66 protein-coding genes and 1 riboswitch (2 of these 67 running past the window's edge) are annotated in these 57,327 nt (G+C 41.8%); of the genes, 53 read left to right on the forward strand and 13 right to left on the reverse strand.

Annotated elements, in window-relative coordinates:
* From grpE to rpsU, 8 genes are all read left to right on the forward strand, one after another.
* Positions 1-144, forward strand: partial view of a nucleotide exchange factor GrpE gene (grpE, locus tag H4683_RS03850; RefSeq protein ID WP_192597518.1) — the 3' portion only. The gene continues 453 nt to the left of window position 1, outside the view; 144 of the gene's 597 nt are visible here — the last part of the coding sequence; the start codon falls outside the window, past its left edge; it ends in the stop codon at positions 142-144.
* 43 nt (positions 145-187) lie between these two features.
* A complete protein-coding gene (gene dnaK, locus H4683_RS03855; protein ID WP_192597519.1) occupies positions 188-2,014 on the forward strand; it encodes a molecular chaperone DnaK in 1,827 nt (608 codons plus the stop codon).
* Positions 2,015-2,189: 175 nt separating this feature from the next.
* Entirely contained in the window at positions 2,190-3,296 is a 1,107-nt protein-coding gene (gene dnaJ / locus H4683_RS03860; protein ID WP_192597520.1) for a molecular chaperone DnaJ, read from the forward strand.
* A 15-nt stretch (positions 3,297-3,311) separates the two neighbouring features.
* The gene (prmA, locus tag H4683_RS03865) at positions 3,312-4,256 is read left to right on the forward strand and encodes a 50S ribosomal protein L11 methyltransferase (RefSeq protein WP_192597521.1); all 945 of its coding nucleotides are present in this window, start codon (positions 3,312-3,314) and stop codon (positions 4,254-4,256) included.
* A 4-nt stretch (positions 4,257-4,260) separates the two neighbouring features.
* Positions 4,261-5,001 (forward strand): 16S rRNA (uracil(1498)-N(3))-methyltransferase, encoded by a 741-nt coding sequence (locus H4683_RS03870; protein WP_192597522.1) that lies wholly within the window; start codon positions 4,261-4,263, stop codon positions 4,999-5,001.
* A 16-nt stretch (positions 5,002-5,017) separates the two neighbouring features.
* On the forward strand, positions 5,018-6,352 hold the full coding sequence (gene mtaB / locus H4683_RS03875) for a tRNA (N(6)-L-threonylcarbamoyladenosine(37)-C(2))-methylthiotransferase MtaB (RefSeq protein ID WP_192597523.1): 1,335 nt from the start codon (positions 5,018-5,020) through the stop codon (positions 6,350-6,352).
* A 123-nt stretch (positions 6,353-6,475) separates the two neighbouring features.
* Positions 6,476-7,147 carry a deoxyribose-phosphate aldolase gene (gene deoC / locus H4683_RS03880; RefSeq protein ID WP_192597524.1) on the forward strand — a complete coding sequence of 224 codons (672 nt, stop codon included), beginning with the start codon at positions 6,476-6,478 and terminating at the stop codon, positions 7,145-7,147.
* A gap of 104 nt (positions 7,148-7,251) precedes the next feature.
* Complete coding sequence (gene rpsU, locus H4683_RS03885) at positions 7,252-7,425, forward strand: 30S ribosomal protein S21 (RefSeq protein WP_192597525.1); 174 nt, start codon at positions 7,252-7,254, stop codon at positions 7,423-7,425.
* Between the two features lie 159 nt (positions 7,426-7,584).
* On the opposite strand, the gene H4683_RS03890 is transcribed toward rpsU, so the two are convergent.
* Positions 7,585-8,091 carry a hypothetical protein gene (locus H4683_RS03890; protein WP_192597526.1) on the reverse strand — a complete coding sequence of 169 codons (507 nt, stop codon included), beginning with the start codon at positions 8,089-8,091 and terminating at the stop codon, positions 7,585-7,587.
* 136 nt (positions 8,092-8,227) lie between these two features.
* Here H4683_RS03890 and H4683_RS03895 point away from each other — a divergent pair, with 136 nt between their 5' ends.
* The 12 genes from H4683_RS03895 to recO all read left to right on the forward strand — a co-directional run bounded on the left by H4683_RS03895 (position 8,228) and on the right by recO (position 18,756).
* Positions 8,228-9,574 carry an NfeD family protein gene (locus H4683_RS03895; protein ID WP_192597527.1) on the forward strand — a complete coding sequence of 449 codons (1,347 nt, stop codon included), beginning with the start codon at positions 8,228-8,230 and terminating at the stop codon, positions 9,572-9,574.
* Entirely contained in the window at positions 9,571-10,584 is a 1,014-nt protein-coding gene (gene floA / locus H4683_RS03900; RefSeq protein WP_192597528.1) for a flotillin-like protein FloA, read from the forward strand. The genes H4683_RS03895 and floA overlap by 4 nt, the downstream gene beginning before the upstream one ends.
* Before the next feature lie 38 nt (positions 10,585-10,622).
* Positions 10,623-11,102 (forward strand): hypothetical protein, encoded by a 480-nt coding sequence (locus H4683_RS03905; RefSeq protein ID WP_192597529.1) that lies wholly within the window; start codon positions 10,623-10,625, stop codon positions 11,100-11,102.
* A gap of 50 nt (positions 11,103-11,152) precedes the next feature.
* A complete protein-coding gene (locus tag H4683_RS03910) occupies positions 11,153-11,410 on the forward strand; it encodes a hypothetical protein (RefSeq protein WP_192597530.1) in 258 nt (85 codons plus the stop codon).
* A complete protein-coding gene (locus H4683_RS03915) occupies positions 11,400-12,509 on the forward strand; it encodes a sporulation protein YqfD (RefSeq protein ID WP_192597531.1) in 1,110 nt (369 codons plus the stop codon). Before H4683_RS03910 ends, H4683_RS03915 begins: the two co-directional genes overlap by 11 nt.
* Before the next feature lie 20 nt (positions 12,510-12,529).
* Positions 12,530-13,477, forward strand: coding sequence for a PhoH family protein (locus tag H4683_RS03920; RefSeq protein ID WP_420826540.1), 948 nt, complete (start codon positions 12,530-12,532; stop codon positions 13,475-13,477).
* A 71-nt stretch (positions 13,478-13,548) separates the two neighbouring features.
* Positions 13,549-15,675 (forward strand): HD family phosphohydrolase, encoded by a 2,127-nt coding sequence (locus tag H4683_RS03925; RefSeq protein ID WP_192597533.1) that lies wholly within the window; start codon positions 13,549-13,551, stop codon positions 15,673-15,675.
* Positions 15,676-15,696: 21 nt separating this feature from the next.
* Positions 15,697-16,167 carry an rRNA maturation RNase YbeY gene (gene ybeY / locus H4683_RS03930; RefSeq protein ID WP_192597534.1) on the forward strand — a complete coding sequence of 157 codons (471 nt, stop codon included), beginning with the start codon at positions 15,697-15,699 and terminating at the stop codon, positions 16,165-16,167.
* A gap of 7 nt (positions 16,168-16,174) precedes the next feature.
* The gene (locus H4683_RS03935) at positions 16,175-16,525 is read left to right on the forward strand and encodes a diacylglycerol kinase family protein (RefSeq protein ID WP_192597535.1); all 351 of its coding nucleotides are present in this window, start codon (positions 16,175-16,177) and stop codon (positions 16,523-16,525) included.
* A 17-nt stretch (positions 16,526-16,542) separates the two neighbouring features.
* Entirely contained in the window at positions 16,543-16,941 is a 399-nt protein-coding gene (locus H4683_RS03940; protein ID WP_192597536.1) for a cytidine deaminase, read from the forward strand.
* Complete coding sequence (era, locus tag H4683_RS03945) at positions 16,938-17,852, forward strand: GTPase Era (protein ID WP_192597537.1); 915 nt, start codon at positions 16,938-16,940, stop codon at positions 17,850-17,852. Before H4683_RS03940 ends, era begins: the two co-directional genes overlap by 4 nt.
* Positions 17,853-17,970: 118 nt before the next feature.
* Positions 17,971-18,756, forward strand: coding sequence for a DNA repair protein RecO (gene recO / locus H4683_RS03950; RefSeq protein ID WP_192597538.1), 786 nt, complete (start codon positions 17,971-17,973; stop codon positions 18,754-18,756).
* Positions 18,757-18,780: 24 nt separating this feature from the next.
* Here the strand turns inward: recO and H4683_RS03955 are convergent, their stop codons facing one another.
* Positions 18,781-20,151: a glycine--tRNA ligase gene (locus tag H4683_RS03955; RefSeq protein ID WP_192597539.1), complete on the reverse strand. Its 1,371-nt coding sequence runs from the start codon at positions 20,149-20,151 to the stop codon at positions 18,781-18,783.
* A 326-nt stretch (positions 20,152-20,477) separates the two neighbouring features.
* On the opposite strand from H4683_RS03955, the gene ccpN reads away from it, so the two are divergent.
* The 8 genes from ccpN (at position 20,478) to H4683_RS03995 (ending at position 28,701) form a co-directional block, all read left to right on the forward strand.
* On the forward strand, positions 20,478-21,107 hold the full coding sequence (gene ccpN / locus H4683_RS03960; protein WP_192597540.1) for a transcriptional regulator CcpN: 630 nt from the start codon (positions 20,478-20,480) through the stop codon (positions 21,105-21,107).
* Positions 21,108-21,117: 10 nt separating this feature from the next.
* Positions 21,118-21,933, forward strand: coding sequence for a pyruvate, water dikinase regulatory protein (locus H4683_RS03965; RefSeq protein WP_192597541.1), 816 nt, complete (start codon positions 21,118-21,120; stop codon positions 21,931-21,933).
* Between the two features lie 217 nt (positions 21,934-22,150).
* Entirely contained in the window at positions 22,151-23,965 is a 1,815-nt protein-coding gene (gene dnaG, locus H4683_RS03970) for a DNA primase (RefSeq protein ID WP_192597542.1), read from the forward strand.
* A 34-nt stretch (positions 23,966-23,999) separates the two neighbouring features.
* Positions 24,000-25,124, forward strand: a complete 1,125-nt coding sequence (rpoD, locus tag H4683_RS03975; protein WP_192597543.1) for an RNA polymerase sigma factor RpoD — start codon at positions 24,000-24,002, stop codon at positions 25,122-25,124.
* 308 nt (positions 25,125-25,432) lie between these two features.
* On the forward strand, positions 25,433-26,572 hold the full coding sequence (locus tag H4683_RS03980; protein ID WP_192597544.1) for an acyl-CoA dehydrogenase family protein: 1,140 nt from the start codon (positions 25,433-25,435) through the stop codon (positions 26,570-26,572).
* 138 nt (positions 26,573-26,710) lie between these two features.
* Positions 26,711-27,085, forward strand: a complete 375-nt coding sequence (cccA, locus tag H4683_RS03985; RefSeq protein ID WP_192597545.1) for a cytochrome c550 — start codon at positions 26,711-26,713, stop codon at positions 27,083-27,085.
* A gap of 123 nt (positions 27,086-27,208) precedes the next feature.
* Positions 27,209-27,907 carry a tRNA (adenine(22)-N(1))-methyltransferase gene (locus H4683_RS03990; RefSeq protein ID WP_192597546.1) on the forward strand — a complete coding sequence of 233 codons (699 nt, stop codon included), beginning with the start codon at positions 27,209-27,211 and terminating at the stop codon, positions 27,905-27,907.
* Positions 27,904-28,701: a Nif3-like dinuclear metal center hexameric protein gene (locus H4683_RS03995; protein ID WP_192597547.1), complete on the forward strand. Its 798-nt coding sequence runs from the start codon at positions 27,904-27,906 to the stop codon at positions 28,699-28,701. Before H4683_RS03990 ends, H4683_RS03995 begins: the two co-directional genes overlap by 4 nt.
* A 45-nt stretch (positions 28,702-28,746) precedes the next feature.
* Here H4683_RS03995 and H4683_RS04000 read toward each other — a convergent pair whose 3' ends face one another.
* Positions 28,747-29,724, reverse strand: a complete 978-nt coding sequence (locus H4683_RS04000) for a 4-hydroxy-3-methylbut-2-enyl diphosphate reductase (RefSeq protein WP_192597548.1) — start codon at positions 29,722-29,724, stop codon at positions 28,747-28,749.
* Positions 29,725-29,788: 64 nt separating this feature from the next.
* The gene (gene vrrA, locus H4683_RS04005; RefSeq protein WP_192597549.1) at positions 29,789-30,232 is read right to left on the reverse strand and encodes a VrrA/YqfQ family protein; all 444 of its coding nucleotides are present in this window, start codon (positions 30,230-30,232) and stop codon (positions 29,789-29,791) included.
* Positions 30,233-30,344: 112 nt separating this feature from the next.
* Here vrrA and H4683_RS04010 point away from each other — a divergent pair, with 112 nt between their 5' ends.
* Positions 30,345-31,640 carry a DEAD/DEAH box helicase gene (locus H4683_RS04010; RefSeq protein ID WP_192597550.1) on the forward strand — a complete coding sequence of 432 codons (1,296 nt, stop codon included), beginning with the start codon at positions 30,345-30,347 and terminating at the stop codon, positions 31,638-31,640.
* A 14-nt stretch (positions 31,641-31,654) separates the two neighbouring features.
* Positions 31,655-32,542 carry a deoxyribonuclease IV gene (locus H4683_RS04015; protein WP_192597717.1) on the forward strand — a complete coding sequence of 296 codons (888 nt, stop codon included), beginning with the start codon at positions 31,655-31,657 and terminating at the stop codon, positions 32,540-32,542.
* A gap of 108 nt (positions 32,543-32,650) precedes the next feature.
* On the opposite strand, the gene H4683_RS04020 is transcribed toward H4683_RS04015, so the two are convergent.
* Positions 32,651-32,899: a hypothetical protein gene (locus H4683_RS04020; protein ID WP_192597551.1), complete on the reverse strand. Its 249-nt coding sequence runs from the start codon at positions 32,897-32,899 to the stop codon at positions 32,651-32,653.
* A gap of 102 nt (positions 32,900-33,001) precedes the next feature.
* Between H4683_RS04020 and H4683_RS04025 the strand changes: the two genes are divergently transcribed.
* From H4683_RS04025 to H4683_RS04035, 3 genes are read left to right on the forward strand one after another with little or no spacing between them, the layout of a single operon-like run.
* Positions 33,002-33,772: a metal ABC transporter ATP-binding protein gene (locus H4683_RS04025; protein ID WP_192597552.1), complete on the forward strand. Its 771-nt coding sequence runs from the start codon at positions 33,002-33,004 to the stop codon at positions 33,770-33,772.
* Entirely contained in the window at positions 33,769-34,635 is an 867-nt protein-coding gene (locus H4683_RS04030) for a metal ABC transporter permease (protein WP_192597553.1), read from the forward strand. Before H4683_RS04025 ends, H4683_RS04030 begins: the two co-directional genes overlap by 4 nt.
* Positions 34,632-35,048: a Fur family transcriptional regulator gene (locus H4683_RS04035; protein WP_192597554.1), complete on the forward strand. Its 417-nt coding sequence runs from the start codon at positions 34,632-34,634 to the stop codon at positions 35,046-35,048. The genes H4683_RS04030 and H4683_RS04035 overlap by 4 nt, the downstream gene beginning before the upstream one ends.
* A 44-nt stretch (positions 35,049-35,092) precedes the next feature.
* Here H4683_RS04035 and H4683_RS04040 read toward each other — a convergent pair whose 3' ends face one another.
* From H4683_RS04040 to H4683_RS04055, 4 genes are all read right to left on the reverse strand, one after another.
* Positions 35,093-35,677, reverse strand: coding sequence for a 5' nucleotidase, NT5C type (locus H4683_RS04040; protein WP_192597555.1), 585 nt, complete (start codon positions 35,675-35,677; stop codon positions 35,093-35,095).
* Positions 35,674-36,798 (reverse strand): flavodoxin-dependent (E)-4-hydroxy-3-methylbut-2-enyl-diphosphate synthase, encoded by a 1,125-nt coding sequence (gene ispG, locus H4683_RS04045; RefSeq protein WP_275403059.1) that lies wholly within the window; start codon positions 36,796-36,798, stop codon positions 35,674-35,676. Before ispG ends, H4683_RS04040 begins: the two co-directional genes overlap by 4 nt.
* Before the next feature lie 87 nt (positions 36,799-36,885).
* A complete protein-coding gene (locus H4683_RS04050; protein ID WP_192597556.1) occupies positions 36,886-37,227 on the reverse strand; it encodes a hypothetical protein in 342 nt (113 codons plus the stop codon).
* Positions 37,228-37,272: 45 nt separating this feature from the next.
* The gene (locus H4683_RS04055) at positions 37,273-37,776 is read right to left on the reverse strand and encodes a DUF1189 family protein (protein WP_192597557.1); all 504 of its coding nucleotides are present in this window, start codon (positions 37,774-37,776) and stop codon (positions 37,273-37,275) included.
* 201 nt (positions 37,777-37,977) lie between these two features.
* Between H4683_RS04055 and H4683_RS04060 the strand changes: the two genes are divergently transcribed.
* The 4 genes from H4683_RS04060 (at position 37,978) to H4683_RS04075 (ending at position 43,124) form a co-directional block, all read left to right on the forward strand.
* Positions 37,978-39,609, forward strand: coding sequence for a Na/Pi cotransporter family protein (locus H4683_RS04060; RefSeq protein ID WP_192597558.1), 1,632 nt, complete (start codon positions 37,978-37,980; stop codon positions 39,607-39,609).
* 23 nt (positions 39,610-39,632) lie between these two features.
* Positions 39,633-40,115 carry a DUF456 family protein gene (locus tag H4683_RS04065; RefSeq protein WP_192597559.1) on the forward strand — a complete coding sequence of 161 codons (483 nt, stop codon included), beginning with the start codon at positions 39,633-39,635 and terminating at the stop codon, positions 40,113-40,115.
* A gap of 107 nt (positions 40,116-40,222) precedes the next feature.
* A complete protein-coding gene (locus H4683_RS04070; protein WP_192597560.1) occupies positions 40,223-40,825 on the forward strand; it encodes a superoxide dismutase in 603 nt (200 codons plus the stop codon).
* Positions 40,826-40,937: 112 nt separating this feature from the next.
* On the forward strand, positions 40,938-43,124 hold the full coding sequence (locus H4683_RS04075; RefSeq protein ID WP_192597561.1) for a peptidoglycan D,D-transpeptidase FtsI family protein: 2,187 nt from the start codon (positions 40,938-40,940) through the stop codon (positions 43,122-43,124).
* A gap of 53 nt (positions 43,125-43,177) precedes the next feature.
* Here H4683_RS04075 and H4683_RS04080 read toward each other — a convergent pair whose 3' ends face one another.
* Together H4683_RS04080 and H4683_RS04085 are read right to left on the reverse strand one after the other, a co-directional pair.
* Positions 43,178-43,663 carry an endolytic transglycosylase MltG gene (locus tag H4683_RS04080; protein ID WP_192597562.1) on the reverse strand — a complete coding sequence of 162 codons (486 nt, stop codon included), beginning with the start codon at positions 43,661-43,663 and terminating at the stop codon, positions 43,178-43,180.
* Positions 43,660-44,022 carry a hypothetical protein gene (locus H4683_RS04085; protein ID WP_192597563.1) on the reverse strand — a complete coding sequence of 121 codons (363 nt, stop codon included), beginning with the start codon at positions 44,020-44,022 and terminating at the stop codon, positions 43,660-43,662. Before H4683_RS04085 ends, H4683_RS04080 begins: the two co-directional genes overlap by 4 nt.
* A gap of 168 nt (positions 44,023-44,190) precedes the next feature.
* Here H4683_RS04085 and rpmG point away from each other — a divergent pair, with 168 nt between their 5' ends.
* The 5 genes from rpmG (at position 44,191) to H4683_RS04110 (ending at position 48,539) form a co-directional block, all read left to right on the forward strand.
* A complete protein-coding gene (gene rpmG, locus H4683_RS04090; RefSeq protein ID WP_192597564.1) occupies positions 44,191-44,340 on the forward strand; it encodes a 50S ribosomal protein L33 in 150 nt (49 codons plus the stop codon).
* Between the two features lie 59 nt (positions 44,341-44,399).
* Complete coding sequence (locus tag H4683_RS04095) at positions 44,400-44,981, forward strand: 5-formyltetrahydrofolate cyclo-ligase (RefSeq protein WP_192597565.1); 582 nt, start codon at positions 44,400-44,402, stop codon at positions 44,979-44,981.
* The gene (locus H4683_RS04100) at positions 44,978-45,163 is read left to right on the forward strand and encodes a YqgQ family protein (protein ID WP_192597566.1); all 186 of its coding nucleotides are present in this window, start codon (positions 44,978-44,980) and stop codon (positions 45,161-45,163) included. The genes H4683_RS04095 and H4683_RS04100 overlap by 4 nt, the downstream gene beginning before the upstream one ends.
* 236 nt (positions 45,164-45,399) lie before the next feature.
* Positions 45,400-47,298, forward strand: coding sequence for an LTA synthase family protein (locus H4683_RS04105; protein WP_192597567.1), 1,899 nt, complete (start codon positions 45,400-45,402; stop codon positions 47,296-47,298).
* 140 nt (positions 47,299-47,438) lie between these two features.
* The gene (locus H4683_RS04110) at positions 47,439-48,539 is read left to right on the forward strand and encodes a YqgU-like beta propeller domain-containing protein (RefSeq protein WP_192597568.1); all 1,101 of its coding nucleotides are present in this window, start codon (positions 47,439-47,441) and stop codon (positions 48,537-48,539) included.
* 37 nt (positions 48,540-48,576) lie between these two features.
* Here H4683_RS04110 and H4683_RS04115 read toward each other — a convergent pair whose 3' ends face one another.
* Positions 48,577-48,759 carry a DUF2759 domain-containing protein gene (locus tag H4683_RS04115; protein ID WP_192597569.1) on the reverse strand — a complete coding sequence of 61 codons (183 nt, stop codon included), beginning with the start codon at positions 48,757-48,759 and terminating at the stop codon, positions 48,577-48,579.
* Between the two features lie 207 nt (positions 48,760-48,966).
* On the opposite strand from H4683_RS04115, the gene H4683_RS04120 reads away from it, so the two are divergent.
* Positions 48,967-49,605, forward strand: a complete 639-nt coding sequence (locus tag H4683_RS04120) for an MBL fold metallo-hydrolase (RefSeq protein WP_192597570.1) — start codon at positions 48,967-48,969, stop codon at positions 49,603-49,605.
* A 43-nt stretch (positions 49,606-49,648) separates the two neighbouring features.
* Here the strand turns inward: H4683_RS04120 and H4683_RS04125 are convergent, their stop codons facing one another.
* Positions 49,649-49,891, reverse strand: a complete 243-nt coding sequence (locus H4683_RS04125; RefSeq protein WP_192597571.1) for a DUF2626 domain-containing protein — start codon at positions 49,889-49,891, stop codon at positions 49,649-49,651.
* 343 nt (positions 49,892-50,234) lie between these two features.
* On the opposite strand from H4683_RS04125, the gene comGA reads away from it, so the two are divergent.
* The 10 genes from comGA to gcvPA form a co-directional block, all read left to right on the forward strand.
* Positions 50,235-51,242 (forward strand): competence type IV pilus ATPase ComGA, encoded by a 1,008-nt coding sequence (gene comGA, locus H4683_RS04130; protein ID WP_192597572.1) that lies wholly within the window; start codon positions 50,235-50,237, stop codon positions 51,240-51,242.
* The gene (gene comGB / locus H4683_RS04135) at positions 51,235-52,290 is read left to right on the forward strand and encodes a competence type IV pilus assembly protein ComGB (RefSeq protein WP_192597573.1); all 1,056 of its coding nucleotides are present in this window, start codon (positions 51,235-51,237) and stop codon (positions 52,288-52,290) included. Before comGA ends, comGB begins: the two co-directional genes overlap by 8 nt.
* Before the next feature lie 13 nt (positions 52,291-52,303).
* A complete protein-coding gene (gene comGC / locus H4683_RS04140; protein WP_192597574.1) occupies positions 52,304-52,627 on the forward strand; it encodes a competence type IV pilus major pilin ComGC in 324 nt (107 codons plus the stop codon).
* A gap of 4 nt (positions 52,628-52,631) precedes the next feature.
* Complete coding sequence (locus tag H4683_RS04145) at positions 52,632-53,072, forward strand: hypothetical protein (RefSeq protein WP_192597575.1); 441 nt, start codon at positions 52,632-52,634, stop codon at positions 53,070-53,072.
* Positions 53,065-53,361 carry a hypothetical protein gene (locus H4683_RS04150; RefSeq protein ID WP_192597576.1) on the forward strand — a complete coding sequence of 99 codons (297 nt, stop codon included), beginning with the start codon at positions 53,065-53,067 and terminating at the stop codon, positions 53,359-53,361. Before H4683_RS04145 ends, H4683_RS04150 begins: the two co-directional genes overlap by 8 nt.
* Positions 53,361-53,798, forward strand: a complete 438-nt coding sequence (comGF, locus tag H4683_RS04155; RefSeq protein ID WP_225941870.1) for a competence type IV pilus minor pilin ComGF — start codon at positions 53,361-53,363, stop codon at positions 53,796-53,798. The genes H4683_RS04150 and comGF overlap by 1 nt, the downstream gene beginning before the upstream one ends.
* The gene (locus H4683_RS04160; protein WP_192597578.1) at positions 53,779-53,958 is read left to right on the forward strand and encodes a hypothetical protein; all 180 of its coding nucleotides are present in this window, start codon (positions 53,779-53,781) and stop codon (positions 53,956-53,958) included. The genes comGF and H4683_RS04160 overlap by 20 nt, the downstream gene beginning before the upstream one ends.
* A 30-nt stretch (positions 53,959-53,988) precedes the next feature.
* Positions 53,989-54,504: a shikimate kinase gene (locus tag H4683_RS04165; protein ID WP_192597579.1), complete on the forward strand. Its 516-nt coding sequence runs from the start codon at positions 53,989-53,991 to the stop codon at positions 54,502-54,504.
* A 232-nt stretch (positions 54,505-54,736) separates the two neighbouring features.
* Positions 54,737-54,828: riboswitch (glycine riboswitch) on the forward strand.
* 193 nt (positions 54,829-55,021) lie between these two features.
* Positions 55,022-56,119 (forward strand): glycine cleavage system aminomethyltransferase GcvT, encoded by a 1,098-nt coding sequence (gene gcvT, locus H4683_RS04170; RefSeq protein WP_192597580.1) that lies wholly within the window; start codon positions 55,022-55,024, stop codon positions 56,117-56,119.
* Positions 56,120-56,150: 31 nt separating this feature from the next.
* A protein-coding gene (gene gcvPA, locus H4683_RS04175; RefSeq protein ID WP_192597581.1) for an aminomethyl-transferring glycine dehydrogenase subunit GcvPA crosses the window boundary here: on the forward strand, positions 56,151-57,327 show its 5' portion. It continues 173 nt past the right edge of the window; 1,177 of the gene's 1,350 nt are visible here — the first part of the coding sequence; its start codon is at positions 56,151-56,153; its stop codon lies off the right edge, out of view.

The following is a 57,327-nucleotide window of genomic DNA, read 5'->3' on the forward strand; positions in this document are numbered from 1 at the left end:
GAATTCGATCCGAATTTCCATCAAGCAATTATGACGGGCAAAGACAATGACAAACCGTCAGGAATTATCCTTGAAGACATGCAAAAAGGCTATATGTTGAAAGATCGTGTTCTTCGGCCTTCGATGGTCAAAGTAAACGAATAAATGTAGTAATGATTGAACTATTATCTCTAGGGGGAATTTTAGCATGAGTAAAATTATTGGTATTGACTTAGGAACAACAAACTCAGTGGTAGCAGTATATGAGGGTGGAGAAGCGAAAGTTATTCCGAATCCGGAAGGTAACCGCACAACGCCATCAGTCGTCGCATTCAAAAACGGCGAACGTCAAGTTGGAGAAGTTGCTAAGCGTCAATCAATCACCAACCCGCACACAATCATGTCCGTAAAGCGCCATATGGGTTCGGACTTCAAGGTGAAAGCAGAAGATACGGAATACACACCGCAGGAAGTTTCTGCAATGATCCTTCAATATATGAAAGGCTATGCTGAAGAGTATCTTGGTGAAAAGGTGACGAAAGCAGTCATTACAGTACCTGCTTATTTCAGCGATGCGCAACGTCAAGCAACGAAAGACGCTGGAAAGATTGCGGGACTTGAAGTTGAGCGAATTATCAACGAGCCAACTGCGGCAGCACTTGCATATGGACTTGACAAAACGGATGAAGACGAAACAATCCTGGTGTATGACCTTGGTGGCGGTACTTTCGATGTTTCAATCCTTGAACTAGGCGATGGTGTATTCCAGGTACGCTCAACAGCAGGTGATAACAAACTGGGCGGGGATGATTTCGACGATATCATCATCGGCTACCTTGTTGAAGAGTTCCGTAAAGATAACGGAATCGACCTTTCGAAAGACAAAATGGCGATGCAACGTTTGAAAGATGCGGCTGAAAAAGCGAAAAAAGACCTTTCAGGTGTCACATCTTCACAAATTTCACTACCGTTCATCACGGCGGGCGATGCGGGTCCACTTCACCTTGAAGTGACACTTTCACGCGCGAAATTCGATGAATTGACTGCAACACTTGTTGAACGTTCAATGGTACCTACACGTCAGGCGATTAAAGATGCGGGTCTTTCGGCATCCGAAATTGACCGAGTTATCCTTGTCGGCGGTTCGACACGTATTCCAGCAGTACAAGAAGCTATTAAGAAAGAAACAGGGAAAGAACCATATAAAGGAGTTAACCCGGACGAAGTTGTCGCAATGGGCGCTGCTGTTCAAGGTTCCATTTTAAGTGGAGATGTAACAGACGTCGTTCTACTCGACGTGACACCACTTTCACTCGGAATTGAAACAATGGGCAATGTGTTTACGAAATTGATTGAGCGTAATACGACAATTCCAACGAGCAAATCACAAGTATTCTCGACAGCTGCGGATAACCAACCGGCTGTAGATATCCATGTACTTCAAGGTGAGCGTCCGATGTCGGCAGACAATAAAACGCTTGGTCGTTTCCAATTGACAGATATTCCACCAGCTCCAAGAGGGATTCCGCAAATTGAAGTGACGTTCGATATCGACAAGAATGGTATCGTCACAGTTAAAGCGAAAGATCTGGGAACACAGAAAGAGCATAACATTACAATTCAATCGAGTTCAGGTCTATCTGATGATGAAATCGAGCGTATGGTGAAAGATGCCGAAGCGAACGCTGAAGATGACAAAAAACGCAAAGAGGAAGCTGACTTGAAAAACGATGCGGACCAACTTGTGTTCATGGCTGAAAAGACAGTGAAAGATCTTGAAGGAAAAATTTCTGAAGAAGAAGTAAAAAGTGTAGAAGAAGCGAAGGAAGAGTTAAAGTCTGCAATTGAAGCAGCGAACTTTGATGATATTCGTACGAAAAAAGACAAACTTGAAGAACTCGTTCAACAGTTATCTGTAAAATTGTATGAGCAAGCAGCGGCTGAAGCTGCTGAAGGCGCTGGAAATGCAGAAGAACCACAAGACGATGGTGTCGTTGACGCAGATTTTGAAGAGGTTGACGACGAAAAGAAATAAGAATTATTGACGGAGAAGTCAAAGTCCGCTATTCCGACTTTGACTTCTCCGTTTTGTTCCATCCATCAATTTTAACTATATTCAGCCGGTGTTCAAACCCAGCTGAAATACGCCAAGGCGTATTTCAATATGGTACAATAAACAACATGCAAATGCATTTCGGGAGAGTGAAATAATGAGTAAAAGAGATTATTATGACGTGCTTGGATTGTCTAAATCTGCATCAAAAGAAGAAATTAGAAAAGCCTATCGTTCGCTTTCAAAAAAATATCATCCTGATTTGAACAAGGAAGCGAATGCGGAAGAGAAATTTAAAGAAGCGACTGAAGCTTTTGAAGTACTAAGTGATGACAAGAAAAAGGCACAATATGACCAATTCGGTCATGCAGATTCGAACCAAGGTTTCGGAGGAGCTGATGGCTTCGGTTTTGAAGATATTTTTAGCACGTTTTTCGGTGGCAATACAAGACGACGTGACCCGAATGCCCCACGAAAAGGAGACGACCTGCAATACTCCATGACAATCGACTTTATGGAGGCTGTATTTGGTAAAGAAGAGGAAATTGAAATTCCGAAAGAAGAAACGTGCGGCACTTGTGATGGATCGGGAGCGAAAAAAGGTACAAAACCTAAAACATGTACACATTGTGGCGGTAGTGGTCAAATTAACGTCACCCAAAATACACCACTTGGTCAGATGGTTAATCGCCGAGCCTGTCATCACTGTCAAGGAACCGGGAAAATTATTCCCGAGAAGTGCACAACATGTCATGGCGCAGGCAAAGTGACAAAACGTAAGAAAATCAAAGTGACAATCCCTGAAGGTGTCGATGACGGACAGCAGCTTCGTGTGTCAGGCCAAGGCGAACCGGGACATAATGGCGGTCCGGCAGGCGATTTGTATATTGTTTTCCGTGTAAGGGAACATAAAAAATTCATTCGCGAAGACGATGATATCTATTTAGAACTCAGCCTTTCATACCCACAAGCAGCACTTGGTGATGAAATCGAAGTGCCAACTGTTCAAGGGAATGTGAAATTGAAAATCCCTGCTGGCACACAAACGGGAACGAGATTCCGTTTGAAAGGAAAAGGGATTAAAAATGTTCATGGGCGCGGCATTGGAGATCAGCATGTCATTGTAAAAGTATTGACGCCTAAAAAAATGACGGAAAAACAAAAAGAATTGATGCGTGAATTTGCAGCAATCGGTGGCGATACACCTGAGGAGTATTCGAGTTCACTGTTCGATAAAATCAAACGTACAATTAAAGGCGACTGAAAGGGATGAAATCATTTGAAGTGGTCGGAAATTTCAATTCATACGACGCATGAAGCGACTGAAGCAGTAGCGAATATTTTGCATGAAGCAGGTGCCAGTGGAGTCGTCATCGAAGATTCGATAGAGCCTGACCGGATCCACGAAGACCGTTATGGTGAAATATATGAACTCGACAAAAACGATTTCCCGGTAGATGGCGTTATCGTCAAAGCTTATTTACCAGTCAATAGCTTTTTAATTGAAACGATGAAAGATATTAGACAGTCTATCGATGGTTTAGCGGAATTTGGGTTGGATGTTGGTCAAAATGTCATGAAAACGAACGAAATTGACGAAGAAGACTGGGCAACTGCATGGAAGAAATACTACCACCCGGTTAAAATTTCTGGCCGCTTTACAATCGTACCGACTTGGGAGCATTATGACCCTGTCGAATCGGATGAGCTAATTATTGAACTGGATCCCGGTATGGCTTTCGGAACAGGTACACATCCAACGACAGTCATGTGTTTACAAGCGCTCGAGAAGTACGTGAAGCCAGGAAATACAGTAGTAGATGTAGGTACTGGGTCAGGTGTGCTGTCAATCGGTGCAGCCCTTTTAGGCGCATCCCATGTGCATGCACTCGATTTAGATGATATCGCAGTCGTCGCAGCAAAAGAAAATATTAAGTTAAACAAAGTGGAAAAAAAGATTGAAGTAACACATGGCAATTTGCTAGACTCTGTGAAAGAATCCGCTGATATAATTATCGCGAATATTCTGGCAGAAGTCATTCTCTCATTTTCCAAGGATGCCTACTCGATTTTACCTGAAGACGGTTTATTCATTGTTTCGGGAATCATCGGGCAGAAGCGGGATCTTGTAAAGGACGATCTTATTGAAAAAGGATTTGAAATTGTCGAATCTGTCTTGATGGAAGATTGGGTCGCGATTGTTGCACGAAAAAGGGGCGTGTAACGATTTGCAGCGTTATTTCCTTGAAAAACCCTTCAATGAAGAAGGTAAAGCAACCATAGCTGGAGATGACGGCAAACATATCACGCGTGTTATGCGGATGACTGTCGATGATGAAGTCATTGTCGTTTCCAATGGCGAGGCATTTACTTCTGCAATTACTGAAATGCTTTCTGATGGTGTCGTTATCCAACGGGATGAAAGTCCCTTGCCGGCCAATGAAATGTCTATAAGGGTGACAATCGCTTGCGGGCTTCCAAAGGGTGATAAACTCGATTTGATTGTCCAAAAGGGGACCGAACTGGGTATGGCTGGAATTATTCCATTTGAGGCAGAAAGGTCTATCGTCAAATGGGATGAAAAAAAAGGCGTTAAGAAAGTGGAACGACTTCGCAAAATCGCTAAAGAGGCTGCGGAGCAATGCCATCGTACAATCATTCCAGAAGTGGAATTCCCATTGTCTTTCAAGCAACTGATGGAGAAATCGACTTACTATGATGTCATTCTTGTTGCTGATGAAGAAGATGCAAAGAGTGGGGAGCCGCATCGAATTGCTGACCGACTCAAAACCGTGTATCCTAAACAAAAGGTACTTGTTGTTTTTGGCCCAGAAGGTGGACTATCGAGGAATGAAGCCGAAATTCTTTGCACAGGAGGATTTCTTCCGATGGCATTAGGTCCGCGTATCCTTCGGACAGAAACAGCGCCTTTGTATTTATTGTCCGCTATGTCTTACGAATTTGAATGAAAGAGGTGAGCAGCCCGTGTCTTCCGTCGCTTTCCATACGTTAGGCTGCAAAGTGAATCATTACGAAACCGAGGCGATCTGGCAACTTTTTAAAGAAGCTGGATATGACCGTGAAGATTTCGAAAAGAATTCAGATGTCTACGTTATCAATACATGCACTGTAACAAATACTGGAGATAAGAAAAGCCGTCAAGTCATTCGTCGGGCCGTCCGGAAAAATCCGGACGCGGTAATTTGTGTAACAGGTTGTTACGCACAAACATCCCCTGCTGAAATTATGGCAATTCCCGGAGTGGATATCGTCGTTGGGACACAGGATAGGACAAAATTACTTGGTCTTATCGATGAATTCCGAACAGAACGCCAACCAATTAACGCCGTCCGCAATATTATGAAAAACAGAGTATATGAGGAACTCGACGTGCCTGCTTTCACAGATCGTACGAGAGCTTCTTTGAAAATCCAAGAAGGATGCAATAACTTCTGCACGTTTTGCATCATTCCATGGGCACGTGGGCTTATGCGATCACGTGATCCGCAAGAAGTCATTCGACAAGCACAACAGCTTGTCGGTGCGGGCTATCTCGAAATCGTACTAACAGGTATCCATACTGGCGGTTACGGTGAAGATTTGAAAGACTATAATCTTGCACGTCTGCTTCGTGATCTCGAGCAAGTAAAAGGGTTGAAACGGCTTCGCATCAGTTCGATTGAAGCAAGCCAGTTGACGGATGAAGTGATTGATGTTCTCCGTAATTCATCGACCATTGTGCGTCATCTACATATTCCGATTCAATCCGGCTCGAATACAGTGCTCAAGCGGATGCGTCGTAAGTATACGATGGAGTTTTTTGCTGATCGTCTGGACAGATTACGTGAAGCTTTGCCTCAACTTGCGATTACATCGGATGTCATCGTCGGGTTCCCAGGCGAGACGGAAGAGGAATTCATGGAGACATATAATTTCATCAAAGAACAGGGATTTTCCGAATTGCATGTCTTTCCATATTCGAAACGGACGGGAACGCCTGCTGCTAGAATGGGAGACCAAGTCGATGAAGCAGTGAAAAATGAGCGTGTTCACCGCTTGATTGAATTGAATGATCAGTTGGCAAAACAATATGCGTTTTCATTTGAAGATGAAGTGCTTGAAATGATTCCTGAGGAGAAATATAAGCTTGATTCGGAAAGCGGCCTTTATGAAGGCTATACAGATAACTATCTGAAAGTCGTCCTTCCAGCCGATACATCAATGGTGGGTAAGATTGTCCGTGTTAAAATCACAAAAGCCGGTTATCCGTACAATGAAGGGCAATTTATTCGTATTGTAGAAGAAGAGCTTACTATTTAAAAATCAGGTAGTATTGGTGAGGCTGTTTCATTCCTAAAATGGGTGAAACAGCTTTTTTCGTGCTTTAACGAAAGTTTCTTGGTATGATACGAGATGTACGTACAACTCTGAGGAGGAATTTGAATGAATAAGAATTATGCAAACACAATTGATCATACATTATTGAAAGCGGATGCAAAAAGGGTAGAGATCGTTACACTTTGTGAAGAGGCACGTGAATACACTTTTGCATCTGTTTGCGTAAATCCGACTTGGGTCAAAACAGCTGCGACTGCGCTTGAAGGATCGTCTGTGAAAGTTTGTACAGTCATCGGTTTCCCTCTTGGTGCATCGACTTCTGAAGTGAAAGTATTTGAAACGGAAGATGCAATTAGAAATGGTGCTGGTGAAATTGACATGGTCATCAATATAGGTGCTCTACGGGCCGGCGAAGATGCGATTGTGAAGAAGGAAATTGAAGCGGTTGTTGCTGCGGCAAAAGGGAAAGCGCTTGTAAAAGTAATCATAGAAGCATCTCTTTTGACGGATAAAGAAAAAAGAACGGCTTGTGAGCTTTCAGTACTCGCGGGCGCTGATTTTGTAAAAACATCAACAGGTTTTTCAACAGGTGGTGCAACAGTAGAAGATGTGAAGCTAATGAGAGCAGTCGTCGGACCTGAAAAAGGAGTCAAAGCATCGGGTGGTGTTCGAAGTTTCGAAGATTTGAAAAAAATGATTGATGCGGGAGCTACACGAGTTGGCGCTAGTTCAAGTGTTCAGATCATGCAAGGGCTTCAGTCGGATTCAAACTATTAATTTGGAAGATTTATATTGACCGCGTAATAATTATGCGGTATAATTTTTTAGTACATGGCACTTGGTCGTGTTCCGAAGTGTGTTTGGAGGGAGGGACAAGAGATATGACGAAAACTGTTGTTCGTAAAAACGAATCGCTTGAAGAAGCTCTTCGCCGCTTCAAACGTACTGTATCCAAAAGTGGAACAATACAAGAGGTAAGAAAGCGCGAGTTTTATGATAAACCAAGCGTAAAACGTAAGAAAAAGTCTATAGAAGCAAGGAAACGTAAATTCTAATTTTCTGTAGTCATGAGTTCGAAACTTGTAGTCAATTTAAACTTTGGTAAACCAGTAAACCCTTTTATGGGTTTTCTGGTTTATTTGTTTTATAAGGAAACAATAAATTCTTGGCCCGTAGATGACCTGTGAAAGCGATTGAGGTTAATCGTACGCCCATCAATCTTTCGCCCAAGCGACCAATCCGCACATAGAAGCGACCAATCTTTCGCCCAAGCGACCAATCCGCATATAGATGCGACCAATCCTCCGCCCAAGCGACCAATCTTTCGCCCAAGCGACCAATCCGCACATAGAAGCGATCAATCTTTCGCCCAAGCGACCAATCCGCACATAGAAGCGATCAATCCTTCGCCCAAGCGACCAATTCGCACATAGAAGCGACCAATCTTTCGCCCAAGCGACCAATCCGCACATAGAAGCGACCAATCTTTCGCTCAAGCGACCAATCCGCACATAGAAGCGACCAATCTTTCGCCCAAGCGACCAATCCGCATATAGATGCGACCAATCCTCCGCCCAAGCGACCAATTCGCACATAGATGCGACCAATCTTTCGCTCAAGCGACCAATCCGCACATAGAAGCGACTAATCTTTCGCTCAAGCGACCAATTCGCACATAGAAGCGACCAATCCTTCGCCCAAGCGACCAATCTTTCACTCAAGGTTGTCGATGTCGCTGGAAGAGTCCACGGCAAAATGAAAAGGATGAAACAATTTTCATAGAAATGAAACTTTCGCGCATTTGGAACGTATAAAGAGATATACTTGATTGTGGATAGAGAGAGAGGTGAAATTCAAATGCCTAAAATGATTGGTAGACTACTCCTTATCATTTTATTCGTTTCGGTGGCTGCGCTTCCTTTCGCTGAAACTGAAACTAGAGCTTCAGCGAATAAAATATATCGTGTTCCGATGATTGATACGATTGAAAAAGGGCTTCATGCTTTTTTAAAGCGATCATTCGATGAAGCGGAAAATGCGGGAGCTGAAGTGATTTTTCTCGAAATCAATACACCGGGTGGATTTATCGATGCGGCGAGCGATATCGCAAAGTTAATGGATGAGACGTCGCAAAAGATCAAGATTATTGCGTACATCAACGACGATGCACTTTCTGCGGGCGCGTTCCTTGCTTTACATGCCGATAAAATTTACATGTCCCCTCGTGGACGAATCGGTGCAGCGGCAGCGATTGTCTCTTCAGGCAATGCGGCGGCAGAAAAAGCGACGAGTGCATGGATAGCAGCAATGAAAAATGCAGCCGAATCCTCCGGACGTAAAATCATCTACGCAGAAGCAATGGCAAACGGAGAGACTGAACTGCCAGAATACGGGCTAGGTAAAGGTGAGTTGTTAACGCTTACTGCGAGTGAGGCCTTAAAAGTCCGCTATAGCGATGGGACTGTCACATCTTTCAAAGAACTACTTAAAGAAACAGGTTATGAAAATGCCGAAGTTGTTTCTACGACTGAAACAATCTCCGAGAGTATCGCGCGCTTCGTCACACATCCGATTGTCGTTCCAATTCTCTTATCGGTTGCAGGACTTGGACTTGTGTTGGAATTGTATTCACCGGGATTTGGTGTTCCTGGTTCAATGGGTGTTACAGCATTGGTGCTATTTTTCTACGGGCATCTTGTAGCGGGCCTTGCGGGTTATGAGACGATTATCCTTTTTGGCATCGGGGTTGTTTTAATTATTGCGGAGTTCTTCTTGCCCGGCGGTATAGCGGGAGTCATAGGGTCGCTCGCAATTTTTGGTAGTATCATTATGGCGGGCGGCAATCCGATGTATATGGCGATTTCAGTCCTTATCGCGGTTGCTATCGTCATTATAGGGATGGTGATCATTATGAAGTTTTTCGGAAAAAAATTACATTTATTAAACAAAGTTGTTTTGATGGACACAACGGATACGGAAAGTGGTTATGTTTCCAATGTGAATCGGGTAGAACTTCTTGGTCGCATGGCCAAAACGTCCACTCCACTTAGACCATCTGGCGCAATTGAACTTGATAAGGAACGAATCGATGTTGTTTCTGAAGGAAGTTACATCGACAAAGGAAAAAGTGTTATGATTGTGAAGGTCGAAGGTTCCCGGATTGTAGTCAGGGAAACAGAAGAAAAGGGGGAAATTGAATCATGAATGAACTTTTAGGTGCAGGAGGCACTATTGGAATCATTGTAATTGCATTTGTTGCAATACTCATTTTGTCAGTATTTTTCACACTCGTTCCTGTAACACTATGGATTTCTGCTATGGCAGCGGGCGTACGGGTGAGCATCTTTACACTAATCGGTATGCGTCTACGTCGCGTTATCCCAAGTCGAGTTGTCAATCCGCTCATCAAAGCACATAAAGCTGGATTAGATATCGGGATTAACCAGCTTGAAAGCCATTACCTGGCAGGTGGGAATGTAGACCGTGTTGTCAACGCCCTGATTGCTGCGCATCGTGCAAACATTGAACTTACATTCGAACGTGGTGCGGCCATAGATCTTGCTGGACGTGACGTATTAGAAGCGGTTCAAATGTCCGTTAACCCGAAAGTTATCGAAACACCGTTTATTGCCGGTGTAGCGATGAATGGGATTGAAGTGAAAGCGAAAGCACGTATTACAGTACGTGCAAACATCGATCGCCTTGTTGGGGGAGCTGGTGAAGAAACAATTGTTGCACGTGTTGGTGAGGGGATTATCTCTACAATCGGTTCTTCTATCAATCACGCGAAAGTGTTGGAGAATCCAGATATGATTTCCCAAACTGTCCTAGCAAAAGGACTTGATTCTGGAACGGCGTTTGAAATTCTATCAATTGATATTGCTGACGTTGATATCGGCAAAAATATCGGAGCAGAACTACAAACTGAACAAGCACAAGCTGATAAAAACATCGCTCAAGCGAAAGCAGAAGAACGTCGTGCGATGGCTGTTGCAAGCGAACAAGAAATGAAGGCGAAAGTAGAAGAAATGCGTGCGAAAGTTGTTAGCGCTGAAGCGGAAGTTCCGCTTGCGATGGCTGAAGCTCTCCGCACAGGTAATATTGGTGTTATGGATTATATGAATTATAAAAATATCCAAGCCGATACAGGAATGCGCGACTCCATTAGCAAAGTCGGTGGAGATCAGCATTTGACGGACGATAAAAAAGACTGAAATCTGTGAAGTCAATTCCCGGAAAGGGGATGAAGTGAATGGGAATGGAACAACTCATTCCATTGATCATCATGATTATTGTCGGTACGTTATTCAGGGGGAAGGGGAAAAAAGAAGCCCCGCCAAAAGGACAACCCAAGCCTTTCACGGCAACAAATCCTGAATCGAATGATCCTGTCAGAAAATTGAAAGAAATGTCTAAACAAATGTACCGTGAATTGCAAAAAGAATTACATCCTGAAACGAGTGAACCACCAAGTAGGCAAACGCCGCAAGTGGTAACTCCAGCGGAAATTACCGCACCAAGACCTGCACGAACAGATACGGTTAGGGCATCGATTAACGACCGTGATCGGGTACCGAAGGAACGACATCGTGGCCGTCTTGCGACTCACGGTGGATCACGTGAACCGGTTTCAAACGTTAATACGCACGACTTGATACCGAAAAACAGACAAGATCTGCTGAAAGGCATCGTTTTCTCCGAAATTTTTGGTCCACCAAAATCAAAGCGATAATCATTGACCCTCTGTCCATTTCATACGATATGGATAGGGGGGTTTGTTTTTTGAAAAAATTATTTTCTATGAGTTCGTCGATAATGATTGAAGATTATTCTTCAATACAACTTAATGGTCCTTATGAACTTCTGAAATTAGGTCCTAATTCTGTAGTGATTAAAAGTGGCGAGTACATTATTGAGGCGGCGGGAGAAGATTTGATAGTGAATACACTTTCGGATGAAGTGGCTGTATTCACTTTTACGTCCATTACATCGTTGAACATGAAGCTACGTGAGCAAGATGGAGCATTCCATGATAGGTAAACGGTATGGCATCAAGATTTCAGGTGGAGGGGATCTTCCTGGATTTCTTTCTAAACTTGCTGTAACAGGGACGAAAATAACAGCAATATCTATTATGGATGGTGTAGCACATTTCAGAACGGATAAGAAAGGTGTTGCCCAAATCCGCCGCCACCGAAGACGTTATCGATTGAAGACGAATATAACGATTATCAGTTCTGAAGAAAATGCAGGAGGGATTCTTTCCTCTTACCGTTTTTTAATAGCGTGTATTATCCCGTTCATCGCTTCATTTTTCCTGTGGACCGTAGAAGTCGAATCAGATATGCCGGAAATCGTTGAAAGGATTGAAGGAAAGCTTGAAAAGTCCTCTATTATCCCATTCAAACCCATTGCTTTCATTCCAGATGAAGGAGAAATCCGGCGTGATCTCATGCTTGATGAGCCCGCTTTGTCTTGGGTTAGAATCAGAAGGGTGGGGGCAACGCTTACAATCATCCCTATGCTGTCTCCACCATCTACGAATACTACTAAAGTTGATGGCCCTCCATCTGACCTGGTGGCGCGTACAGGAGGTGTCATAACTCGTTTCGAGTTGGAAAAGGGGGAACGGGTTAGCCGTGTTCATCAAACAGTGAAAGAGGGAGACGTGCTTGCTACTGGCACCTTAGAGCAAGGCGATAAAACTGCGGTTGTTGGGGCGGACGGATCGGTTTACGCGGATTATTGGATTGAATATGCGTTCAACTTGCCGAAAAAAATTAATTTTCAAACACAAGGCGAAGAAATCGTGGCGTACACTTTCCATCCTCCTTGGCAGAGGAATAATGAAAAATCAAAAAACAACAATGAAAAAGAGTGGTTACCGTGGCCTCTTATCACTTCGGAACGACATGTGAAAGAAATAGCAGGGCAGTTTGAATTAGCGGAAGGGATGGAACAGACCACTCTAATTCCACTATTAAAATACAAACTATTGTCAGAAACTTTTTCAAAAGCAATTATTCGAGATGAACAAATTTTGCACGTAACATACGATAATGATAAAGTTAGTGGGACTATATTGTTTCTCATCAATGATGATATTGCTATCAAAAGACCGATACCCCAAGGAGACTGAAACTATTGGATGAACAATTGATGCAACTGCAAATTGAAAACCCAAACGAGGCAATCATGCTTCTTGGGATTTCCGATCAAAACATGAAATTGATTGAAGACGAACTAGACATTACAATTTTGACAAGAGGCGAAACTATTTCGCTTAGTGGTGAAGAAGAAAATAGAAATTCCGCTAAACTTCTTTTGGAGCAATTGCTAAAAGTGATACGTAAAGGTATTAACATCAACCAACGCGATGTCTCGACCGCTATTGAGATGGTGAAAAGCGGCACAATTGACTATTTTTCCGAACTGTATGACGTCGAAATTGCTAGAAATACAAAAGGGAAAGCAATTCGTGCAAAGACGATTGGTCAGCGGGAATATGTCCATGCAATTCGTACGAAGGATCTCGTTTTCTGTATCGGCCCAGCGGGTACAGGAAAGACCTATTTGGCAGTTGTCCTTGCTGTACAGGCGATGAAGAACGGTTCTGCGAAACGAATCGTTCTCACACGTCCAGCAGTTGAGGCTGGAGAGAGTCTGGGATTCCTTCCAGGTGATCTAAAGGAAAAGGTTGATCCTTACTTGCGTCCATTATACGATGCTCTTCATGATGTTCTCGGAGTAGAACAGACAGAACGACTTATGGAGAGAGGCGTCATTGAAATCGCTCCTCTTGCGTATATGAGGGGACGCACGCTTGATGATGCTTTCGTCATTCTCGATGAGGCTCAGAACACGACGAAGGCGCAGATGAAAATGTTTTTAACTCGACTAGGCTTTGGGTCTAAAATGGTCATTACGGGTGATAAGACACAAATTGATTTACCAAAAGGAATTGCATCGGGTTTAATTGCGATAGAAACCACATTGAACAAGGTTAGCGATATTTGCTTCCAATACCTGGAACAAGGTGATGTTGTCCGCCACCCGCTCGTTGCAAAGATTATTGAAGCTTACGAACAGGAGGAGCAGTCATCTTAAATTGACTGTTCATTGACTAAATGTATTTGCAACCGTTCTAAAAGAGAAAAAGAGATGGGGGGCATATTTCAATGTTGCAGCCATTTTGGAAACTGATTAAATCACTGAAATTTAATTACCTTGCCTTATTTTTGATTGGATTGTCTACAATCCTTCTTTTTTCGCTTATGTATGGGAGCATAAAAAAAGAAACGTATGAATTGAAGTCGCTTCAAATCTCACCTGATACCATACGCTCACTAAAAACGGTTGAAGACACCGTGAAAACCGAACAGGAAAGAGAGAGGGCTGCACTAGAAGTCGGTCCAGTCTACCAATTCTCTGAGGAAGTTGAAAAAAACAGACAAGCGATTGCGGCATCCTTGTTCGATATCCTTGCTGAAGTGAAAAGTTCGGAAAAGAAAACTAAGGATGAATCTGACGAGCTTGCTTTGTTACGTAAGGAGCAAGTGGCTGAAATGCGAAAAAAACTGGCAGGACTTGAAGAGGAGGAGCCGGGTCTTCGTCTAAGTGACGAAGCACTTTCCAACCTTTTATCACTTGAGAAAGATGTCCTTTTGAACATCAAGCAAGTACTGGTTTCGATTATGGGTGTAGAGTTGTCTAAACCGATTAGAGCTGCGGATCTATCGTCTAGCAGGTATGAAGTGGAACGTAAAATTCGCCTGTCGGATTCGATTCCGCAATCCGTCCTGCAGTCTGTGCTTACGCTAGGCCGATCCTTGGTTGTAGAGACTGAAAAGGTGAATGACAGCCTTACAAAGGTGAGAATCGAACAAGCAAGGGAGTCCGTCGAGCCTACGCGTATCTTGCAGGGGCAAGTCATCGTCCGAGAAGGGCAGATGATTGACCGAGATGTATATAGGCAGTTGGAACTGACAGGGTTGTTGACAAATAAGTTACCAGTAAAGCCGATTGCGGGTCTGAGCTTATTCGTCCTATTCATATCATCTATCATTTTCATGCATTTTAGCACTTGGCAGGAAAGTGGAACTGTGAAGAAAAAGGCTTTACTTATCGTTCTAACTATTTTCTTCCTTCTTGTCATCTTAATGAAATTGCTGTCCGTTATCGAAAAAGATTTTGATGTGCTATTAGCCTTTCTGTTTCCGACAGCTCTCGCACCGATGCTCGTGAAGTTATTGACCAATGAACGTCTAGCTCTCATGATAACGATTATCACGGCTGCGACAGCGGGGGTTATGTTACAGGAAGGGTATGCGGCGATTATTCAAATGGAAGTAGCGTTGTACATCTTATTTGGGGGTATCGTGAGCCTTTATTTACTTGGAAATGGCGGTAAACGTTCGAGCATTTTACGGACGAGTGTAGGCGTCTCTGTTTCAAATATGCTGTTCATAGCGTTTTACTTGCTTATGACACAGTCTTCCTATGATTTATCGGAATTGGCTTTTTATCTGATTGCAGCAATTACATCCGGTATTTTGTCGGGAGCATTAACAATTGGCCTCATGCCATTTTTTGAATCAGCTTTCGGATTACTATCAGATATGAGGCTTATTGAATTATCAAATCCAAATCATCCATTATTAAAAAAAGTGTTGATTGAAACGCCAGGTACGTACCATCATAGTGTTATGGTTGCAAACCTTTCAGATGCGGCATGTGAGGTAATTGGTGCTCATGGATTGCTTGCAAGAGTTGGGAGTTATTACCATGATATTGGCAAAACGCAGAGGGCTGGATTTTTCATCGAGAACCAGCATGCCGGACAAAATCCGCATGATTCATTGTCACCTATAAAGAGTCGTGATATCATTATTGCCCATGTCGAAGATGGTGTGAAAATTCTTGAGAAGCATAAGATGCCATCGGAAATCATAGATATCGCAAAACAACATCATGGAACAACTTTGCTGAAGTATTTCTATGTGAAAGCGAAGGAATCTGAAGGAGATGTCAACGAAGATGATTTCCGCTATGCTGGACCTAAGCCTCAGACAAAGGAAATTGCCATCATTTTAGTTGCGGATAGTGTTGAAGCTGCAGTACGTTCTATGAAGGAGCCAACGCCCGAAAAAATTGCCAAACTGGTTCGGGCAATTATTAATGATAAATTGAATGACGGTCAATTCGACGAATGCGACCTCTCGATGAAAGAATTAAAAGCAGCGGAAAAAGTGTTCTGTGAAACATTAAATGGAACATTCCATAATCGGATTGAGTATCCGGACTAAGTGTGTAAGGAGTTGCTGAAATTGCTTGAAATCTATTTTGATGATGAAACGGCTAGTGTTAATGGAAAGATAGAGGAAATGATCCGCGAATTATTGAATCATACCGCAAAGGAAGAAGCACTAGACGGTGATCTGGAAGTGTCCATCACATTCATGACGGATTCGGAGATCCAGGAAGTAAACGCGCAGTATCGTGGCAAAGATGTACCGACGGATGTTATCTCATTTGCATTGGAGGAGATGACGGAAGGGGAAGTGGCAATTGTTGCGGAAGTAGGCATGCCGACTGTTTTAGGAGACATCATCATTTCAGTAGATACAGCAAACAGGCAAGCTGCGGAATATGGTCACGATTTTAAGCGGGAAATTGGATTTCTCTCCCTACACGGTTTCCTACATCTTCTTGGCTATGATCATATGACCGAGGAAGATGAAGTGAAGATGTTCGGCAGACAGAAGGAGATACTTGCTTCCTTTGGACTTGAGAGGTGATTCGCCTATGTATACGTTTTTTAAGGCATTCAGTTATGCATGGAGCGGTATAGTTCACGCTTTGAAAAATGAGCGGAATTTCAAATTTCATTTACTGGCAACAATCATTGTGGTTCTAGCTGGCCTATTAACTGGACTGTCGAGTATAGAATGGTTTATCATTATCATCCTGATCGGTGGGATGTTGTCGCTTGAAATGATGAATTCCGCGGTGGAACGGGTTGTTGATCTGACGACTACCGAACAGCGACCGCTCGCCAAACAAGCGAAAGACCTTGCGGCGGGCGCAGTACTTATTTATGCAATTGTAAGTGCGGTAATAGGACTCATACTATTTGTTCCAAAATGGTTTAATTAATTTGAAGAGGTGTTTTTATGGAAATGGATAAGTTAATGAATGAATCGAAAATAGCGCGGGAGAAAGCGTATGTCCCGTACTCGAAGTTCTCGGTGGGTGCAGCTCTGCTGTCTGAGGATGGAACAGTCTACCATGGGTGCAATATTGAGAACTCGGCTTACAGCATGACAAATTGTGCGGAACGTACCGCATTTTTCAAAGCAATCTCGGAAGGTGTCTATACATTCAAGGCACTTGCAGTTGTAGGTGATACAAATGGTCCCATTTCCCCTTGTGGCGCTTGTAGGCAAGTGATTGCGGAGTTTTGCGATGGCTCGATGCCAGTATATTTGACCAACTTGAAGGGAGACGTGCTTGAAACAACGGTAGCTGAATTGCTACCAGGTGCGTTTTCGAAGGAGGACCTTAAGCTATGAAGCAAAATAATGATGCGTTCAAATCAGGATTCATCTCCATCATCGGACGTCCAAATGTAGGTAAATCAACATTCTTGAACCATGTTGTCGGCCAAAAAATCGCCATCATGAGTGACAAACCACAAACGACTCGTAACAAAGTGCAAGGTGTGGTCACGTCAGAGGAGTCTCAACTCATTTTCATTGATACGCCAGGCATACATAAGCCAAAGCATAAGCTCGGTGATTTTATGGTGAAAACGGCGCGGAACACATTGAAGGAAGTCGATGTCATCATGTTCATGGTGAATGCGGATGAGCCGATTGGGCGCGGCGACCGTTTCGTTATCGACATGCTTGAAAATACGGAGACGCCTGTATTCCTAGTTATAAATAAGATTGATTTGGTCCATCCGGATGATCTTTTCAAAATTATCACAACGTATACTTCAGAATATAATTTTGCAGAAATTGTTCCGATATCCGCCATCAACGGAAATAACGTTGAGCGTCTAATGGAAACGTTGACTAAGTATTTGCCTGAAGGACCAAAATACTATCCGGACGATCAAGTGACGGATCATCCTGAGCGTTTTATCATTTCCGAATTAATTCGAGAAAAAGTTTTACATTTGACGCGGGAAGAAATTCCACATTCCGTTGCAGTTGTCATCGAAAAGATTGATCGTGAAGATTCTCGTAATATGGTGAACGTCATGGCGACAATTATTGTGGATAGGGACTCCCAGAAAGGTATCGTTATCGGTAAGAAAGGCGCGTTGCTGAAGGAAATCGGAACAAAAGCGAGATACGATATTGAAATGCTGCTTGGTTCGAAGGTATTTCTTGAACTTTGGGTGAAAGTGCAAAAAGATTGGCGCAACAAACCTGGCCAGTTGAAGGAATTCGGTTTTAGGGAAGACGAGTACTGATCAATGTGTGTGTATCCAATCCCACATTGACGGGCAGTAAGACCGCCCACAGATTGAAAGTTTCACTTTATAGCAATCGCCGTATGATCCTTATCATGTGGGCCCGGAGGTGATCGCCTTGTTGAATAAATGGGAGGGAATTGTCTTAAGGAGTATTCCTTATGGGGAAACGCATAAGATTGTCACTCTTTTTACCAAGGAAGCGGGAAAGTTGACTGCTATGGCGCGTGGTGCAAAGAAACCTGCTAGTCGATTGGCGGCAATAACTCAAACATTTACACATGGATCTTTTTTAATTCGTACTGGAAGAGGAATGGGTACGCTTGATCAGGGAGAGCAGATTGATTCGATGCGGCATATTCGCGAAGATTTGGAAGCGACGGCTTATGCAAGTTATATCGTGGAGCTTATTGATCGCCTAACGGAAGATAATAAGCAGGGTCACGGACTTTACGGATTGTTGTATGACGCCTTACACGCCATTAATGAGCAGTATGACCCCGAAGCAATTTCGTTGTTTGTTGAGTGGAAGATGTTGCCGGTCGCGGGGATTCACCCCATTCTTCATCAATGTGCAAATTGCGGGGCGGCGGAAGGGGAGTTCGCGTTTTCCTTTAAGGAAATTGGGTTCCTGTGTCACCGTTGCTTCCATATGGACAGGTATTTAGTTCGGTTATCTCCAACCCAATTGAAACTAATTCGGACATTTTACACTGTTCCCATTAGCAGTATTGGTAACTTAACCTTAAAAATGACAACAAAGCAATTCATGAAAAAAATTGTACGAACTATTTATGATGAACAAGTAGGGCTTCGATTGAAATCAAGATCCTTTCTCGATCAACTCGAATCGACACCAGAATTACTACCGAAAAAAGAAAAACCGGTGGTAGAAGGCGATTAAGCCTTCTACCACCGGTTTTTTATGTTAGAATTCGAGATGTTTCGCAATATAATCCTTCACGTCTGTAATCGGCATACGTGCTTGTTCCATCGAATCACGGTGTCTGACTGTTACTTGACGATCTTCTTCGGAATCGAAATCGTATGTGATACAGAATGGCGTTCCAATTTCATCTTGACGGCGGTAACGTCTACCGATTGATTGTGCATCATCGTACTGGACGACGAAATGCTTGCGGAGTTCCGCGTAGACTTCATCCGCACCTTCAGCCAATTTCTTGGATAAAGGAAGAACAGCTGCTTTGACTGGTGCGATAGCAGGGTGGAAACGGAGAACCGTTCGTTTGTCGTCGTTTTCAAGTTCTTCTTCATCGTATGCATCACAAAGGAATGCAAGCGTCACACGGTCGGCACCGAGTGATGGTTCAATACAATAGGGTACAAATTTTTCATTTGTGATTGGGTCTTGGTAATGGAAATCTTCACCTGAGTGTTCCATATGGCGTTTCAAGTCAAAATCGGTCCGATTCGCGATGCCCCATAATTCACCCCATCCAAATGGGAATTTATATTCGATATCTACGGTTCCTTTCGAGTAATGTGAAAGTTCGTCTTCATCATGTTCCCGTAAGCGCATATTTGCTTCAGTCAAGCCTAGTTTCAGTAACCATTGTTTTGAAAAGTCACGCCAGAAAGCGTACCATTCCATATCTTCACCAGGTTTGCAGAAGAACTCAAGTTCCATTTGCTCAAATTCACGTGTACGGAATGTAAAGTTACCTGGGGTGATTTCATTTCGGAAGCTTTTTCCGATTTGTGCGATTCCAAAAGGCATTTTCTTTCTCATGGAACGTTGGACATTTCTGAAGTTAACGAAGATACCTTGTGCTGTTTCAGGTCGCAGATAGATATCGTTCGATGATGCATCCGTCACGCCTTGTGAAGTTTTGAACATCAAGTTAAACTGCCGGATGTCCGAATAATCCATAGCACCGCAACTTGGACAGACAATGGTATGCTCATTGATTAATTGTAGCATTTTTTCGAACGATAACCCATCAACAATCAATTCAATACCTTTTGTTTCAAGTGCATCCTCAATCAGTTTATCGGCACGGTGACGCGTCTTACATTTTTTGCAGTCAATCATCGGATCATTAAAGTTCCCGATGTGACCAGAAGCTTGCCATACTTTAGGATTCATAAGTATTGCTGCGTCAAGGCCGACGTTATAAGGCGATTCTTGAATGAATTTCTGTCTCCAAGCTTGTTTTATATTATTTTTCAATTCAATGCCGAGTGGACCGTAATCCCAAGTATTTGCAAGTCCTCCATAAATTTCGGAACCTGGGAAAACAAATCCTCTCTGTTTTGCTAAGTTAACAACCTTTTCCATAGAAAAATCAACCCCTCCAAATAAAATAAGCACCCATCCCCGGACATATAGTCCGAGGACGAGTGCATGATGCCCCCGCGGTTCCACCTCGTTTGGCTGATAATAGACACAGCCCGCTTCATAGTACAATGGCTCAAGGTTTCCGTTTCATGTCTATACGAGCTTTCACTATCCTCGTTCGCTATATTTCGACATTACTTATTGACCCGTCTTTGCCTATTCAATTCATTTTTAGTGTAGCATGGTTCCGCTTTCTTCGCAATAGTGCCCATCTTCGTATATAATAATCGAGTAGCTAGAATTGAACGCTTAGGGCGGTGACATAAATGGAACTGAATAAGCGACAGACAGAAATTCTTGAAATCGTTAAAGCGGACGGGCCAATAACAGGTGAACAGATTGCAGAACGGCTTCATCTTGCAAGGGCTACGATTAGACCTGACCTAGCAATTTTGACGATGGCGGGATTTTTGGATGCAAGACCACGTGTCGGCTATTTCTATTCAGGAAAGAAACCTGTCCAATCAGTTACTGACAGTATGATTGGCATGAAAGTACGTGATTTTCAGTCAATCCCGGTCGTAGTCGCTGAAAATGTCTCGGTCTATGACGCGATTTGCCATATGTTCCTTGAAGATGTCGGCACTCTTTTCGTTGTCAACAACTCCTCGCTACTTACTGGGGTTCTTTCAAGAAAAGACTTATTACGGACTAGTATCGGCAATACCGAGTTGGATAAAATTCCAGTCCATGTCATTATGACGCGGATGCCAAATATCACTTATTGTGAAAAACAGGATACATTATTACAGGCGGCGAAAAAAATGATAGAAAAACAGATTGATTCACTTCCTGTCGTAGTAGGCAACGAGGAAGGCTTCGAAGTTGTCGGAAGGATTACGAAGACAAATATTACGGCAGCTTTTCTTTCACTTTCAGATGACCACGAATTATGAGGAGAATTCTATGAAAAAGTTAACATTATTCATCGTTTCTGACTCTATCGGTGAAACGGCTGACCTTGTTGCGAAAGCTGCTGCAAGTCAATTCCGGCAAGAACTTAAAACGGTTTCTATGAAAAGATTTTCACATGTCGAAGAAGAGTCCCAACTTGAGGAAATTGTGTTTTTAGCAAAACGACAAGACGCAATTATCATTTATACGCTTGTGAAAAGTGATATGCGAAAGAAAATCAAAGAAGAATGCGCTATCAATACCATTCAATGCATTGATTTAATGGGTCCAATTGTAGATAAAATCGGGACCGTGTTAAACGAAGAGCCGCTTGAAGAACCGGGACTTGTAAGGCAATTGGATGATGATTACTTCAGGAAAATCGAAGCAATCGAATTTGCTGTTAAATACGATGACGGAAGAGATCCGCGTGGTGTTTTAAAAGCAGATATCGTTCTTGTAGGTATTTCAAGAACTTCAAAAACACCATTATCTCAATACCTTGCACATAAAAGATATAAGGTGGCGAATGTGCCACTCGTACCTGAAGTGGATCCTCCGGAAGAACTTTATATGATTGACCCAAATAAATGTTTTGGCCTTGTAATTTCGCCGGGAAAATTGAATTCGATTCGGCGTGAAAGGTTACTTACTCTAGGTTTGAAGGATGATGCAAGTTATGCAAAAGTCGCTCGGATCGAAGATGAGATAAGTCATTTCAAGAAAGTGGTTTCGAAAATCGGCTGTACCATAATTGATGTGACAAACCGTGCTGTCGAGGAGACGGCAAATGTTATCCTAAGCGAGATTTCAAATCGATATAAATAAGAGTTGCAGGAGGGACCGCTGTCGTTGACAAGTAGGTTCTTCTTTTACGCATGATAGTAAAAGTTTTTTCGAATTGTTGATGCTAAATTTGTAGAAAAAAGTAGAAAATCGTGTAAAATGAAAGATTCGGGGATTATTTATAAAAAATTTGTCGAAAAAGCAGGATTTCCGAAAAGTATCTAGAATTGAAGTAGTCATAGTGGAAAATGGTGATAGGATGACGAGAATACCGGAAGAGACAATCGAAGCTGTCCGTACAAAGACAGATATTGTCGATTTGATAGGCGAATATGTCCAATTGACCAAAAGAGGAAAGAATTGGTTCGGTCTTTGTCCATTCCATGGTGAAAGCACACCCTCTTTTTCAGTATCAGAAGACAAGCAGCTATTCCATTGTTTCGGATGCGGTGCTAGCGGTAATGCAATCACATTCATAATGGATATTGAAAATAGTCCGTTCACTGAAGCAGTTGTCAAACTCGCAGAAAGAACAGGTGTCGAAATTGATACCACCATAAGTGAAGGCGTTGGCGGAAAAATTCACAATGCGTTTAAGCATATGATTGAGGCACATGCTCTTGCTGCAAATTTTTACAGTCATTTATTACTAAACACTGTGGAAGGTGAAGAAGCACTACAATATTTAGAAAAAAGAGGGTTTACAAGAGAGAGTATCGAAAAATATGGTATCGGATGGTCATTGAATGATAGGGAGGCATTAACAGCTCTCTTGAAACGAAAAAGCTACGATATGAAAGACATGGAGCGTGCAGGGCTTTGCATCATGAAAGATGATGGCACAGGTTATTTCGATCGATTCCGTGGACGTATCATGTTCCCACTTCGTGATGATAATGGCAACGTTATAGCATTTTCAGGACGTATCTTATCCGGGGGGAAACAGGAAGCAAAATACCTTAACAGTCCTGAAACTCCAATCTTTGAAAAAAGCCAAATTCTATACAATTTTAACAATGCACGTCTTAACGTGCGAAAAACGGGTAAAGTAATACTGTTTGAAGGTTTTATGGACACAATAGCAGCAGACCGTGTCGGAGTGACGAATAGCGTTGCAGTGATGGGAACATCTTTGTCTGATACGCATCTTGTTAAATTGAAAAGAATCGCTAAAGACATCATCATTTGTTGTGATGGCGACGATGCTGGCTGGGAGGCAGCGAAACGTTTTGCTCATCTGATTTCTAAAAAAGGGATGGAGGTTCAAATCGCCCTGTTACCAGGGAGTATGGACCCAGATGACTATATCGCTGAATATGGCGGTGATGCTTTCCGTGAGAAAATTATCGACAATCCACATTCGTTCATGTCATTCATTATGGCCTATGCGAAGCGCTTTAAGAACTTATCTTATGAAAACGATGTGTTGCAATATATTCATGAAGTACTGGAGGAATTGACACTCCGTTCATCACCTGTAGAACGAGATTTATATGTTCGGCAACTATCAACTGAAACGAACGTGTCTGTCGATGCGATTCATCAACAATTTATAAAAATGGCCGGACAACAGGCAAAAAGGGCGAAAGCCGCACCGCTTCAAGAAGGTTCATTTTACCCTCTAAATACGGGTGTACCACGAAAGAAAACAGGAGCCGAACGAGCAGAGAGGTTACTGCTTTATCATTTGATGAATGATGGAGCACTTTTTGATCGATTGCGTGAGGACAAGCACAATCTGTTCGTTCGTGATGACTACGTTGCGATTTTTGTAAGACTTGCCGGATTTTACGAACAATATGAGACGCCTGATTTCCACAGATTTGCAGAATCATTGGAGGATCGTGAACTGAGAAAAATCGTTCTCGATGCCGCAATGGTTGAACGAGATCCTGAACATGCGGAAGAAGAAATTAATGACTGTATCAGTCATTTGGAGAGATATCGGATTGGTCTGACAATCCAGACGAAAATGCATGAATCGAAAGAAGCAGAAAAGAGTAAAGATTATGCCCGGGCGCTGGAGCTGGCCAGGGAAATTATACAGCTCCGGAAATCATTGACGGCCTTGTAGGCTTATTCCGGTGTACTAAGGAGGAACGGGTAAGATGACTAAAAAAGAACTAACTGGAGATATGGAAGTTGAAATGACAATTGAAGATGCAAAGGCAAACCTGTTGGAAGCCGGAAAGAAATCAGGTGAACTGACGCTTGATGAAGTAACTGAAAAGTTATCCGTATTTGAAATGGAACCTGAGCAATTTGAGGAGTTCCTTGATCAAATTGAGGCGCAAGGAATTGAAATGGACCGAAAATCTGATGAGGAAACAGTAGAAGAAGGTGTCAAAGCTGCTCCAGAAGAGTCACAGTTCGATTTAAATGATTTAAGTGTCCCACCGGGTGTTAAAATCAACGATCCGGTACGTATGTATTTGAAAGAAATCGGTCGGGTCGATTTATTAACTGGTGTCGAAGAAGTCGAACTCGCAATCCGTATTCTGGATGGGGACGAAGAGGCAAAAAAACGACTTGCGGAAGCAAACCTCCGTCTTGTTGTCAGTATTGCCAAAAGATACGTTGGACGAGGCATGCTTTTCCTTGATTTAATCCAAGAAGGGAATATGGGCCTCATAAAAGCGGTAGAGAAATTCGATCATACAAAAGGGTTCAAGTTCAGTACGTATGCCACTTGGTGGATTCGTCAAGCAATTACACGAGCAATCGCGGATCAGGCACGTACCATCCGCATTCCGGTTCACATGGTTGAAACGATTAATAAATTAATTCGAGTTCAACGTCAACTGTTGCAGGATCTTGGACGGGAGCCATCCCCAGAGGAAATTGGGGAAGAAATGGATTTAACTGCTGAAAAAGTACGGGAGATATTGAAAATTGCTCAAGAACCTGTATCCCTGGAAACGCCAATAGGAGAAGAAGATGATTCCCATCTCGGCGACTTTATCGAAGATTCTGAAGCCCAATCACCTTCTGATCATGCGGCATATGAATTGTTGAAAGAACAACTTGAAGATGTACTTGATACATTGACGGACCGCGAAGAAAATGTCCTCCGTTTACGGTTTGGGCTAGATGATGGTCGTACAAGGACACTTGAAGAAGTTGGGAAAGTATTTGGCGTTACTCGTGAACGAATCCGTCAAATTGAAGCAAAAGCACTTCGGAAACTTCGTCATCCATCAAGAAGTAAGAGGCTCAAAGATTTTCTTGAGTGATACGTGCATCGGCAAAGTAACTTGCCGATGTTTTTTATATATATATATTTAAGAAGTGGATTTATTCGTATAAATGAATAATATATTCCTTTATATAAGTTAAATTTAAGTTTTATACTTTTATTAATTCTACATATACTTGTTTGACGCGTTTTTTTCAACTATTCAAGTATAAATAGGCCGATGATCTTTCGTTCAACTTATATAGTGATTGCTTTCTATATTTATTTTTCAAATTTTATTATGAAAGCACTCAATGATTCGTTATAATTGAATCTGCAAGCGTTTACAGCAAAGGGGATGAAGATGTGAATTTTGATTTAACAGAAGAACAACAGATGATTAGAAAAATGATTAAGGAATTTTCGGATGAGGTAGTTGCACCGGGAGCTATCGACCGTGACAGAACGAAAGAGTTCCCACTGGAAATCTTCAAGCAGCTTTCTGAAATGGGAATGATGGGGTTACCTTTTTCAGAAGAGTATGGTGGAGCTGGAGCAGACACCATAAGCTTTGCAATCGTTACGGAAGAGCTTAGCCGTGCGTGCGCATCAACTGGTATCACATACTCGGCACATATTTCATTAGGGGGAGCGCCTATCAATCTGTTCGGTACGGAAGAACAGAAACATAAATACTTAACGCCGATTTGTACTGGGGAGTCTTTCGGCGCATTCGGATTAACAGAACCGAATGCTGGATCGGATGCGGGGGGGACGCAGACGACCGCGAAAATAGATGGTGATGATTTCGTTCTAAATGGTTCAAAAGTATATATTACAAATGCGAGTTACGCAAAACATCTTGCCGTTACTGCAATCACAGGCAATGACAACGGGAAAAAAGAAATCAGTGCAATTATTGTACCGACGGACGCGGAAGGATTTACAGTACTTGATAAATATGAGAAAATGGGCCTTAACGCTTCAAATACGACAGAGCTAGTACTTGATAACGTCCGAGTACCGAGGGAGAATCTATTAGGTGAACAAGGTAATGGGTTCCGTCAGTTCCTTGTGACACTTGACGGAGGACGCATTGGAATCGGGGCGATGGCAGTCGGAATTGCACAGGCTGCCTTCGATCGTGCACTTCGCTATTCTAAAGAACGAAAACAATTTGGTAAGACACTTTCTGAGTTTCAGATTACACAATTTAAACTTGCGGACATGGCGATGAAAATCGAACTGGCACGAAATATGGTTCATAAAGCGGCTTGGCTAAAAGATCAGGGCCGTCCTTTTTCAAAAGAAGCGTCGATGTGTAAATTGTATGCCTCGGAAATCGCAATGCAAGTTGCAAATGAAGCCGTCCAGATTCATGGCGGATATGGCTATATGAAAGAATATGAGGTCGAACGCTATATGCGTGATGCTAAGCTTCTTGAAATCGGTGAAGGTACCTCGGAAGTCCAACGCATGGTCATTGCGAGGCTGATTGGTTGTTAGGATTTGAATTTTGTCGAAATTGTCACAAACGGTGAAAATTTAATCGATAACTCTTTCAGTTTCCTATCGAATACAGTACAATGATAAATGTGAACTGTATCCATTACAGAATAGATTCTTATGAAGGAGGGTAATTTAATGAGTAAAAACCCTGTAGTACCTTATATTCTGATTTTTGCGTTAGGAATTGGTCTTATTTTCTTCATGTCCCTCTATGGACTTGATCAAAAAAAGGAAATCGCTAATCAGAGTGAAGATGGGAAAACTGAAGAAGGTGCAGCGGTAGAAGACTTTGACGCTGAAGCAGTTGCTCAAGGTAAATGTATCGGTTGTCACGGTGGTGACCTAACAGGAGGCATGGGCGGCGCAGCTCCTTCGTTAGTTGGAACTAGTCTCTCTAAAGAGGACATCCATAACGTCATCAAAAATGGTCAAGGTAATATGCCTCCACAAGGCATTACTGATGATGTTGAGCTTGATGCGTTGGCAGACTATATCCTATCACTTAAATAATCAGCTGGAAGAAAGGCTGTCAGTCAGCAGAACATTTCTGTAGACTGATAGCTTTTTCTATTGCCTAAAGTGTAAAATGAAGTAAGAACTCATACTATTGAAACCATAAAAGGTGGGGATTTATTGAAAACCGTTCGATTATCAAACAGGCTTGCGGCGGTCGCTTCTTTTGTAGATGCAGGAGCAGTCGTGGCAGATATCGGCAGTGATCATGCCTATTTACCCTGCTTTCTTATCCATACAGGGAAAGTGCAGAAGGCGATTGCGGGTGAAGTAGTAAAAGGTCCATATGAATTTGCTGTGAAAAATGTGCGGCGTGAGGGTCTCTCAGATAGGGTGACAGTCCGAATGGCAGATGGATTATTTGCTATCGAAGAAAATGATGCCGTCGATACGGTGACAATTGCTGGAATGGGTGGCCCACTTATCGCCAATATCTTGCAAAGTGGAAAAGCTTGTCTTGCTCACGTGAAACGAATCATTGCACAGCCGAACATTTATGCAAAAGCAATCCGCGAATGGGCTGTTTTAAATGACTGGACAATCATTGAAGAGGACATATTGAAGGAAGACGGCAAAATCTATGAAATCCTCGTATTGGAAAAAGGGTCGGCTACTTATGATGAAATGGAATTGCTTGTCGGACCAAGACTCCTTGTTACGAAATCAGCTGTGTTCCTTGAAAAATGGAAACGCGAATTGACGGAATGGAATCGCGTACTTGCATCACTTGAAAGTGCGGAAGAAACCGAAGCAATTAAAACAAAAAAAGAACAGTTAACTGCGTATATCGAACTTGTCGGAAAGGTGTTGGAACCGTGAAAAAAGTGAATGGCCAAGAAATCATTGCTCTTTTTGAAAAATGGTCTCCGAAGCGTTTTGCGATGGAGGGGGATCCGGTAGGTCTCCATATCGGGCAATTGAATCGACCGGTTGACAAAGTGCTTGTCACATTGGATGTCAATGAAAAAGTAGTCGATGAAGCAATACAACAAGGTGTAAATCTCATCATTGCGCATCATCCACTCATCTTCAGACCGCTGAAAAATATCTTAACCGACACCCCACAAGGCAGGTTGATTGAGAAATGTATTAAAAACGATATTTCCGTCTACGCTGCACATACGAATCTCGATATAGCGCCTGGTGGAGTGAATGATATGCTCGCTTCAAAATTGGGACTTATCGACACGGAAGTGGTAGAACAGACATATAATGAATACGGTCTCGGTCGTATTGGGAAGCCGGCTGAGAAAATGACGCTTAAGCAGTTTGCGGAACATGTAAAGTCCGTGTTTGGAGTTCCAACACTACGTTTTGTTGGAAATCCGGAAAAAGTCATTCGAAAAGTAGCGGTACTCGGCGGAGATGGCAATAAATACATCGGGGCTGCAAAAAGAAGTGGTGCGGACGTCCTTGTTACGGGCGATTTGTATTACCATATTGCCCATGACGCGGAAGCGATGGGACTTGCCGTCATTGATCCCGGTCACAATATCGAAAAAGTGATGATTGAAGGAGTCGTGGAATACATGATGAATGCGTGCAAGGAAGCAGGCTTTAATGTGGAATTCCTTAAGTCGGAAATCAGTACGGAACCATTTAATTTCATATAAGAAAAATGAAAAAATCGACCTCTGTACTTAGAGGTCGATTTAATTTCATGTCGTTTCATACGGTTCGATGCGCTCAACAGGCGTTGGGTTTTTAATTTTCGGAAGAATTTTCTTCATCTCGAATTTTCGCTCCGGTTGATGTGTAGCTGGATCTTCGGGATTGAAATTCTCCAAGAAAGCAATCACTTCACGGACAATCAAGGTCGGTGTGGATGCACCTGCGGTAACTGCCACTGTAGTAACACCTTCAAGCCATGTCATATCCAATTCAGAAACGTCAGATATACGGTAGGAAGGGGTATTGGCGATGTCGATGGAAACTTGGGTAAGACGGTTTGAGTTATTGCTTTTCGGATCTCCGACAACGATGAGAAGCTCTGATTCTCCTGCTTGTTCCGCAACTGCCTCCTGTCTTACCTGTGTTGCAAGGCAAATTTCTTTATGCACTTCGATATGCGGATATTTCACCTTGAGTGCGTCCATAATATGAACAACATCCCATTGACTCATCGTCGTTTGATTGGTCACAAGAAGTTTTTCGTTTTGTATATCTAGTAGCCGAACATCCTCGATTGTTTCGATGAGGTGGACTGCATGCGGGGCAACTCCGATGGCACCTTCTGGCTCGGGATGATATTTTTTTCCGATGTAAACAATATCGTACCCTTCAGCCGTCTTTTCTTCAATTAAATCATGAGTTACGGTTACATCAGGACATGTCGCATCGATGGATACAAGTCCTTTTCTTTTTGCAAGTTCCCGAACTTCAGGGGAAACGCCATGTGCAGTGAATATGACCGTTCCAGTTTCGACTTGCTCAAGGATCTCCAAACGATTTTTACCGTCCAATGTGATGATGCCATCTTCTTCGAATGCATCGGTCACATGCTTGTTATGGACAATCATTCCCAATATATAAATGGGTCTCGGCAATGTTTTGTCGAGGGCCGCATTTCTCGCGATAATCATTGCATCGACTACCCCGTAACAATAGCCTCGTGGGGAAATCTTCAACACTTTCATGCATACTCACTCCTCTAGTAGGATCTATCATCCATTATAGCGAAGTCGATGAACTGTTTCAAAATTATCGCCCAGGTGGTTGAAAAATTCTTGGAATCGAAGGACCAGGAACTGTGCTCCTAGCGACCGATTGTGCGGCTGTAGCGGCGGCGCTACTTGCTGCAGAAGCGCCTGCGGACGGAAGTGACTGGAAGCCTTTATAAAGTCTCCACATGGCAGGCAAATTTTGCATCATTGGAGCCATTTGTTGGACTACAGGTGCGAATTGTTGGGCAGTATTTAAAAAACGATTGGCTGTCTGCATATAAGACTCCATTCGTGAAGGGCTTTGTATTTCAGGACTAGCCGCCGGACCACCAAACGGATTGCTACTCATCGCCCCTCCTTGAAACGGTTGTCTTGGTGCCTGCGGTTGACTTATCTGTGGAGGTGGTCCGAAGCCCGGTTGTCCCATGTTAAACGGTGAAGAATGCTGTTGTGCGAATGGATAAAAGGACTGATACCTCATGATTAACCCCTTTCGTTGATTTAGAATGAACTTTCACACTGTATACTATGCGAAAATCGCATACGGTGGAACGGAATCGTGTTACAATAGATGTACGTTAGGAGGCATTAAAATGTCTAAGTTTACAGATTATCAATTCAAACCGTTTATTCGGGAAGCTATCGGGAGGCTCGGTTTTGAAAACCCGACACCGATTCAAAAGGAAATCATACCGCTTATCCTAAAAGGGACGAATGCGATTGGCCAAGCACATACAGGAACCGGGAAGTCACATAGTTTTATTATTCCGGTACTCGAACGCACGGATGTAGCAATTGATGGGCTTCAAGCAGTCATCTCAGCTCCAACGAGGGAACTAGCAACACAGCTCTTCAATGAACTTACGAAGATGACAGAGGGGACAGCTATTCGGAGTACGCTACTCATTGGTGGAACGGATAAGCAACGTTCTATCGGAAAATTGAAATCGAATCCGCATATTGTCGTAGGGACACCAGGACGAATCAGTGACATGGCTGAAAATGGTGCTTTGGCAATTCATACAGCCACTATTTTAGTAATTGATGAGGCGGATCTTGCATTTGATATGGGGTTCATCGAGGATATTGATAAATTCGCATCGAAAATGCCGGCATCGTTGGAGATGTATGTATTCTCTGCAACGATTCCAGAAAAACTAAAACCGTTCCTTACAAAATATATGGAATCGCCGGTCCATGTGAAAATTGGCGAACGTAAACCGTTGACTGAAGGGATGCATTATTCTCTTGTTCCTGTTCGTAGTATGAACAAGAAGAAAAAATTGCTTCAAGTGTTGGAAGCAATCAATCCGTACTTGGCAATTATCTTTACGAATACAAGGCAAAATGCGGACGGTCTGGCAAATTATCTTGCTGAACATGGCATTAAAGCGGGAAGAATACATGGCGATCTTGCGCCACGTGAACGAACACGGATGATGAAACAGATACGCGATCTTGAGTTTCAATATATTGTTGCGACAGATTTGGCGGCACGCGGAATCGATATTCCGGGCGTCAGCCATGTTATCAACTTCGAACTTCCGGACGAACTTGAATTTTTCATTCACCGTGTTGGACGAACTGCACGCGCGGGAAATGAAGGGACGGCAATCACTTTGTACGAGCCGTCTGAAAATGACAAGATTGTCAAAATCGAAAAGTTGGGTATTCCGTTTGTTCACGAAGATGTGAAAAATGCTGAATGGGTTGAAGTTAAAGAACGACATGCTAGACAAAATAGGGTTAAAGAGGAAGACGCAATCGATCGAAAAGCGAATTCAATTGTTAAGAAACCGGCGAAAGTGAAACCGGGTTATAAAAAGAAAATGGCTCAGCAAGTAGCCAAAATTCAAAAACGAGAAAGGAGACTTACTCGGAAAAAATGACAAACCAACCATCATTGTTACTTGGCTCCCACGTATCGATGAGTGGCAAGAAAATGCTGCTAGGATCAAGTGAGGAAGCTGCAAGCTATGGAGCAACTACATTCATGATTTACACTGGAGCGCCCCAGAATACGCGTAGGAAGCCGATTGAAGAGCTGAATATCGCAGCGGGGCATTTGTATATAGAAGACAACGGAATGTCGAATATCGTTGTCCATGCACCTTATATCATCAATATCGCGAATACAACTAAGCCGGAAACATTTGCGCTAGGTGTCGACTTCCTTCAAAAGGAGATTGAAAGGACTGCCGCACTTGGTGCAAAACAGATTGTCCTTCATCCAGGGGCTCATGTCGGTGCAGGTGTCGATGTCGGTATCGCAAAAATAATTGAGGGCCTAAATGAGGTCCTTTCACAGGACTTTCCTGTCCGTATTGCCCTTGAAACGATGGCAGGAAAAGGGACTGAATGCGGTCGTAATTTTGATGAAATCGCAAGAATCATTGATGGCGTTACACATAACGAACGATTAGCGGTCTGTTTTGATACTTGTCACGTTCATGATGCAGGTTACGACATCGTCAATGACTTTGAAGGTGTGCTGGATGAGTTTAACAAAATTGTTGGCAAGGATAGAATCTCTGTCATCCACGTAAATGATAGTAAAAACGAACGAGGAGCGATGAAGGACCGTCATGAGAATGTTGGTTTCGGCCATATCGGCTTTGAACCACTTTCATTCATTGTCCATCATCCTGATTTTCAATCGATTCCTAAAATACTTGAAACTCCCTTTGTCGGTGCCGATCCGAAAAATAAAACAGCACCATATAAATTCGAAATTGAGATGTTCAAAGCTGGGTCATTTCAACCAGCTAAGATTGAAATGTTAAAAGTGTAATACAGAAAAACCGTCTGCAAAGGAAACAATATGCAGACGGTTTATTTCAAAAGAAATAAAAGTAAATGTTTTTCAACCTAAAAAGCTGTTCAGGTTTCAGCGCTGTTATTAGTTTGTAGAATCTAAATACTTCTGAAATAAGATTGCGGTCTTTTCATGTCCGATTGCATATTTCACTTTGTCGAGGAAACTTTCGGGTACTCCAGTGAAAATCCAGTGGAATGAAATGTCATTGAGTAATGGGCGAAGTTCCCCAATCTCTTTCTTTGAAAGGTCTATGCCATAATGCCATGCAATCGTTTGAACCTCTCCATCACTTCTCATTTTCACTTCATTCAAAAGCTGTACATAATCCATTCATTCACCATTCTTTCTCAAAAGGTTGTATCCCTTCGTGCAATATATTATAATTTTACATATGAATCGTAATGATTCCTGTTTTTTGGAAGGGAAAGTAAAATGACAAAAACTATTATTCAATTGGACGATGTCAGTTTCAGTTATGACCATTCAATTGTTCTTGAACATATTTCCCTGCAAGTGGGGGAAGGAGAGTTTTGGGCATTGATTGGTCCGAATGGTTCTGGGAAATCGACGCTTCTTACTATTATTCTTGGGTTATTAAAACCATCTAGTGGTTCGGTCAAGCTTTTCGGAGAGAATCTCGAGTCATTTAAAGATCGAGAACGGATTGGCTTTGTTTCGCAGAAATCAAATTCATTTAACTCTGGTTTTCCAGCTACAGTGTTTGAAGTTGTAAGAAGTGGTTTGACAAGTAAAGTAGGTTTGTTGAAAAGATACTCCAAGAAAGATGAACAAAAAGCATTGGAGTCTCTTCGCATTGTTGGAATGGACAGTTTTGCTACGCAAAGCATTGGACAATTATCCGGTGGACAGCAGCAGCGTGTATTTATAGCACGAGCGCTCGTCGGGGAGCCGGATCTTCTAATCATGGATGAACCGACGGTGGGAATCGACCAACAGAATGTTGCCTCCTTTTATTCTATGCTCAATAAGTTAAACCGTGAACATGGCATCGCAATCGTCCTCGTTACGCATGAAATCGATCTTGTGACAGATCTTGCGACACATGTAGCTTGTCTTAACCGAACAATGCATTTTCATGGCGTACAATCCGATTACAATAAAATGGATGAAGTCGATATCTCAAAATGGTATGGACATCCTGTACGCCGTGTCCATCAGCATGCGCCGGAGGTACAAGAATGATTAGTGCAATCTTATCTTATGAGTTTTTACAAAATGCATTTCTTTCCGGTCTAATCATCGGAGTTATTGCACCACTCCTTGGTTTGTTCATTGTGGTGAGGCGGCTTGCGCTCATCGCAGATGCACTAAGCCATGTTGCGCTTGCGGGAATTGCGGGGAGTCTCTATTTAAGTCAACAATTTCTGTTTTTTGCCACTGTGAATCCAGTCTATTTAGGGATTGCATCAGCTGTTGGAGGGTCTTTGCTAATCGAAAAGTTACGGGGAGCATACCGTCATTATGAAGAGTTGGCCATTCCAATCATTTTATCGGCCGGAATAGGGCTTGGGGCCATTTTTATTTCATTATCGAAAGGTTTTGGATCCGATTTAATCGGCTATCTATTCGGTTCAGTTTCAGCGGTTAGCAGACAAGATCTTACGATTGTTATTGTTATCGCCATTATTGTTATCTGTTATATTTACTTCTTTAATAAAGAACTTTTCGCACTCTCATTTGATCCGGAGTACGCAAAAGTGTCGGGTATTAATTCACGTTATATACAGATGGGATTCATGATTATCACTGCGCTCGTTATCGGGGCGTCGATGCGTATTGTTGGTATTTTGCTTGTATCTTCGCTGATGACGATTCCAGTTGCAGCGGCAATCCAACTTGCGAAAAGCTTTAAAGGGGCGATGATTTATTCTATCCTTTTTGGTGAGTCTGCTGTCATCATCGGTCTCGTCGCTGCATTTTATATGGATATTGCTCCTGGGGGAACAATTGTCATTACATCGATTCTCATTCTGCTAGCGGTATTGGGTTGGAAGAAGGTTCAGGGTAATCGTAGTTCATTTGCAGGGAAAGGGGAATTGGTATGAATTTGGATGAAGCTTGGCGTATCCTTCAGGAAAACCAGTTTAAACGCACGAAAAATAGGGAAGCGATTTTACAATTTTTTTCAATTAATGACCGTTATCTTACGGCTCTCGAAGTGAAAAACTTCATGGAAGATGATAATCCGGGAATTAGTTTCGACACAATTTATAGGAATTTATCGACCTTCGAAGAGCTTGGTATACTTGAAGAAACAGATTTGAACGGTGAACGACATTTCCGCATGCAATGTAATCTAGGCAAGCATCATCATCATTTCATCTGCACAGCCTGTGGAAAGACGCGTAGCATTCTACATTGCCCGATGGAGATGATTGCAGTTAATTTACCGGACTATGAGATCGAAGGGCATAAATTTGAAATATATGGGAAATGTCCAGCGTGTATTCCTATATAAAAAACACTGTGTGTGACGTTATAAAAAAGTCACACACAGTGTTTTTATTTTATGATTACTTCAGTTGGGAAGAGTTTCTGAATACAATGATTCGCTTCCTGCCAATTGTAGACACGGATAACGCCCTCCGGAATAGGATTGCGGTTATAAGGCGTGTCAAACAAAATAACTGGAATGCCAAGTTCCTCGTGGATATCAACTGCATTGTCATGCTTATCCTCAAAAAACGCATCGACATTAAACTTTTTAGCTGCGTCGATTTTGAAATGACTACCGACAAGTTCGATATGATCATAGGGAATTTCCTTCTGTTTAAACCAGTCTACTGTCGTGTCATAGACATGATTCCCACGGGCTGAAATATAATACAACTCGAATTGCGATTTCCAATGGTCCAAAACTTCTTTGGCATGTACTTGGGCAGGGGATGAACTGTAGATATGCGGTTCAGCACCCTTATACCATTCATAAAACACTTTTTCATCAACAGTGAAGGCCTTTGTTAGCTCGTACTCTTTAATATCATCGAGTGTCAGTTTACTTCCGAAATGCGCATTGATATGTGGCAATAGGGAAGTGGGGCAGGTCACTGTACCGTCAATGTCGATGCCAAAACGGAGATGTCTCATTCCGCTTTGCCACCTTGTAAGTGGAGTGCTTCTTGTCTTTGCTTCTCGAAATATTCTTCCGCAAGTTTATCGATTTCCATTTTCAGTTCCTCGACCATTGTTGCTTCAGGTACTTTGCGGACCGTTTTCCCCTTCATAAAGAGCAGACCTTCACCACGGGCTCCTGCGATGCCAATGTCTGCTTCACGCGCCTCCCCAGGGCCGTTGACTGCACAACCAAGAACAGCTACCTTCAATGGCGCTTTGATTGTTGAGATATACTCTTCGATTTCATTGGCAATAGTAATCAGGTCGATTTCGATGCGTCCACAAGTCGGACAAGAGATAAGGGTTGCTGCATTCGATGAAAGAGCAAAAATCTTCAGCAATTCGCGTGCAACTTTTACTTCCTGAACGGGATCTGCACTTAAGGAAACCCGTAGTGTGTTGCCGATTCCAGCTGACAGAAGTGTTCCAAGACCGGCTGCACTTTTGATGGATCCTGCGAACAATGTGCCAGATTCTGTGATTCCAAGATGTAACGGATAATCGAAAGCCGCAGCTGCTTTTTTATAAGCTTCGACTGCTAGATTCACATCGGATGCTTTCAAAGAGACGATGATGTCATGAAAGTCGAGATCCTCTAATATTTTGATGTGATGAAGGGCACTTTCTACCATTCCATCCGCAGTTGGATAGCCATATTTTTCAAGAAATTGCTTTTCAAGTGAACCAGCATTGACGCCGATACGAATGGGAATCCCTTTCGCTTTGGCTGCATTGACGACTGCTTCGACCTTGGCTTGTCTACCAATATTCCCAGGATTGATGCGGATTTTGTCTGCACCTTGTTCAATCGCAATCAAGGCGAGTTTGTAATCGAAATGGATATCAACTACAAGCGGGATAGTGATACGCTTTTTAATTTCACTGATTGAATAGGCGGCACGTTCGTCCGGACACGCAACACGTACAATCTGACAGCCAGCTTCTTCAAGACGTAAAATTTCAGCGACAGTTGCTTCTACGTCATGCGTTTTCGTGGTTGTCATACTTTGGATGAAAAGCTCGTCACTTCCACCAATCGTTAAATTTCCAACGCGGACGGGTCTTGTTTGTGATCTGTTTATCATTTCACTCATTTAATTCTCTCCTTAATGGGCCATAGCCTCACTTAACAACTATCTCTATTTTATCAATCATTACGACAAAAAGACAAGGGACAGCCCTTATCTATCGGATTCTGTACAATTTTCAGATTGTATTCGAGTAAGTGGAAGCATAATCTTCTCTCCGCCGATGAGCTGTTGGTTTTGAAGATGTGGATTTAACGAATAGAAGGAAGATAATCGTTCAATAAAATTCGATTCTGAATCAGGATAGAGTGCGAATAATGTTTCAATTGTATCGCCATCGACTGTCGTGATAGGGATAGAAGCGGTTTCCTCCGTTTTATCACAGAGCTTTTGTTTTTTAGTAAAACCTGCAAGTGGAATTGTTCCTTCAGCTAGGTCTAGGCGGATGAAATGGATTGTTATGAATAAAAAGATGGCGAGTAGTAGTATTCTCATGAAAATTCCCCCCTCCGTTACTATATGTTCGGAAGGAGGAAGTATTCATTGAGGTGCTTTCGGGTAATACTTTACAGCTGTTGCAATATATATAAGATGGATAATCGATGTTGAAATCGTGCTGTAGCCATTCATTGAATGAGAAAAGTCGAGTACAATTGTTAGTAGGATTGGTACGGTTATTGCAATTGCCGCCGTCCTCCACATATGTCGGAATTCCCCACGTCTTTTCAGTATTTTCAATAATAGCAATCCAACAGCAGCGAAAATACTGATGCGAATAAAGATATAAAAAGTGCTAATGACAAGCTGGAGTAGGAAAGCAACTGGATAAATAATCCAACCGATTATTTTGCTGTATTCTATTAGCTCAGGAGAAGCCTCGAACAATACCACCTCACCTGTAACATAGCGGATGAATGAAATGATTGTAAATAATGACACGAATAAGAAGACGTACCGAAATACCTTCCCAATCGGTAACAATCGAAATGCCGCAAGTTTTTTTGGTTCATAGACAGCTGCTTTAACAAGTTGGTGGAACTTCACTGCGATACCTCCTTCATCTATCCATAGTCTATCATTCCCTGTAGAAAAAATGTTTGAATCTATTTTCGACAGAATGATGACATTTTGTTAACGAATTGTTAAGGGAATGTAAAGATTTGCTTACTTCTATTTACAATGGGTTGCTTTTATTAACATAATGAGATGTTATACATATAAAGTTTGATGGAGGTTGACTGTTTAATGGAAGTGGACTGGCAGGAAATGCTTTTTCAGTTTCTTGGCGGACTCGGCATTTTCTTGTTCGCAATTAAGTATATGGGTGACGGCCTCCAAAAATCTGCTGGGGACCGACTTCGCACAATCCTCGATCGATTCACGACGAACCCTTTCATGGGTGTACTCGTTGGAATCGTCGTCACGGTGTTGATACAGTCGAGTTCAGGAACAACCGTGATTACTGTTGGACTTGTAAGTGCTGGCTTTATGACGCTCCGCCAGGCGATTGGAGTCATCATGGGGGCAAACATTGGAACAACCGTGACAGCATTCATCATTGGGCTTGATGTTGGTGCATATGCATTACCAATCATGGCGTTCGGTGCATTCCTCATCTTTTTTGTTAAAAGAAGTCAGGTTAGGAATTTTGGTGAAGTTGTTTTTGGCTTTGGAGGTCTTTTCCTTGGACTCGAATTAATGAGCGAGGGAATGAAACCACTTCGGACGCTTGAAAGTTTCACCGATTTGACTATTTCAATGAGCGACCAACCTTTGCTCGGAGTCGTGGTCGGGACGGTTTTTACATTGGTCGTACAAAGTTCCAGTGCGACAGTTGGAATTTTGCAAGGATTATACTCGGAAAACCTTATCAATCTTCAAGCTTCTTTACCGATACTTTTTGGAGATAATATCGGAACAACGATTACGGCTGTCCTCGCTTCTATTGGAGCCTCAGTTGCAGCGAAACGTGCTGCTGCGGCACATGTTCTCTTTAACGTAGTTGGGACGATTGCCTTCATGTTGCTGTTAGTACCTTTCACCGCCTATGTAGAATGGCTATCAGGTATATTATTACTTGAAAGTAAAATGCAAATCGCATTTGCACACGGGTCATTTAACGTGGCGAATACGGTTCTTCAGTTTCCATTGATTGGCACATGGGCATATTTAGTAACGAAGCTCATTCCGGGTGAAGATGTAACGATTGAATATAAGCCGAAACACTTAGACAGGCACTTCATAGATCAGTCACCATCTGTTGCAATTGGACAGGCTAAAGAAGAAATTATTAGAATGGGTGAATTTAGTGTTCAAGGTCTTCAACAATCCTTTGAGTATTTGAAAACAGGAAATAAAAAACATGCTGAGACAGCGTATCAGATAGAAGATGCGATTAATAACTTGGACCGAAAAATAACGGATTATCTTGTTGAAATATCATCTGTTAGTATTTCATCTCTTGAGTCAAGCCGTCATATGATGCTCATGGATTCGGTTAGGGATATTGAACGAATTGGGGATCATTTTGAAAACATTGTGGAATTGATTGATGTTCGGGATGTTAATCGTGTGAAATTGACTTCGGATGCCATGCAGGATTTAACGGAAATGTTCACATTAACAATTGAAACAGTTCAAAAAGCTATTGAATCGCTTAATTTGAACGATGTTGAATTAGCTCGAACAGTCGCTGAAAAGGAAGATTTAATCGATAAAATGGAACGGAAATTCAGGAAAAAACATATTATCCGTCTTAATGAAGGTGCCTGTACTGCACAAGCTGGAATGGTGTTTGTTGATATCGTTTCAAACTTAGAGCGGGTTGGTGACCATGCAGTGAATATCGCTGAGGCAATTCTAGGTAATAGAATGTAAAATAGAAGTGGGGGAAAGCTACTGTGGAAGTTGTCAGTTGGATTGTCGTAAGCGTCATGTTCCTTATTGCATTTGCAGGATTGGTCTATCCGATTATACCTTCTGCACTTTTCATTGTAGGAGGCTTTCTCCTTTATGGTTTCATTAACACATTTGACAATATGACCCTCTTGTTCTGGGGCATCCAAATACTATTTGTTATCTTGTTATTTGCTGCGGATACGCTATCCAATCTTATCGGTGTGAAAAAGTTTGGCGGTTCGAAAGCGGGAATGTGGGGAAGTACGATTGGTCTTCTCATTGGCCCGTTTGTCATCCCAGTAGCAGGTATTTTAATTGGGCCATTTTTAGGCGCAGTCATCGCAGAATTTGCTTTTTCGAAATCAGGACTGAAGCAGGCGTTTAAGACGGGAATTGGTTCTCTTGTCGGTTTTTTGACGTCAGTCGTAACAAAAGGCTTCGTTTTAATCGTTATGATTTCTGTGTTTATCTTCTTCGTCAAATAAACTACCGAAATTAGTCCGTTTTATTTGAACGTTTTTCAGCATTTTGATAATGTTGAGTATGTACCAGATTTATCAATTTACCGAAACCCTCAAGGAGGAATGGAAAAATGGCTTACCAATTACCAGAACTACCTTATGCATACGATGCATTAGAACCACATTTCGACAAAGAGACGATGAACATCCATCACACGAAACACCATAACGCGTATATCACTAACGTGAACAACGCACTAGAAGGAAATGAAGAACTTCTAAGCAAGTCTGTTGAAGACCTAATTTCTAATCTTGATGCTGTACCTGAAGATAAACGTACTGCTGTCCGAAACAATGCTGGAGGACATGCGAATCATTCACTTTTCTGGACGTTGCTTTCACCGAATGGTGGCGGTCAACCATCAGGTTCGCTAGCTGAAGCGATCGATAAGAAATTTGGCAGCTTTGATGCGTTCAAAGAAGAATTTGCAAAAGCAGGCGCAACACGTTTCGGTTCAGGTTGGGCTTGGTTAGTTTTGAATAATGGGGAACTTGAAGTCACTTCGACTCCAAACCAAGATTCACCGCTAATGGATGGTAAAACACCACTTCTTGGACTTGACGTTTGGGAACATGCTTATTACTTAAACTATCAAAACCGTCGTCCAGACTATATTGCCGCATTCTGGAATGTAGTTAACTGGAATGAAGTTGCAAAACGTTACGGTAAATAATTTTCTATCTAGTTTTAAAGGAACAAAGCACACATCTTGTTCGTCAAGATATGTGCTTTTTCTTTTTGGGATGGTATAATGCAGCATGAACAAAAGAACAAGGGGGCTCATTATGAAAAAGCAGGTGCGTAAGGCAGATCAGGCTAAAATACGCCAAAGGAAACATATCGCATTCCGCATGAATTTCCTGTTTTTCTCGATCTTCATCCTATTTTCATTGCTTATTCTTCGACTAGGTTATTTACAAATTGTCAAAGGGGAAGACTATACTCGATTATTGGAGCAGAAGGAAGAAAAAGCTGTTAACACAAATGTAGCAAGAGGACGTATATTTGACCGTACGGGTAGATTACTTGTTGGCAATGATCCGAAGAATGCCATTACATATACGAAAACGTTGTCAACAACCTCGCAAGAAATGCTTGACACAGCTAGGGAACTTGCAAAGATGATTGACCAGAATACGAAACGCATCACACTTGCAGACAAAAGGGATTTTTGGATATTGTTGAATTCTGAAAAAGCGATAGCGAAGGTTTCTAAAAAAGAAGAGGCGGCGATTAGAAAAGATAACTCGCTTGCTGAAAAAGACGTCCAGCGCGAACTCAACCGATTAACACGTGAACGCATTACGGAAGACGAACGGAATTCATTTACAAAAGAAGAGCTTGAAGTACTAGCGATTTACCGAGAAATGATGTCAGGGTATGCCGATTCCCCTCAAATCATCAAAAATGAAGATGTAACAGATGAAGAATTCGCGGCAGTTTCCGAGCATTTAATGGAGCCATTGATGACCGGGGTTGATACGACGACAGACTGGGAACGTGTAAAAATGTCGGAGAGTACAATTCTAGGTTCGACGACAAGCCCTATCCAAGGAATACCTGATAGTCATTTGAATTATTATTTAGCAAGGGACTATTCAAGAAATGATCGGGTTGGAAGAAGTTACATTGAACAATATTATGAAGAGTTGCTAAAAGGACAGAAAACAATCGTGAAAAATGTTAGAGATCGTAGTGGTCGAATCGTCGAAACTAAGACAGTAAGAGAAGGTGAACCCGGTAAAGATTTGATGTTGTCGATTGATAGTGAACTCCAAGAGGGACTGGAAGATCTTGTATCGGCTAAGCTTCTTAAACTAAAGGCGGGTCCTAATTCGAAGTTATTAGATCGCGCATTTCTTGTGATGTTAGATCCGAATACCGGAGAGGTTCTATCTTTGGTAGGGAAGAAAATTGTGAAAAATGAGGAAACCGGTAAAAATGAGATAAGGGATTTTACTTTCGGTACATTCAGTACGGCATACGAAGTCGGATCAGTAATTAAACCTGCGACCTTATTGGCGGGATATCAATATGGCGCGGCACGGATTAACGAAACAAAAATTGATGAACCGCTTATTGTCGGGAACGTACCTAAAAGCTCACTTTTTAACCAGTATGGGCGCGTAGCGGTTAATGATATCGAAGCAATCGGTCGCTCGTCTAACGTTTACATGTTTAAAATCGCGATGGAAATCGCAAACTATTCATACGTGAGAAATGGTAGATTAAGAATTGATTTTGGAGCTTTTGATAAGTTACGTGATAGTTATGCCTCTTTTGGTCTTGGGACAAAAACAGGCATAGACCTGCCGGGAGAAGTGACAGGTATGTCAACAGAACCGAATCGAAAAGAGCCAGGGAAACTATTAGACTTGGCAATCGGGCAATTTGACACTTACACTCCTCTTCAAATAGCACAATTTGTTGCGACAATTGCAAATGGGGGATACCGGATTGCCCCTAAAATGTTGAAACAAATCCATGAACCGTCATCTGATGGGAAGACATTTGGCCCGCTCATTCAGGAGAATGAAACCACAGTATTGAACAGAATTAATAATACCGATGAGGAAATTGAGCAAGTGAAACGAGGAATGCATTATACGTACTACGATCCGAGAGGCACAGGGAGAGCGGATAGAAAAGGTCTATTTGATGGGGCTTCCTACGACGCTGCCGGGAAAACAGGAACAGCCCAATCCGGTTATTATGAAGGGGACGACCGAAGTCTATGGGGAACAAAAACAATCACCGTCACACATGTAGGGTTCGCACCTTATAAAAATCCGGAGATTGCCTTTGCGGTGATTGTACCGCATGTTTCAACCCAGTATAAAAATCCCCCTCATCCAAATAATGAACTTGCAAGATCTGCCGCGGATTTATATTTCGAATTAAAGGGGAAAAGACTTAAAAATGAAAAGGCTTCCGCCTCACCCTTACCAATAAAACCGGCACATAAAAAATAGGCGGAAAATAAAACACATCACCAATACGACGATTGTCGCATTGGTGATGTGTTTTATTTTATTGTTGTAATCATTTTAGCGATTTTTTGGAAGTCCATAGAGGAATCCAATTCGTATTCTCCAATTTGGATTTTTCCTGAAAGATTATTATCAGTAAGAAACGCATTAAATTTGTCAGCATTCTTGACAATACCTAACTTTTCCAATGTAGCGGAGACGACAGTTGAATTTGAACCAGGTTTAATCTTTACTGTGGTTTTAATGACTTTGGATGAATTGTTAACCGTTTTGTCATTTTTTGATTCGTCGTTGTGCGTATTTTTTTCAATTTCAGGAATACTTACTTTTACCGATGTTGCTGTCTGGGCAATTGCCAATTCCTCGTTTGTTCTGGAAAGTTTTCCACGAAGGTTTTTTACTTCGTCTTGCATTTGTCGAATTTCTGCATCTGAAACACTCTTTCCGGAGTTAGTAAAGTAGAGGATACTACCTGCAAGGATGCAACCAATTCCAGCTGCGCGTAATAACTCTCGTATCATGCAATCGCGCCTTTCGATTGCAATACTGCAAGAACCTCATTACTTGATAATGCCGCACGGTTAGCGATATCATTTATTGAGTAACCTTGTGAATGCAGTGATAGAATTTGATTGACGATGACTTCGTGAACAGGTTTTTCCTTCGCTATTCGTAGGCTACTGGAAGGCAATGGCCCAACACCAATCATTAGTTCCTCCTCAACAGCTTTTAATCTTTTACTTAAGCTATTCGTCTCTTGGTAGAGACTAATTGAAACTTTCTCTAAATCATCTGTATACTTGCTGGATGAATTACCAATAAAGAAAGAAGCAATACTACATATGAGTCCAATAATGAGTAGGATTATTGGAATGTTCATTTCACCACACCTTTGATAGTAAGATTTGTATCCATGTTACCATATGTTATTCAGTAAAGAAATTTCAAGCTTTCTATTGGATATAGGCGGATGATGTGTTACAATTGATTAGTCGTATAAACATGCTCATATTAAACTTAATATTCCTGATGAGTGGGAGGGACAATAATGCGCGTAAATATTACACTTGCTTGCACAGATTGCGGTGAGCGCAACTATCATTCAAAGAAAAACAAGCGTAACAATCCAGAACGTATTGAAATGAAAAAATACTGCTCACGTGAAATGAAACAAACTTTGCACCGTGAAACGAAATGATGCTTTGACCAAAACCTTCACGGGTTTTGGTTTTTTCATTTGAAACGGGGGTATGGTCTATGGAGAAAAAACAATTTAGGAACCAACTTCTAGCTGTCATGAATAAAATGAATCGAACAGAACATGAAAAGCAATCTTTTGATATTACGAATAGATTCCTTGCATCTACTGAATTTCGTGAAGCCAACACGATAGGCATCACCATTTCCCGTTTTCCCGAGGTGGATACGCGACTACTAATCGAAGCTGCCTGGAAAGCTGGTAAACGAATAGCAGTACCGAAATGCAACGCTGTAACACGTGATATGGATTTTCGCGTTATCACATCATACGACAGCTTGGAAACCGTATATATGGACCTTTTAGAACCAATTGTTGATGAAACCGAAGCGATTAACAAAGATAACATTAGTCTACAAATCGTTCCCGGAGTTGTTTTTTCAAGTGCAGGATTCAGAATCGGTTTTGGCGGAGGCTATTATGATCGTTATATGGCAGATTTTAAAGGTGGGGCACTATCACTAGCTTTCGAATGCCAGACCAATTATATAGTCCCGGTAGAAAACCATGATATTCCGGTTGAAAAGATATTCACGGAGCAACAAGTGATTCTCTGTCGGGTGAGTGAGTGCGGAAAATGAAGAATCTATTCGGAATTATCCAGCTGTTGAAGCGTTTTGGAATCTATGTTTATACTGGTAATAGGAGAAATGATATCTTTCTTATGCAGTCGGAAGTGAAGGATCTTTATGATAGTGGATTATTGTTGAAAGAGGATTATATCACCGCAATGCTTATTTTACGAAATGAGTCATCCGTATAGTGGAAATGAGTTACCTATATATTGAATCTATAGATGCTTATTTGACGCGTTTGTTTCAACTATTCAAGTATAAATAGACCGATAATCTTTCGTTCAACTTATATATCATAGTTCTTTTGACCTTTTTTTATTAGATTTTGAAACTATTTTACAACTGTAACGTCTATTTATGTAGTGACCGAATGTTAAACAGTTACAAAAATGATACTTACTATATTTTGAAAGGGAGAGATGGAATGAAGAAAGTAGTATGGCCCAAACATTCCGTACTCATCATCGCAATAGTCGCAACATGGCTTACAACGTATTTCGGCTACATCACAAGCTTCAATATGAAAATCGATAATATGATGCAGGAATTCATTTTGTTTTTGAATCCTCTCAGCTTCCTTTTATTCGTTTACGGCTTTGCGCTATTCATGAAGAGTACAAAAAAACGCAATATATATTTGTTGACAATAAGTATACTCACTTCTATTGTAATGTTTAGTAATGCAGTGTTCTATAGGTTTTTTAACGATTTCATCACATTGCCGGTTCTATTTCAAACGAGTAATTTCAGAGATTTATCTTCTTCGGTTACAGCCAATATGCATTTGACTGATATCTTTTTCTTCACTGACGTCTTGATCATTTATTTTGCAATGCGTTATGTGTCAGAAAAGGAGCCAAAGGTACAGCGTGGAAAAATCGGGCGCAAACTTTATTTTGTCATGACCGCCGCTGTTATGATGGTAAACCTTGGTCTTGCTGAAATGGAAAGACCGCAACTATTAACACGTAGTTTTGATAGAGAACTTCTTGTCAAAAATATCGGGGCTTACAACTACCACGTCTATGATTTGTTCATTCAATCCAAATCACACGCACAACGTGCACTTGCAGATGGTAGTGAACTTGTAGAAGTAGGAAACTATATCAATGCCAATTACACTGAGCCAAATCCTGATATGTATGGTGTCGCAAAAGGACGTAATGTCATCATTGTTTCACTTGAATCATTGCAGAACTTTGTCATCAATAATGAGATGGATGGACATGTGATCACACCGTTTCTAAATGAGCTGACACATGATAAAGATACGTTCTATTTCAATAATTTTTATCACCAGACAGGACTTGGGAAAACATCGGATTCGGAGTTCATTCTTGAAAACTCCTTGCATCCGCGGAATGGTAGTGCGGTATTCTTTACGCATAGTGGAAATACGTATGATTCGTTGTCTGAAAGACTTGGAGAAAATGGCTATTTCACGAATGTTATGCATGCAAACAACCGTAGTTTCTGGAATCGGGATATTATGTATAACACACTTGGTATCAACAAGTTTTATGATGTTGAAAGTTATGAGATTGGTGAAGGGCAGGCTGTCAACTGGGGAATGAAAGACATTCCATTCTTTGAACAAACAGTTGATTTGATGAAAGAAATGCCACAGCCATTCGCTTCGAGAGTGATTACATTAACTAATCACCATCCATTCGATCTCGATGAGGAAGATATGCTTATTCCACAATATACTTCTAATTCGAATACGTTGAATAAGTATTTTCAGACTGTACGTTATATGGACGAAGCAGTCAAAGTCTTCTTTGATGATTTAAAAGAAAAAGGACTGTATGATAATTCAATCATTATTATGTACGGAGATCATTACGGTATTTCGGAAAACCATAATAAAGCGATGAGTATGTATTTAGATAAGGAAATCACACCTTATGACAATGCTATCTTGCAAAAAGTGCCATTGTTTGTCCATATCCCGGGTTATGGTAAAGGGAAAGAAATGGATGAACTTGCCGGACAACTTGATTTGAGACCGACTATCCTTCATCTATTAGGTATTAGTACGAAAGAGGATATGCAGATGGGGGCGGATATTTTTTCTCCTGATCACGAACCGTTTGTTATTTTCCGCGATGGACGTTTTGTAACTGATAAGAATGTATACGCCCAAGAAGTTTGTTATGACAATGAGACGGGTGAAGAAACGGATAGTGGTGCGTGTGAACCGTTTATCAAACGGACTACCACTGAGCTTGATTATTCCGATATGATTATTAATGGGGATCTTCTTAGATTCAAGGAAGAACAAACTCAACATCCGGAGATAAAAGGTCAACAGAAAGAATGATGAGGTTCTGCACGGAACTTTCCGTGCAGCCTTTTTTCGGTAAAGTGAAACTTCAAAAGAGGGGCTCCTCATCCCTTAAAGTTGGGGGGTATTACTACCCGCTAATACGGAACAAAAATCATAATGGGGGGGCGGGCGCGGTGAGGAAGATCGTATTCGTATTCGGTTTGACAGCATTATTAGTAGTAGGTTGTACAAATAAATCGGATGAAGTAGAGAAAGTGCCAGGATATACGAATCCGGTCGAAAATAATCATGAAACATCTAAAGAAATAATCAATTTACTATCTGCTGATTCTGCAAAATTCCATTTCGTTGCAGGCTGGCTTACAGATTCAGCCGTAGTTTATGTTGAAAAAGATGCAGGGCTATACAATGTCAACAGTTTTGATTTGCACTCAGGAGAAACAAAAACGTTATTTCAGGAGAAATCCGTTATTGTCGATGTCCTTATCCACCCCTCTAAAAAGTATATTTTACTACATACGGGTGATAACCCGGCATCCGCTATCGTTAAAATTCTAACCATAGATGGGATGCTACAGGATGAAATTGAAATCGCCTCCTCTGAACTTACAATCGAATGGAATGACATCGATCCATCGTTAATTTTGTTTACGGCGTTTCAACAGGATTGGTCGTTCAATCTGTACCTTTACGAGGGTAAGGGTTCTCATTTGAAATCGCTAACCATGAAAGACCCATTTCCTAAATGGTTTGGCAAAGAATTGATTGTTATCGGTCATGTCGAGGGTCATATATTAGATGGCGGCGAACTTCTTACATACAATCCGATTACTGAAAATTTCGGGAAACTAGACGTCAAGGATGTTGTCTATTTCGATACATATAAAGAGTCTATTGTTGTTGTACGCATTAATGAGAAAGAGGATGCAGCGTATACCATCATGGATCTAAGTGGGGCCATTCGCTATGAATGGACGATGCCTGCAGTCAGCAATTATTCAGAATGGGTGATTCCTGAGATTGAGTGGATTTCAAATGATGTTGTCTTTTTACCTTCGCCTGAAACAGGAGGACAACTTGATGAGTTAACGTCGCCGTATCGCCTTATTCGCATAGTGGAAGGCAGACAAGAGGTTGTGAATGAACATCTAGTTGCAGGGGACATCCGCTGTTCTCCATCTGGGAAGAAGTGCTTGGCAGGTGGAGCTTTGGAGACGGTCATCAATGCTGAAACTGGAGAATCAATAACATGGCTATCATTTTTAGGTAAATAAAAACATCCTTTGCATATAAGCAAGGATGTTTTTATTTTTAATGCACCAAAGTCGGTGGGTAACCTTGGTATACAATTGTTGCAATTGTAAAGCCTCCGAATACGACCGCAGCTCCAAGGTTAAAGACAACGCTCAGAGCATTACGTTCTTTGAAAGCCTGGAAAGTTCCAACGACTGCTAAAATTGCGACCAATCCAAAAATTACCATCAATAAATTCATTGGGAAGACACTCCTTTCAAAGAGGAACTTCTGCATTGCTCACAGGATGTGAGTAATGCAGAAGTCAGCACATCCTGTGCAAGTCCGATTTAGCGATATTCCTCTTCTATTGTACTGTTTACAAACAACTTTGTCGAGGCTAATTAGTGACGATTCATTGAAATCGTATTGCATATTGCGTAAACTAATTTGCAGGAGGTGAGGAGCATGTTGAAAATACGTACATATCCACTTGGGCCGATTCAGACGAATTGTTACTTTATCCAAGATGAATCAGGTAATTGTTTAATCATTGATCCTGGTGAAGAAGGGACGCGGTTGATTCGAAAAATAAAAAAGTTGGAGTTAACACCAGTGGCTATTCTTTTAACGCATGCCCATTTTGATCACATCGGCGCTGTCGATGCATTACGAGATCGATTTGATATCCCGGTCTATCTTCATAGTGAAGAACGAGAATGGCTTTCAGATGCTGTTCTGAACGGTTCCGCGCGCTATCCAGGCTTGCCCTATGTACAGGGGAGGAAAGCGGATCATCTTATTACCGAAGAAGGCATGATGGAGATTGGCCCATTTAAATTTGAAGCAAGATTCACACCTGGCCATTCACCGGGTAGCGTTTCCTTTATTTTTGAGCTAGAACGTTGTGCATTTGTTGGAGACACCTTATTCCAGCAAAGCATTGGTCGGACAGATTTACCAGGAGGGAATACGCGAGAGTTGCTGACATCCATCCATGATAAGCTGCTAACGCTGGATGACGGTGTCATTATCTATCCTGGTCACGGACCTTCGACGACCCCTGCTATCGAAAAAGATTCGAATCCATTTTTGAATGGATTTTAGAAAACAAAAAAACAGCCAAAATGGCTGTTTTTTGTATGTACTTTTAGTGGCCAGCTCCCGGCACGTGTATAAACGTTGAGTAGTAGCTGAATGCGACCATAAAAATCATCAGATAAGCTCCGAATAAGTACATGTACATCCGTTCAGTCAGGTTCAAATATCCAAGTAGAAGGAAGAACCCTGTGTTCGCTACAAAAAGAAGTGCAGCTGGTAGCATGTCACCTATATAAAACATTACAGCAAAAATGCCTGTCCAGAAGCCCATCAGCTTGAACATGTTATCCATGTGTGCGTCCCTCCTTAATAAAACATTACAATAAGCTCCTATTCATTATAGAGGATAACGGCTATAGATGTAAACTCAAATCGTTCTTTCATTGTGACAAAGAAGTGTATAACGGTTTTTCATTCGAAATAAAATCAGGCATAGAAATGGGGACAAAATTTAAATTTGACCCCATTTTGCCATACACAATTCGGCTTTGAGGAAAAGTATTCCAATTTCTTTTCGACCATCGTATACTGTGTCGTAAGACGAGAAGCGGTCTTCCGTCTAAAAAGAAGGAATAATCTATAGCCATGTTTCTAAGGACGGATATGGATCATTCTTAAAAGAAGAGGGGTGTTCAATGGTGAACCAGGATAACATTATCGAACAGAAAAGCTTTCAACTACTTGAGAAAGCGATTAGACATGAGGCAACCGATATCCATCTCGTACCGATGAGGGATGGTTATGATGTGTCATTCAAAAAAGATTCAAAACTTGATCGGTCCGGCACAATCCCCCCACAGTTGGCGGGCCGAATGATTTCATTTTATAAATTCTTGTCTTCACTCGATATAAGCGATAGACGCAAACCCCAAAGTGGTTCATTTCATAAACAAATACAAGGAGAGAATTTTTCTTTCCGTGTTTCAACAATTCCATCCATTCATATGAAGGAAAGTGTTGTCATCCGTTTGCAAAAACATGACAGAATTGTTGCAATTGATGATTTATGTATTGAAAAATCATGGGCTGATAAATTACGTCATGCAGTTTCTGAGCAACAGGGGTTGATTATCTTGACTGGACCGACTGGTTGCGGCAAGACGACGACAATCTACTCTTTGACAGCACATTGTGTGAACAAGCTTGAACGGCATGTCATTACACTAGAAGACCCTGTAGAAAACAATCATTCTCATCTGTTACAAATACAAGTTAATGAGCGATCGGGTATGACCTATTCAAGCGGTTTAAAGGCAATTTTACGCCACTCACCAGACGTCATTATGATTGGAGAAATCCGAGATAGTGAAACGGCGAAAATTGCTGTTCAAGCAGCATTAACCGGACATTTGGTACTTACATCTATTCACTCAAAAGACCCTGCCGGTTGCTTTTATCGGATGATGGATTTTGGTATCTCCACAGAAGAATTAAGACAAACCGTGGTCTGTATTTCAGCACAGCGTCTTATGCGGAATGCGGCAGGGAAGGTGGGTGCGGTATTTGAAATCATTGAGGGGGACATGCTTGATCAGATGGCGGACACAATTATAAAAGGTAATCGAATCGTTGTTCCTGATGAACTCAAAGTAGAGTCGTTAATCAAAAAATATGGATTTTCTGGAGTGGTTAAAAATGAGTGAACATACTAACTACTCTCTATTTCGGAAAAAAGAAATTCTTGTAAACCGGCCTGCTTTCCTTGAAAGACTTTCGGTGCTATTAACTGAAGGCTATACCTTTCATGACGGTTTAACTTTATTATTACCGCATCATACGAAAAATTACGATGTCCTTCTCGAGAGATTAAATGATGATTTTAAAGAGGGATTTGGTGTCACTCACCTCCTTGGTCAAGTAGGGTTTTCGCCAGGGTCGCTACTGCCTGTTGCAATTGCTGAGATAGATGGACGACTTGCTCAAGCGTTGAACGGAATGGCAAAACGTTTAAGGAAAAAAGAAGAAAAGCAAAAGAAGTTAAAAAATCTTCTGATGTATCCGCTCGTTCTTTTTTTCTTCATCACGGCCCTCTTAATCGCCTTTCGCCGATTATTTTTACCCAATATGGAAGCACTTGCGATTTCTCGACAATCTGAAGGGGGTGAATTTATTTCATCCTTACCATTTATTGTGACCAAGATTCCCGATTTAATTTTTGGCATAGTTATGATTTTCGCATGTATAGCTACAGTTTGTGTAATTGTGTACAAAAAGCTCAGACCAGAAACTAAAATCCGTGTTTTCATGTCACTACCGATTGCAGGGCCTTTCTTTTCGATGATGAAGACCAGGGATTTCGCAAGCGAAATGGGAAGTCTACTCCAATCAGGATTGTCTATGCAACGCGCACTCGATGTATTGATTGGCCAAAGGTTGGATGTTGTCTTAGGTGAAATCGCAAAAAAGGTGAAAGAACAAGTTATTTTCGGAGAGTCTTTTTACATGGCAGCCCATTTAACGGTAGGCTTGACGAAACAGCTATCTGCTTTTGCAAAACATGGTGAAGATAGCGGCCATCTACCGAAAGAACTTACCATTTACAGTGATCATCTAGCTGAAACAATTGATGAAAAGCTAACAAGTGCACTGGCGTTGCTTCAACCGGCATTGTTCAGTATCATAGCGATTTGCATATTAGCAGCTTATCTTGCCTTGCTTTTACCTGTGTACGGGATGATGGATAAATTCTGAAAGGGGAAATGATATGAAATATATTAAAAATGAACATGCTTTTACGCTTATTGAAATGATGATCGTTCTTCTGATCATCTCGGTTCTCATTCTTATAGCAATTCCGAATGTAACAAAACATTCGAAGTCAATTGATGAAAAAGGATGTGCGGCTTATGTGAAAATGGTCCAAGGACAAGTGGAAGCATATAAGATGGACAAAAAAGAGATACCGACAGTGTTAGATTTGGAAACGAATGACTATCTACCAAAAGAATCGAAATGTCCAGATGGTAGGGCACTGTCAATTGATACAGATGGTAAAGTAGAGGCGGCGGGGTCTTCTCTAACCCCATGAGACAATGAGGAAAGAAACGTATACAGGAGGCTTCACGTTTCTTGAATTGCTCCTTGTTCTGTCTATGCTTTCCGTTCTAACGCTAATCATTCTACCATTGGGTGATAAGTGGATTCAGGAGGCATCTGAAGACGATGCTCTTCAAGCGTTCGTTGCATCCATTTATAATTTACAAGCTTATTCGATGGCAAATAAAGTGTATACAAGATTGGAATTTAAACATTCTGGTACGGTGTACATCACCTCCGCTCCAGGGAAAACCGAATTTTCGAGAACTACTTTACCTAAAGGAATGAAGGTAGCTGATACGAGTCGCATGAAAGTGGTTGAATTTCATGCGACTGGCAATATCGTGAAATCGGGGACACTCACACTTGAAACGAGTTCCGGACTAACCGAAATACGGTTTCAATTTCAACGTGGGAGGATGATTATCTATGAATGAAGATGGCTATTCTTGGCCTGAAGCGATACTTACGTTAACGGTAGTACTTCTGATTTTCGGCACACTACTTCCACTAGCCTCGACAATGACCCTGAAGCTACAGTTGAAAAAGTCAGAGATGCATGCAACAGAGGCCGCCCTTCAAGGAGCCATTTTATACAGCGCTTACGGTTTGGTAGGGGGCATTCGTCATGTGAATGGGATGGATTATGATTGGACAGTGGAAGGGAATTCAATCTGCGTAACATATAAAGTAGTAGAAAAAGTGACTAGAAGATGCGTAAATTAATGAAAATGACAGATCAGCGGGGCTATACATTGCTTGAAAGTATCTTCCAACTCATGATTATGGTTGCCTTCATTCAACTATTTCTGTTATTTTTTTTCTGGAAAGAACCTATTGAACAGCAATACTCCGATTATTCTGCAACAGAGTGGGAGTTGTTCTCGATTGATTTACAGTTATTGCTATCCGATATTAGCGATATTCAGCTACGTGACGAAGGGAGAACTATCCGTATTAGGAATAGCAGGGGAATCATTGATATTAGCCAAAGTAATACAGTTATTAGACAACAGGTATATGGAAAAGGGCATGTCCCTTTGTTAACGGAAATCCAATCTGTCACGTATGCTTTCGATGGTATGGAATTAGTTGCTTACGTGACAATGAGAGATGGATCCCATAAAGAGAGGGGGTTTGCGGTTGGGCTTTATTCGAAATGAAGATGGTGCAATGCTCGCGGCAGCGATTGTTTTATTATTTTTCGTCAGCCTCTTTCTTTTCTCACTCGTTTCATGGCATGATAGTCTATATAAGACATACGATTCGCTTGAAACGTATTACGAAAATGAAACGATGAGAATAATGAAACGGGACGGGTGATTGAATCGGTCCTGAAAAATGGGTGATGACATGAGGAAAGTATATTTAATTGGGTTTATGGGATGTGGAAAAAGTGTGATAGGCAAACGACTTAGTTTTGCGACGAAAATGCCATTTTATGATATGGATTATGAAATTGTCAAAAAGACTGGGATGACAATTCCTGAAATTTTCGAATCATATGGGGAAGAACGTTTTCGTGACATGGAGACGGAGTTTCTCCGTACGTTCCGTGATGAGTCTTGTATTATTGCGACAGGAGGAGGCGTACCAATGCGTAAAGAAAACCGTGAGATTATGCGAAAATCGGGTCTCGTATTTTATCTCAATGCACCGTTTCGCGATATTTGGCGCCGGATTTCCACAGATCGAAATCGACCCATTGTCCAGCAATCGACGAGAGCTGATGTTGAAAAGTTATACAATGATCGGAAGCCGCATTATTTTAATAATGCTCATTTTAAGGTTGAAACAGAGCGAAGAACGTTACGAGAAATTACGGATTATATGGCGTTTCAAGTTGGGCGGCTAAAGGGGGATAAATAGAGAAGTGGCAAAATCATTCGTAAACTTCTGTTTTTTGTTTGATGAAGTTAGATGACTATTCAAATTACTAAGCTAAACACGTACGTTGGATTGAATGCTATTCAAATTGTTCGTTAAAAACAACTGCTAGCTAAAATGTATTGCGCTTACAGAAACGAAATGTTAAGATATAAGGCGAAAGGGCATTAGTTGTCCGAATCTTATTCGTTTTCATTTCAATTGAATAACGCGAATGATTGTATGGGGAGAGCACGCTTGGGCGTCGCCGAAGGAGCAAGTAACTGAAGTTATGAATCTCTCAGGTAACAAGACTCGTACATGACGCAACTCTGGAGAGTGCCGGCATAGATCGGCCACCAACGAGGAAAGCCGCAAGGTCAAACTTTCAGGTACAAGGACAGGGGTTCTCTTAAAAGGGGGACTTCTGTCCTTTTTCATCCCGTATTAACGGGCAGGAACCCCCCACTGATTGAAGATTAACTTTATCAAAGTTATGAATTTAAAGGAGGAAAAGGCTATGGCAGAAGTGTTAAAGCGTACTGTACTTTTCGATAGTTATGCTGCGTTTGGTGGAAAGACAATCGATTTTGGCGGTTGGGAATTACCTGTTCAATTTTCGAGTATTAAAGCTGAACATGAAGCGGTCCGTACTAAAGCAGGTTTGTTTGACGTATCGCATATGGGTGAAGTAGTAGTTAGTGGTGAAGGCGCACTATCCTTTCTACAAAAGATTGTGACGAATGATGTTTCAAAATTGAAAGATGGTCAAGCTCAATATACAGCGATGTGTTATCAGGATGGTGGGACTGTTGATGACCTCCTTATTTATAAACGTGGAGACAATGACTACCTACTCGTTGTAAATGCATCGAATATAGACAAAGATCTTGAGTGGATGAAAAAATTCGCGACAGACACTGTTTTGATTGAAGACAAGTCATCTTCATACGCACTACTTGCTTTACAAGGTCCTATAGCGCAAGAAGTTCTACAAAAAATGACAGACGAGCCACTTGCAGATATCAAGTTTTTCCGTTTTAAGGAAAATGTCAACGTCGCTGGCCATGACGTGCTAGTTTCGCGTACAGGTTACACAGGTGAAGATGGTTTCGAAATTTACGGCTCACCTGAAGCGATTGTTGCGCTATGGCCGGCAATTCTTGAAGCTGGTAAAAGTGAAGGTGTGGTTCCAGCGGGCCTTGGCGCACGTGATACACTTCGTTTCGAAGCGGGATTACCACTTTACGGACAAGAATTATCAAAAGATATTTCGCCGCTTGAAACTGGACTTGGCTTTGTTGTGAAAGTGAACAAAGAAGAGGACTTTAACGGTAAAGAAGCACTTTCATCCCAAAAAGAGAATGGCGTTCCGCGTAAGTTAGTCGGTATCGAAATGATTGATAAAGGGATTCCGCGTACAGGTTATAAAGTATTCCTTGGTGACGATGAAATTGGTGAAGTTACGACGGGTACTCAATCACCTACACTTAAAAAGAATATCGGCTTTGCGCTACTCAAAAGTGCACATACGGAAGTAGGTACAGAAGTTGAAGTTGAAATTCGTAATAAGCGGTTGAAAGCGGTACTAATTGCAACACCATTCTATAAACGCTAATTATTAACATAGGAAAAGGGGTTAACTGGACATGAAGCAGCATCGTTATATTCCAATGACTGAAACTGATTGCGACGAAATGTTGAGCGCTATCGGAATTTCATCTGTAGACGAACTATTTGCAGATATTCCTGAACAAGTTCGATTCAAAGGTGAGCTTGCTATTAAAAAAGCGAAATCTGAATCTGCACTAACTAAAGAACTAGCACAACTGGCTGCTAAAAATGCAGACTCACGTACATATGCATCATTCCTTGGTGCAGGTGTCTACGATCACTATAGACCAATCATCGTCGACCATGTCATTTCGCGTTCTGAGTTCTATACGGCATACACGCCTTATCAACCTGAAATTTCACAGGGTGAATTGCAAGCTATTTTTGAATTCCAAACAATGATTTGCGAATTGACTGGTATGGATCTTGCAAACTCTTCTATGTACGATGGCGGAACAGCCCTTGCTGAAGCGGGTACACTTGTAGCGGGTCATACACGTAGGAAGAAACTTTTCGTTTCAGAAGCGGTTCACCCGGAAGCACGTGATGTTGTACGCTCTTATGCCACTGGTCAATCGATTGAAGTCGTTATCATTCCACAAAAAGATGGCGTAACCGATATTGCTAGATTGGAAGAGATGATTGATGAAGAAACGGCTGGCGTTCTTGTTCAGTACCCGAACTTCTTTGGTCAGATTGAAGACATTCAAAAAATTGGTGAAATTGCACATGATAAAGGCAGTTTGTTTGTAGTGTCTTCGAATCCACTTGCACTCGGCGTATTGACACCTCCAGGGAAACTTGGTGCGGACATTACTGTAGGAGATGCACAACCATTTGGAATCCCTGAACAGTTCGGTGGGCCACATTGTGGTTACTTCGCTGTCACTAAAAAATTGATGCGTAAAGTACCTGGACGTCTTGTTGGAGAAACGACTGACGATGAAGGACGACGTGGCTACGTATTGACGCTTCAAGCACGTGAGCAACATATCCGTCGCGACAAAGCGACATCTAATATCTGCTCGAACCAAGCATTGAACGCACTTGCGGCTTCCGTTGCTATGACAGCTCTCGGAAAAGAAGGCGCAAAAGAGATTGCTTATCAGAACATCGCAAAAACGCATTATGCGAAAGGTGCATTTGAAAAAGCTGGCTTCGAAGTGAAGTTCGGTGGAGCACATTTCAACGAGATTGTTGTTAATTGTAAAA

Source organism: Sporosarcina limicola (genome assembly GCF_014873855.1).
GTDB lineage: Bacteria > Bacillota > Bacilli > Bacillales_A > Planococcaceae > Sporosarcina > Sporosarcina limicola.

Bases quoted from the DNA above. Each gene is read 5' to 3' on its own strand.
- dnaK (WP_192597519.1), top strand. From the start codon at position 188: ATGAGTAAAATTATTGGTATTGACTTAGGAACAACAAACTCAGTGGTA.
- dnaJ (WP_192597520.1), top strand. From the start codon at position 2,190: ATGAGTAAAAGAGATTATTATGACGTGCTTGGATTGTCTAAATCTGCA.
- deoC (WP_192597524.1), top strand. From the start codon at position 6,476: ATGAATAAGAATTATGCAAACACAATTGATCATACATTATTGAAAGCG.
- rpsU (WP_192597525.1), top strand. From the start codon at position 7,252: ATGACGAAAACTGTTGTTCGTAAAAACGAATCGCTTGAAGAAGCTCTT.
- H4683_RS03895 (WP_192597527.1), top strand. From the start codon at position 8,228: ATGCCTAAAATGATTGGTAGACTACTCCTTATCATTTTATTCGTTTCG.
- floA (WP_192597528.1), top strand. From the start codon at position 9,571: ATGAATGAACTTTTAGGTGCAGGAGGCACTATTGGAATCATTGTAATT.
- H4683_RS03905 (WP_192597529.1), top strand. From the start codon at position 10,623: ATGGGAATGGAACAACTCATTCCATTGATCATCATGATTATTGTCGGT.
- H4683_RS03915 (WP_192597531.1), top strand. From the start codon at position 11,400: ATGATAGGTAAACGGTATGGCATCAAGATTTCAGGTGGAGGGGATCTT.
- H4683_RS03920 (WP_420826540.1), top strand. From the start codon at position 12,530: ATGCAACTGCAAATTGAAAACCCAAACGAGGCAATCATGCTTCTTGGG.
- H4683_RS03925 (WP_192597533.1), top strand. From the start codon at position 13,549: ATGTTGCAGCCATTTTGGAAACTGATTAAATCACTGAAATTTAATTAC.
- H4683_RS03935 (WP_192597535.1), top strand. From the start codon at position 16,175: ATGTATACGTTTTTTAAGGCATTCAGTTATGCATGGAGCGGTATAGTT.
- H4683_RS03940 (WP_192597536.1), top strand. From the start codon at position 16,543: ATGGAAATGGATAAGTTAATGAATGAATCGAAAATAGCGCGGGAGAAA.
- era (WP_192597537.1), top strand. From the start codon at position 16,938: ATGAAGCAAAATAATGATGCGTTCAAATCAGGATTCATCTCCATCATC.
- H4683_RS03955 (WP_192597539.1), bottom strand. From the start codon at position 20,151: ATGGAAAAGGTTGTTAACTTAGCAAAACAGAGAGGATTTGTTTTCCCA.
- ccpN (WP_192597540.1), top strand. From the start codon at position 20,478: ATGGAACTGAATAAGCGACAGACAGAAATTCTTGAAATCGTTAAAGCG.
- H4683_RS03965 (WP_192597541.1), top strand. From the start codon at position 21,118: ATGAAAAAGTTAACATTATTCATCGTTTCTGACTCTATCGGTGAAACG.
- dnaG (WP_192597542.1), top strand. From the start codon at position 22,151: ATGACGAGAATACCGGAAGAGACAATCGAAGCTGTCCGTACAAAGACA.
- rpoD (WP_192597543.1), top strand. From the start codon at position 24,000: ATGACTAAAAAAGAACTAACTGGAGATATGGAAGTTGAAATGACAATT.
- cccA (WP_192597545.1), top strand. From the start codon at position 26,711: ATGAGTAAAAACCCTGTAGTACCTTATATTCTGATTTTTGCGTTAGGA.
- H4683_RS04000 (WP_192597548.1), bottom strand. From the start codon at position 29,724: ATGAAAGTGTTGAAGATTTCCCCACGAGGCTATTGTTACGGGGTAGTC.
- vrrA (WP_192597549.1), bottom strand. From the start codon at position 30,232: ATGAGGTATCAGTCCTTTTATCCATTCGCACAACAGCATTCTTCACCG.
- H4683_RS04010 (WP_192597550.1), top strand. From the start codon at position 30,345: ATGTCTAAGTTTACAGATTATCAATTCAAACCGTTTATTCGGGAAGCT.
- H4683_RS04020 (WP_192597551.1), bottom strand. From the start codon at position 32,899: ATGGATTATGTACAGCTTTTGAATGAAGTGAAAATGAGAAGTGATGGA.
- H4683_RS04025 (WP_192597552.1), top strand. From the start codon at position 33,002: ATGACAAAAACTATTATTCAATTGGACGATGTCAGTTTCAGTTATGAC.
- H4683_RS04030 (WP_192597553.1), top strand. From the start codon at position 33,769: ATGATTAGTGCAATCTTATCTTATGAGTTTTTACAAAATGCATTTCTT.
- H4683_RS04035 (WP_192597554.1), top strand. From the start codon at position 34,632: ATGAATTTGGATGAAGCTTGGCGTATCCTTCAGGAAAACCAGTTTAAA.
- H4683_RS04040 (WP_192597555.1), bottom strand. From the start codon at position 35,677: ATGAGACATCTCCGTTTTGGCATCGACATTGACGGTACAGTGACCTGC.
- ispG (WP_275403059.1), bottom strand. From the start codon at position 36,798: ATGAGTGAAATGATAAACAGATCACAAACAAGACCCGTCCGCGTTGGA.
- H4683_RS04050 (WP_192597556.1), bottom strand. From the start codon at position 37,227: ATGAGAATACTACTACTCGCCATCTTTTTATTCATAACAATCCATTTC.
- H4683_RS04060 (WP_192597558.1), top strand. From the start codon at position 37,978: ATGGAAGTGGACTGGCAGGAAATGCTTTTTCAGTTTCTTGGCGGACTC.
- H4683_RS04070 (WP_192597560.1), top strand. From the start codon at position 40,223: ATGGCTTACCAATTACCAGAACTACCTTATGCATACGATGCATTAGAA.
- H4683_RS04075 (WP_192597561.1), top strand. From the start codon at position 40,938: ATGAAAAAGCAGGTGCGTAAGGCAGATCAGGCTAAAATACGCCAAAGG.
- H4683_RS04080 (WP_192597562.1), bottom strand. From the start codon at position 43,663: ATGATACGAGAGTTATTACGCGCAGCTGGAATTGGTTGCATCCTTGCA.
- H4683_RS04085 (WP_192597563.1), bottom strand. From the start codon at position 44,022: ATGAACATTCCAATAATCCTACTCATTATTGGACTCATATGTAGTATT.
- rpmG (WP_192597564.1), top strand. From the start codon at position 44,191: ATGCGCGTAAATATTACACTTGCTTGCACAGATTGCGGTGAGCGCAAC.
- H4683_RS04095 (WP_192597565.1), top strand. From the start codon at position 44,400: ATGGAGAAAAAACAATTTAGGAACCAACTTCTAGCTGTCATGAATAAA.
- H4683_RS04100 (WP_192597566.1), top strand. From the start codon at position 44,978: ATGAAGAATCTATTCGGAATTATCCAGCTGTTGAAGCGTTTTGGAATC.
- H4683_RS04105 (WP_192597567.1), top strand. From the start codon at position 45,400: ATGAAGAAAGTAGTATGGCCCAAACATTCCGTACTCATCATCGCAATA.
- H4683_RS04115 (WP_192597569.1), bottom strand. From the start codon at position 48,759: ATGAATTTATTGATGGTAATTTTTGGATTGGTCGCAATTTTAGCAGTC.
- H4683_RS04120 (WP_192597570.1), top strand. From the start codon at position 48,967: ATGTTGAAAATACGTACATATCCACTTGGGCCGATTCAGACGAATTGT.
- H4683_RS04125 (WP_192597571.1), bottom strand. From the start codon at position 49,891: ATGGATAACATGTTCAAGCTGATGGGCTTCTGGACAGGCATTTTTGCT.
- comGA (WP_192597572.1), top strand. From the start codon at position 50,235: ATGGTGAACCAGGATAACATTATCGAACAGAAAAGCTTTCAACTACTT.
- comGB (WP_192597573.1), top strand. From the start codon at position 51,235: ATGAGTGAACATACTAACTACTCTCTATTTCGGAAAAAAGAAATTCTT.
- comGC (WP_192597574.1), top strand. From the start codon at position 52,304: ATGAAATATATTAAAAATGAACATGCTTTTACGCTTATTGAAATGATG.
- H4683_RS04145 (WP_192597575.1), top strand. From the start codon at position 52,632: ATGAGGAAAGAAACGTATACAGGAGGCTTCACGTTTCTTGAATTGCTC.
- H4683_RS04150 (WP_192597576.1), top strand. From the start codon at position 53,065: ATGAATGAAGATGGCTATTCTTGGCCTGAAGCGATACTTACGTTAACG.
- comGF (WP_225941870.1), top strand. From the start codon at position 53,361: ATGAAAATGACAGATCAGCGGGGCTATACATTGCTTGAAAGTATCTTC.
- H4683_RS04165 (WP_192597579.1), top strand. From the start codon at position 53,989: ATGAGGAAAGTATATTTAATTGGGTTTATGGGATGTGGAAAAAGTGTG.
- gcvT (WP_192597580.1), top strand. From the start codon at position 55,022: ATGGCAGAAGTGTTAAAGCGTACTGTACTTTTCGATAGTTATGCTGCG.